The following is a 57671-nucleotide window of genomic DNA, read 5'->3' as shown; positions in this document are numbered from 1 at the left end:
TCTGTTAGCAATAACTTTTTTTGAGAAATTAATGTTTTAGAAACCTTAACAAACTAAAAACACTATACAAAATCCAATTAAAATAAATTAAAAACCTATACAAAGTGTTCTCTCGGTATTACTTTGTGTAGAATCTTTAATTTATCTTATTTTTAAAATCATACAATGCGGTTTCAGTTTGCAGATAATTCTCAATTTTGGCTGTTGCCAATGCTGATAAAAAAACCTATCTGCATTACGTTTTTTAGAGTGCCACAAAATTAATTTAAAAATATCTTAAACTAGCAGACAATTAAGAATAATTAACAAAACTGGCTGAAATGTTAAAATATAATTTTGAAATTCGACAACTAGCTCCAAAAATTATAAAATTCCTAAAATCAAAAAAAATCTGTTAAATTTTATTTTGATACCATTTCTTCAAAAAAACTTTATAATTTTTATATCATTATTTTTAAATCAAATCAATCTTTAATAATTCGGAAATGACAATAATGGGATATCAAGTCCCGCTGCCAGAATCCTAGTTTTGCTTCTGTGAACCAAAGAATCCCAAAAACCGTATTTTTGAGGCACCATAATCAGAAGATCGGCTTCATAATTTTTAATTTCTTTCTTAATTTCGTTAATAACAGCGTTCGATCTAACTGTTTTATACAGATATTTTACATCTTCAAATTCTTTTTCGAGATTCGAATTCATCAAAATTCTGTGCTGTTCTTCTTTCAAATCATCCAATTTATCATCTACAGTAAAAAACTCAATTTCGGCTTCAAAATCACCTAAAGCATTTTTGATCCAGCTGAATTTTTTAATGGCCGAAAAACTTAAGCTGTCACAAGCATATAAAACCTTTCTTATATTAACGAAACGTGCATTTTGAGGAATAGCCAAAACTGGAATCTGCAAATTTTTAATCGCTGTTGTAGTTGAATTTCCTAATAATTCCTGCTCAAAAGAACGTTCTGCCATTCCCATTACCACAACATCTGCATTGGTCTCCTTAATAATTCTTGGGAGTTCATCTTCTAAAAAAGAATACGTACAGATTGCTGCAGTTTCAATTCTATACAAATCGGCTGTTTCCTTTGCTAATTTTTCTAGCCTATCAATTGCCCTATCAATCTGCTTTTGCATGGCATCTGCAGTTATATGTGAGTTTGCGCTGTGCACGCTCAGAGAAAATGAATTAAATAAAACCAATTTTGCTCCAGTAGCTCTTGCAAGTCCTGCTGCATAAGCAACTGCGTTATTGGCAATATCAGAAAAGTTTGTCGCGGCGATTATAGTAAGAGGTGAAATCATAAAATAATAATTAAGCTTTCCGCAAAATTCTTCAATTTAATGCTTTTGTCTTTTTTTATATCACCGAATAATCATTTTTTACGACTCAACCGTAAAATTTCATGCCTGAAAAAATAGCCTTTCGTTTTTTGTTTCTTACTTTAAAACCGTCAAAAATTACTGAAGCGAGCCGTTTCAATATTTATTACTTTTACCTTTATTAAAACTTCAGTAATGGATGCTAAAAACCTCTTAAAAAAACATGTCTCAAAAATTGTTGCCTTAACAGACAAACAGTTTGATTATTTCTTTTCGCATTTTAAAATAGAAACTTTTAAGAAAGGGCAAACTGTTATTAGCGAAGGTCAGAATGTTGACAAAGAGTATTTTGTTGTTTCTGGCTGTCTAAAATCTTTTTATGTTAATGATGAAGTAAAAATGTATATCCTGCAGTTTGCGATGTCTACTTGGTGGGCATCTGATTACGCGGCACTTTACAACAAAACCAAAGCAACAATTAATGTTGATTGCATTTCGGATGTTGAAATTCTTTCTCTTTCTAATGATGATCGAGAAAAACTCTGCAGAGAAATACACGAAGTTGAGCATTTCTTTAGATGGCGTACCAATCGCGGTTATGTGGCTTCTCAGAAAAGATTGCTTTCTTTTATGAATAATGATACGAAAACGAGATACGAAGAACTGCTGGCTCTCTACCCTGCTCTATACAACACTGTTCCCAAACATTTAATTGCAGCTTATCTAGGTGTTTCAAGAGAAACCTTAAGCCGATTATACAACGCTTCCAAATCGCATTGACGAATGTGATCTACATCACGTAATGAACTTCTGAAACCGCCATTACTTTGTACTATAAATTAATAACAATTTAAAAGTATAAAATAATGGAAACTCAAAATTTTAAAATTTCGAATACTGAAAGTCAAGTAAACTGGATTGGAAAAAAAGTTACTGGACAACACAATGGAACAATTAATATTGAAAAAGGTAATTTTACTTTTTCTAATAATGAACTTACTGGCGGAAATGTCATTATCGATACTACTTCTATAGTAATTCTTGACGTTACCGATCCTGCAACAAATCAGCAATTTGCTGGACATTTGGCTTCAGATGATTTCTTTTCTACAGATAAATTCCAAACTGCTACTTTAGATATTACAGCTGTTTCAAAAAAATCTTCTTCAAATTATTTTATCGAAGGCAATCTTACGATTAAAGCTATTACACATCCAATTGGTTTTAATTTGGAAGTAAAAGCCAATAACGATGAATTGAAAGCATCTGGTAAAATCATCATTGACCGTACCAAATATGATATGAAATTCCGTTCTGGAAATTTCTTTACCAACCTTGGAGACACTTTAATCTACAATGATTTTGAATTGGACGTTAACCTAACAGCAAAACTTGCTTAATACCTAGAAATCATGCCATACGTAAAAATTGAATTAACAAGAGAAGGCGTTACCAGAGAACAAAAACAACAACTGATTTCTGGTATTACAGAACTCATCACTGAAGTTTTAGACAAAGATCCAAACCTTACTCATATTGTCATTCAGGAAATAGAATTGGACGATTGGGGATTTGCAGGCGAACAAGTTTCGGTATTGCGTGAAAAAGGCATTACCGCTCAAAGAAAAAGATAACTTTTAAGAATCAGAAAAAATGAAAACAATCATAATCACCGGTGCCTCTACAGGCATCGGTAAAACAACCTCACAATTATTTTTAGAAAAAGGTTATAATGTAGTGATCAACTCCGCAAATTTAAAAAACCTTGAAAATACGTATCACGAATTAGGACACGCTAGCCAATTAGCAATGGTACATGGCGATGTAAGTCTTATTGAAACAGGAAAACAATTAGTGCAAACGGCTTTAGAACGTTTTGGAAGCGTCGATATTTTAATTAATAATGCAGGAATTTTTCAACCGCAATCTTTTTTAGATGTAGAAGAAAAAGACTTGGATCGTTTTTTAAACATTAATTTAAAGGGAACTTATTTTACAAGTCAAGCCGCAGTTAGACAAATGTTGCAGCAAGGAGAAGGATCCATTATTAATATAGGTACCGTTTTGGTTGACCATGCTATTGATGGGTTTCCTGCAACCGCACCAATTTCAAGCAAAGGCGGCATTCACGCTTTTACGAGACAACTTGCTGCTGAATTTGGGAAAAACAATATTCGTGTAAATGCCATTGCTCCAGGAATAATTAGAAGTCCGCTTCAGGCTAAAACTGGTGTAGACAATGCTGATAGTTTGGCCGGATTACATTTATTAAACCGTATTGGAGAAACTAGCGACGTAGCACAATTGGCTCTTTATTTGGCCGAAAGTAATTTTGTAACAGGCGAAATCATTAATTTAGATGGCGGTCATGTTGCCGGCCACAGTATTTGATAACTTCAAAAACTTAAAATCATGGAAAATTTTGGCACAAATGCGGCTTTAATTACGGCTGTACTCATAAATTATTTTAACGGAATTTACAACGGCGACATAACTACCTTAAAAAGTGCTTTTCATCCTAAAGCAATTGTCGCTGGAGATATCAACGGACAGCCTTATTTTAAAACTTTAGAGGAATATCTTGAAGGCGTAAAAAACCGTAAAAGTCCGAAAGAATTGGGCGAAGATTTCAAAATGAAAATCCTATCTTTAGAAATTATCAATAACACAGCTGTTGCTAAAGTTCAGGTTCCAATCTTTGGTTACAATTACTACGATCAGTTAAGCTTTGTTATTGTTGATGGTAAATGGATTATCATCAATAAATTACTAACAAACGTAAATTAAAATACAATGTGGAATTCAACCAAAATAACACAGTTACTAGGAATTGAGTATCCAATTTTACAAGGTCCTATGGGCGGTGGTTTTTCAACTGCCGCCTTATTGGCTTCTGTAAGCAATGCAGGCGGATTAGGCAGTTATGGCGCTTATACGCTCACTCCCGAAGAAATTCGTGAAGCTGGAAAAGAAATAAAACTCGCTACTTCTAAACCTTATAATATTAATTTATGGGTTAATGATGTTGACAAAAGCCTCCTAAATTATCCTCCAGAAAAACTGGAAAAAATAAAACTGCTTTTTAAGCCTTATTTTGACGAATTAGGGATTCCGCTTCCTGATTTATCTTCTGATATTCCTTCTAAATTTGAAAAACAAGTTGAAGTTTTATTCGAACTCAAACCAGCCGTTTTTAGTTTCATTTTCGGAATTCCATCTAAAGAAATCCTTCAAGAAAGTAGAAAACTAGGCATAAAAACCATTGGAGCCGCAACGACTCTAGAAGAAGCACTCGCTCTAGAAGATGCCGAAGTAGATGCTATTATCGCTGCAGGATTTGAAGCGGGAGGTCATAGACCATCATTCTTAAAACCAGCGCAAGATTCTTTCACGGGATTATTCACTCTTGTACAGCAACTAAAAGCTAAAACCAAAACGCCAATTATTGCTGCGGGCGGAATTATAGATGCAAAAGGAATAAAAGCCGCAATGGCGTTAGGTGCCGATGCCGTACAATTGGGTACTGCTTTTATGGTTACAGATGAATCTGGCGCTGCACCGATTCATAAAGAAATGCTTTTTACAAAACCAAACACGCCAACAACAGTTTCGAAATCACTAACAGGAAGAATGGGCAGAATGATCAGCAATACAATTTCTGATGCTGTTCCTTTTGAAACTGAGGTATTACCATTTCCGCTTCAGACCAAATTAATCGCTCCTTTAAAAGTGGCTGCTCTGGCTCAAGGAAGAACTGATATGGTTAGTTTTTGGTCGGGACAAAATACAAGCAATTTAAAACATCATAAAGCTGGAGAATTGATGCAGGTTTTAATTGCTGAAATGTCTGCTTAGTTTTTTTACCGCAAAGAGCGCTAAGTTTTTTTGCTTTAGATTGTGTTTTTAAGTTCGCAAAGCTTTGTCTTTTATAATCTCGCAAAATCGCAGAGTCGCAAAGGATTTTATTTTTAAAGCCACAGATATTATTAGGATTAAAAGGATTTTGCTTCACGCAGATTTTGCAGATTTTAGCAGATTTCATTTTTATTATTTAAAAAATCTGCGCCGATCTGCTTAAATCATTTTAAATCTGCGTGAAATAGAACTTTGCGACTCTGCGACTTTGCGAGATTAAAAACCATAATATTTCCACACAAAGCTTTGCGAACTTAAAATCTCCAGCATTTATATAAAAAAATCCTTGCGCTCTTTGCGGTTAAAAAACACCACCCAACATCCCGTCCATTTCACCCCGAAGTTTGTCCGTTTCAACAAGATTCTGATTTCGTTTTTAAGGCTTTCAACGCACATTTGTACCGTTAAATAACTTTAAATATCAAAATCATGAACTCAAAAACAACAAAAATTATCTATTGGACAGGCGCAGTATTAACTTCTTTATGGTTTGGCGCAAGCGGTTTCTTCGAATTAACAAACAATCCATTGGTTTGGGGAATCACACAACAATTGGGTTATCCAGCGCATTTTATTTATATCCTTGGTGTTTTTAAAGTAGCCGGAGTTATTACGCTTTTAATTCCAAATAAATTATTACGATTGAAAGAATGGGTTTTCGCAGGCGTATTTTTCGACATCATTTTTGCTTTCTTTTCAAAAATTGCGGTCTTAGGTTTCGGGGCTGCAACTGATGCGATTATTGCCTTTATCATGGTGAGCGTAACCTATGCAATGTATAGAAAACTATATACTGCAACTTACGTTCCTTCAGAAATCAATTAAAACAAAATTACATCAAAATAAAAATGCCTAATAATTAAATATTAGGCATTTTATTATTTTCTATTTAATCTTTCTTTAATTAATTATCATGAAAAAGATCATCTTAATTCTCTGTTTTATACTTTCAGCTTTGTTTTTTATAAGCTGTTTTATGTTTCCTGGATTATAAAATCAAGCCAATTAATTTATCTGAATCATCAATAAATTAATTGGTTATCTATTTTCCAGCCAACTCAAAAATGCTGTTGCTTTTTCTTTTCCTACCAATATTTTTTCTTCTGTTGGAACACTTAATTTTACCAATATCTTTCTCGAGAAATAATGTTCTGCTTCTCTTATAGCTGTAAAATTAACCAAATACTGTCTGTTAACCCTAAAAAACTGAATTGGCGATAAAAGTTTATGAATATCATCCAAAGACTGCGTTAACGGATATTCATTTTTATCTAAAGTCATAATCGTTGGCGTTTCATTTTTGATATAAAAAAACGCAATATTCTCCGTTAAAACCGTTTGGTATTTATTGTTTTTAAAAACCAAAAAACTGCTTTTCCCTTTGTTTTCTCCATTTCGCGTCAGCAAATAATCAAAATCGGGCATTGCTTTTTTATTTCTTTGAAAGAAATTTTTCAGTTCTCCCGCTTTCTTCAAAGCTTGCGAAATACTTTCTCTTGAAAAAGGCTTTAAAACATAATCAATTCCGTTTGATTTAAAGGCATCGATGGCATAATCATCAAAAGCGGTACAGAAAATTACAGGCGATAAAACCTCAACATTCTTAAAAATCTCAAAACACTGACCGTCTGCCAGCTGAATATCCATAAAAATCAAATCGGGCTGATCGTTTTCTGAAAGATAATCCACCGCCACGTCAATGCTTTGTATATAAGACAAAATCTGAACATCAGGTCTGATGCTCAGAATAAGTTGGCCAAGAGCTTTGGCAGTTTTTACTTCATCTTCAATTATTATGATAGTCATAATCAAGTGGTATTTTTACTTTAAAGGTAGTTTCGTCTTTGTCAATTTCAATTTCTTTATTAATCAGGTGCATAAAACGCTGGTTGATATTATCTAAACCAACACCTGTAGACACAGCGCCTCTTTTGAGCTGAATCTTATTTTCGACCACTAAAAACTCATTTTCTGTATAGAGTTTTATTTTCAACGGCTTATCTAAAGAAACGACATTGTGTTTGATGCAGTTTTCAATTAACAATTGCAATGTGAAAGGCGGAATTGCCGAATCGTACTGTTTGGGATTTACTTCATTTTCTAAAACAAATCCGTCTTCAAAACGCGCTTTCAGCAGATAAACATACGAATCTAAAATCTGAAGTTCTTCGCTTAGCGGAATCAAATCCATTTTTCGGCTTTCGAGCGTAAAACGATAAAAATCGGATAATTTCAAAATAAAGTCTGAACTCTGCGGGTCTTGAATATCAACCATAGATTTCAACGTATTTAAACTATTGAACAAAAAATGCGGATTGACCTGCTGTTTCAATAATTCGTATTGAGCGCCTAGATTTACAGCTTTGGTGCGTTCTAGTTCGACTCCCATTTGCTGTGTTTGATAGTTCTGAAAAAGGAGATGCAGGAACATATACACAATCAAGTTGATTAAAACTCCTCGAAGTTCAAACATGATTGGAGCATCCATTCTTGAAACCTGAAACAATTCCTGATGTGCAATTACCAGAATCACCATCAAGACAATCCCCAAAATAACACTCAGCAAAAGCTTCCAATTAAAGAGGCTTTTATTGGCATGATTAGCAGAAAATTTGGGCAAACTGTAGATGTTGTAATACCATATAAAAAGAGAAAACAACAGCGTAATCGAAGAATTTATAATAAGATCTCCAGGTGTAGAATCGGCATCAAATAATTTAGGTATCGAAGCCATAACCGCCAATGCAATCGAACTTCCCCAAATGACTTTGAGCGAAACCTGAAAACGTTTTGTTTTTTCCATAATTGTAGTTTATAGTCAAAGATAGTTTTATTTGAAAAAGATTTCACGCAGATTTTATAGGATTTTAGCAGATGTATGTGGATTTTTTTCCCAGTTTCCCACACAGTTGTCATTTCGACGAAGGAGAAATCTCCGTAAGTAACTCCACACAGCACGTCGCCAATCTTTGTAGAGCTTCTTACGGAGATTTCTCCTTCGTCGAAATGACAAAAAATGAGAATAAAAAACTTTGCGCCTCCGTGACTTTGCGAGATTAAAAACAATCTGCGTGAAATAAAAAACTAAGCTCTCTTAACTCCTAAAATAGCACCTGAATTCATATCTTGAATAAAACCGATGATTTCAAAATCTTGTGTATTGTAGTTTTTTGGAAGATGAATTGCCGCTGTTCCTTTTTTGGTTTTGTTTAAATCTACAGATTGCAGATTACGAACAATCTGATAATGCGATAAAACACGATTCGCATTCTCGCCTCTTTTTACGTTGCTTTTAGCTTCTTTCTGAACAACCGCAATCAATAAACGGCTATTTTTTGAAGTGCCTTCTACATTATAATTTACAGAAAGCGAATTAGCATTTTGATTTGCTTCTAAATTTAAACTCGCCGAAACTGGTTTAGAAAGTGCCGATTTAATTCCATTTCTAAGGCTCGTTTCCTGAGAACCGATAAAATCTGTTTTTCCGTTAATGATTACCTGAGGCGTATAAATTGGCTCTTTTCCCATAAATTGAGCGTAATCGTATTGTCTTTTAGTAAAATCAGCATTGCTAAAAATATCTTTCCAGCCTTGTTTGTCCCAATAATCTACATGATACGCCAATACATAAACGTTCTTATCCTTGTATTCATTCTGAATTTTCCCAAGCAGTTCATCTGCTGGCGGACAGCTTGAACAGCCTTCTGAAGTATATAATTCTAAAAGTGCAAAACCTTTTGAATTGTTTTGGCTGAATATGCTATTTCCAATCAGAAGAAACAGCGAAAAAATCAATATTATTTTTATCCTTTTCATAATTTCTATTTAATTAAACCTGACAGGTTTTTAAAACCCGTCAGGTTTGTTAAGAGTAGAGTTTTCAGGTCAACTCATAACTCATAATTCATAATTTAAAACTCTTTTTAAAGAATATTAATCTCAACGTTTATATTTCCTCTAGTTGCTTTAGAATACGGACAAGTCTGATGCGCTTGAGCTGCCAAAGCTTCTGCAGTTTGAACATCAATTCCCGGAAGGCTGATATTTAATCTTGCCTGAAGAGAATATTCACCTTCGGTTACACATAAATCAACCTCAGCGTCTACCGCAGTTTCAGCTGGAAGTCTAACTCTCAGTTTAGAAGCAGCAATTCCAAGTGCTCCAATAAAACAAGCCGACCATCCTGCCGCAAATAACTGTTCTGGATTTGTTCCCGGACGTGAAGATCCCGGTGTGCTTAATTTGATATTCAATTGTTCATCTGAACTTTGAGAAGCTCCTTCTCTACCACCTGTTGTGTGTGTTTTTCCTGTGTATAAAACTTTTGTTTCCATGATAATTTTTTAGATTTTAGATTGTTGATTTTAGATTATTTAAAAATTAATATTTATTGATTCTTGATATTGATATTGGTATTTGGAAATTTAAAAATTGGAATTTATTTCAGGTTCGCTACATCAATTATCGCCTGAGCAAACGCTTTTGGGTCTTCTTGCGGAACGTTATGTCCGATGCCTTTTAAAATTCTGTGTTCGTATTTTCCCGTGAATTTGTTTGCGTACGCTTTTCCATCCGCGAAAGCGCCATCAAAATCACTTCCTATTGTAATAGTCGGAACTTTAATTTCTGGTTTTGCTGCTAAACGTTTTTCTAGATTATCATATTTAGTCTCACCTGCTTCAAGTGACTGTCTCCATCTGTAATTGTGAATCACAATCGCTACGTGATCTGGATTATCAAAAGATTGCGCTGTTTGATCGTAAGTAGCTTTGTCGAAGTTCCATAACGGAGAAGCGATTTTCCAGATCAGTTTATCAAAATCATAAGTGTTTTGCGTGTAACCCTGTTTTCCTCTTTCCGTTGCGAAATAGTATTGGTACCACCATCCTAATTCAGCAGTTGGAGGAAGCGGTTTTAAATTTGCTTCTAAATTCACCACCAAGTAACCACTTACCGAAACTAAACCTTTTACGCGCTCTGGCCAAAGTACTGACATTACAACCGCTGTTCTTGCTCCCCAATCGAAACCGCCAATTACAGCTTTATCTATTTTTAGCGCATCCATGAAAGCGATAATATCACTAGCCAAAGCTGCCTGCTGACCGTTTCTGAAAGTGTCTTTAGAAAGAAAAGTTGTAGTTCCAAATCCTCTTAAATACGGGGTAAAAACGTGATATCCTTTTGCCACTAAAATCGGAACGACTTCATTGTAACTGTGAATATCGTATGGCCAACCATGAAGCAAGATTACTGGCGTTCCGTTTGACGGACCTGCTTCGGTATAACCCACGTTTAACAATCCGGCATTGATTTGTTTTAATGTTCCTAAAGAACTGTTTACTTCAATTGTTTTTTTCTGTGAAGTTTGTGCTTGAGTGAAAGCTACATTCATAAAAAGAATAGCGATTAGAATATTTGATAGTGTTTTCATGATTATTTTCATTTTATTAGTTGATTATCAGTTAATTTCTTCGTCAAAGGTATTTTGACAATGCTTGTTTTAAAAGGTAAAAAAAGGTGAAGTGGACAAAGTTTAAGGTGAAATGGACAGTCTTTGTTTTTGTATCGCAGAGTGTGCAGAGGTTTTTCGCAAAGAGCACAAAGATTTTTGAGTTGAAACTAAGTTTTTTTTAAGTTCACAAAGATTTATCTTCTAAACTTTACTTTTTTAGCCACAGATTAAAGGATTAAAATGATTAAAATCTGTGAAAATCAATTTAATCTGTGGCTAAAATTTCAACACAAAACTTTGCGAGCTTAATGTCTACTGACATTCTCCTTAAACAAAACTTCGCGTCCTTTGCGAAAATCCCTTGCGCACTTTGCGTTAAAAAACTACCAGCATTTCAACTTGAAACTATTTCTTCATCGTCAAAATAGGTTTCCCTTTTTCTATGATATAGGTTGCTAGTTCTGATGCTTTAGTATTTGTATTATTTTTAGCAGAATGCACTACGCCTGCTGGAATAAAAAGCACTTCTCCTGCTTTTAGTGTTACAGGTTTTTCGTCTTCTATCTGATATTCCAACGAACCTTCAACCACATAAATAACTTCTTCGCCTGGATGAGAGTGTTTTCCGAAAGCTGAATGTCCGTCAAAATCGATTCGTGCTTGTACCATTTCTTTTCCTGGAGTGCTTAGATCATGTTTTTGCAAATCGATGCGTTTTACTCCTTGTGCAGTAATCTGATTCGGAACTAAAAAGGCAATGATTCCTAAAACAATAATTGCGATTATAACCCATGTTTTTTGTTTTTTCGTTTCCATGATTTTTTATGTTTTTTAGTCTAGTGTATATTTCATTTATTTCACGCAGATTTCAAAAAGATTTGCGCTGATCTGGCAGATTTTTTTTAATTTATATCTGCGTTAATCTGTAAAATCTGCGTGAAACAACTTTTATTTTTTTCCCTATGTTCTTAATTAATGTTTTCCTCTTAAACTTCTGAAAGCATCACGAAGTTCAACTGTAAAAATTTGTGGTTCTTCCCATGAAGCAAAATGACCGCCTTTATTTACTTCATTGTAATAAGATAAGTTTTTGTATGCTTTTTCAGCCCAGCTTTTTGGAGCTTGATATATCTCTCCAGGAAAAACCGTTATTGCTACCGGGATTTTAATATCAGCTGTTTTCTGTTCGAAAGCATTAAAATTGTTATTGTTATTTTCCCAATACAATTGAGCCGAAGAATTAGCGGTATTAGTTAGCCAATACAATGAAATATCGTCCAGCATTTCGTCTTTGGTAAGTGATTTTTCGGCATTTCCTCCGCTGTATGTCCATTCGTTGAATTTATCCAAGAAGAATGAAGCCAATCCTACAGGAGAATCTGTCAATCCGTAACCTAAAGTCTGAGGGCGTGTAACCATCATTCCGGCATAACCACCGCCATTTGTATATAATTTGTTTAGAGAGTTAAAGGCTACTTTTTCCTTAACCGATAATCCTGCAGGAGCTGGATCGCCATCTTTTAAAGCCTTAGCAACATCGGCAGGAACAGTCGCTGGCATATTCACATGAATTCCTAATAAACCTTCTGGAGCTTGGCGTGCCATAGCATCTGCAATGACAGAACCCCAATCACCACCTTGCGAAACATAGTGTTTATAGCCTAAACGTTTCATTAAAACATCCCAAGCATTTCCAATTTTCTCTGGCCCCCATCCTGCTGCTTTTGGTTTTTCTGAAAAACCGTAACCTGGCATAGAAGGAATTACCAAATCAAAAGCATCTTCCGCCTTTCCTCCGTAAGAAGTTGGATCTGTAAGCGGTCCAACCACTTTTAAAAGTTCAAAAACCGAACCTGGCCAACCATGTGTAATAATCAGTGGCATTGCATTTTTGTGTTTCGATTTTACATGAACAAACTGAATATCCAATCCGTCTATGTTTGTTACGAACTGAGGCAAAGCATTTAGTTTGTCTTCGGCTTTATGCCAATCATAGTCCGTTCCCCAATATTTTACAAGACTTTGAATCTGATTCAGTTTTACTCCTTGCGACTGATCATTTACCGTTTCCTTATCTGGCCATCTTGTAGCATTGATGCGATTGCGAAGATCTGTAATCGCTTCCTCTGAGACACTGATATGATAAGGGCGAATTAAACTTGTGTCATTTTTAGTTTGCTTGTCTTTATTCTGTGCAAAAGAGGCCGATGCCAACAGCATAAAAGTTCCAGTTGCAATTGTTTGTATAAAAGAATGTTTGTTTCTCTGAAGTGTTTTCATTTTTTTTTGATTTTTAAATTAGTGTTATTCGTTAATTTCTTCATCAAAAGTATTTCGATAACCCTTCTTACGAAATCAGAAAATAGGTGAAACGGACAAACTTCAGGGTGAAATGGACAGGCTGTAAGTTGTGAATTGTGAGATGTAAATGAGAGGGATTTTTACCGCAATCCCGATAGCTATCGGGAGCAAGGATTTTTAATTATAGGACTTTGTAAAAGCGCAAAGAACGCAAAGCTTTGCCTTTATTTCTTTTTGCCACTGATTAAAAGGATTAAAAAGGATTTGATAACCTTTATTAACCGAAGCTTTATGAACATTGGTTAAATCTGAGCGCTCTTTAAGGTTAAAATAAAAATAAAAAATCAGGCATAGTATGTTATTACTATCCTGATTTATATAATTGTTCTGTGGTTCGTTTTAATTCTCTAACTTCAAATAATTGCCATCAAAACTAATCACGACTTTTTCAAATTGGCTGAGAACATCCTGACCGATATTCCCATAGTTTACTTCGCCATAAACGCCATAATCCTTTGGGGCAATTTCCATTTTTGGAAGCTGAATTGTTTTATTTCCGAGTGATATTGGCTGATCTTTTAAAACTAAAACTTCGGTCGAAACAACTTCTGCACCAGCGCTGGAAGATTTTGTCGTTTCTAAAGTACCTATAGAATCAAGATCGGTTTTGAATGTTTCATAAAACGCTTTATTAAACAAACTTACTTTTGCACCGCTGTCAAAGTTAAAAGGAAGGGTTTTGCTTTTATACTTCAACATTACAATCGCTCTTAGTTCGTCTACAAACAAGTTTTTTTCGTTTGCACCTGATTCTGATTCTTTAGAAAATGTCAATTTATCTTTTTCAAAAGTGATTGTTCCTAATTCTTTTATTATCGGAAAACCAATAATTCCGTTAATCACATACGCTCCATCTGCAAAAGTAAAAGCCTTATCAGGATATACTAAAAACACTGCATTATGAATTTTCAATTCTCCTAAATTAATCTCCGATGCAACACCAATATGGACTTTATTCTTCTGCCCTGTAAAACTCTCCATGGAAATATTATTGTCTGGAAGAATTTTAACTCCCATTTTTTTCGCTATGCTTTCTGTAATACAGCTAATTCCTGCTCCAGTATCAAAAACAAAATGAGAGACAGTGTCCTTTGCTTTAACCTCTGTTGTAATCAAACCCGCTTTGTCTTTTACAGCGACAACAGTAATTTTAGTAAACTTATCTATAGATTGTGGTCTAGTACCTCTAAGCGTCTTCCAAATTTGCTGCGTGTTTATTTCATCCTGAAGTTCTTCTTTGGTAAAACGCTGCTGAAATTTCATTGTTAAAATTTTAGAAGCCATATAAGCCGAATTGTAACTAAAAAGTTTGATGTAGTTATCATCTTTCAATTTGGCAAATTCATACGTATTTATAAGTTCATTATTCTTTAGACTGTCCAAATATTGGTTTGAAAGCTTTGGCTTATTGCACACATTGGCATATAATCCTTTATAGAAATAATAATCTTTACCTTTTTCTTTGCTGTTAAGACTGTCCATTTTAGCAAACTGATGCTGTTTACTAAGCTGTTTTAAAATAGAATCCGATTTTGTCTGCCCAAATACTATTTGCACCGCAAACAAAAGACCAAGTAAAAGTTTATTAGAATTCATTTATCTGATTTTTTGAATGTTAAATATAAGGAAAATCCGAAAAAAAATTAAAGTTTAAAATTCCAATTCTTTGCCTTTGAATTTGAGTTTTCAAAAATTGAAATTTTCAAAAAAAAAATCAGGATTAGCATTTCTGCTATTCCTGATTTTTTTGAATTAATTAACCTTCACTTATTTATCTTCTTCCTCTAAAACCACCGCCGCCTCTAAAGCCGCCGCCGCCGAAGCCACCTCCATTAAATCCGCCACCGCTTCTTTGGATATTCTGAAAGTTTCGAGTTTGCATTTCTCCACGATCTCTTGAAAAAGCTGAGCGGTCTAGATCTCGTGTAACATCAGGATGACCTGCTTCACCAAGCGGTTTATTTGGTTGTCCAAGCGTTTGATCTGCTTTAGGGAAATTATCACGTTGCATTCCATCTCCCATTCGAGTTTCACCTCCTAAATTTTGACCAGTTTTTGGCAGATTATCACGCTGTATTCTTTCTCCCGCTCCATTGGCTCCAAGTCCTTGATTATCTCGCTGAATCCTTTCTCCCGCTCCATTGGCTCCAAGTCCTTGATTATCTCGCTGAATCCTTTCTCCCGCTCCGTTTGCACCAAGTCCTTGGTTAGCTCTATTCTGAATCCCTTCACCCGCTTTTTTAGACGAACCCAAAGTTCCCGCTTGTGTCCAGCCACCGTTTCCGTTATTATAATGGCTCCAATTTCCGTTGGCATCTCTTTTATAAACATGTCCATCGTGACCAGCGTAAACATTATTATTAGTGTGAATTGTTGTTCCTCCACCTCTTCTATGCGTAATTACACCTTTATTTCCACTCGAAGTTTCATAACCAATTGCAGTTCCGCGTCGGGTTGTAATATGACCTGTCTGCGCCCACTGATTTCCGTTTGTCGCAGCCGAATGACCCCATTGAGCATATGCATTGTGACCTTGATTGGTTCTCGCATAATTTCCAGTCCACGGATTATACGTACTTGCAGCCGTACGTCCGCCATACCAGCCTTGCACACTTGCAGAACGCCCGTATCTTCCCGTTGCAGGATTATACCAAGCCGAAGTTCCTGCGGCGCCATAAGGTCCATAAACGCGTCTTCCTGCTGCATAACCTCCCGTCCACGGATTATAAACCGCTCCTCCTCCGTACGCATAAGGCCACGGACGATAAATTGGATACAGTCCGCCGTAATACATATAAGGCGGATAATACCATCCTGTGCCATAAGTCAATATAGCGCCGAAAGTTGCGCCAATAATAAAAGCACCCAAATAACCCGCTGTTGCACTGCTTTCAACCGTTGTATCGGTTGTGGTTTGCGTTACATACGTAACATTGTACACTGGCGAACTTGGCGGAATCGTATATATTTCTTTCGGAACAGAATCACATGTTTTCCAAGGTCCGTTTGGACTTGTCGACATAAACCAAACCGCTTGAAAACACAAATAATACAAATCACCCACTTTTATAATCTTCTCTTGCGTATTGCTTGCATATTGCATTTTCGTGCCATCAATAGGTTTAAACTGAGGCGTTCCGCCATCATACGATACTTTTACTTTTGCCTCAGCATCCGATTTCTTTAAAATAGCCGTTGTCGGAACCTGCGATAACATTACCGCATCATTCGCTTCCTGCGTTCCTGGCACAGACGACAATACATTGGCACGCGGAGAATCTTTCGGAATTTTAGCAAAATCGGCAGGAAGGCTATTACTAGTATAACTCCAAGGTCCAGTTAATTCTTTAGACTTAAACCATCTTCCAGACAATAACACATAGTACTGACCTTTGTTTTCATCAGCAAAAATATCATTCTCGGTATTGTCAATGTATAACAATTTAGTTCCTGGAATTTTAACAAACTTCGGACTTCCGTTTATGGCAATCAATTCCGCAGGTTTATTGCTGTAAAAAACCTCTGGAGCTCCGCCAGAAGACGGAGGCGGAATCATTTTCTTAACATCATCAAAATTCTGTCCCGAAGGCAGATTGCTCAAACCCGAAGGCAATTTGGTTGTTTTAGTCCATTTACCCGCAATATTTTTCGAAGTCAGCCAGATATTCTCCACCAATAAATAATAATCTTTTGTGGTTTTATCAAAAAACAAATCCCAATTGGTATTTACCACATATTGAATATCTGTTTTTTCGACAGGCACCAAAACCGGTTCGCCTTGCACAATAAGCAAAATCGACGGATTGGTACTGTAAAAAATAGTTGGAGGATCGTTTTTAGCTGCAATTCCCTTTGGCGGACTTTTGGTATGACTTAAATCTGCTAGAATGCGATCTACCGAAATAGGATCTCCGCTCTGAGGCAACGTTTCTTTAAACAGCTTTTCCATTTCAGGAACTTTCTTTTTGTCCAGAGCAGGAAAACGTATATCGGTTACCTGAAGATTTTTAATAAAAGCGCTTCGGTTGTCTTTGTCAACCAATGTTTCTGCTTTTAGAGAAGCCACACCCAAAACCTGTTTTCCGTCTTTTGGAGTCAGCGAAAAAGCCACTCGAGCTGTCAATTCTTTAAAATCTTTCCAGTCGTCCACCTGAGGCTGATAATAAACCAATTTCGTCCCGTTGTTTTCCGCTTCGCGAGGCCAGCCACGATCGGCAATTAATGTAGAGTCGGCAGTTTCAGACTTTCCAGTTTCAGAACTTGACTGCTCAGCATCTTTATCTTTTTTGCAGGAGAACAAAATTGCACTCAAACAAACTCCAAATATTAGAAAAGCATTTCTCATAAATTTAAAAGTTAGATTATTCATTGAAAACTTATTTTCTCGATCGTCTTATAAAATTCTTTCGTATAAAATTAGATTCACCGCATAAATAAAACTACAAATCAGCCACTTACTTTGTTTCACATTATAATTTGAAACCAAATAAGCAACTAAATGCTCATTCTTTTCTCTAACTAAGATTTTAATCTTTCTCTATAAAGTGCGCTAGAAATGAAGTATCAATATTAATTAGGAGCTGTTTCCTGCTATCCGCTATATCTTTTGTGACGAACCCCGCCCCAAAAGGATGCCGCTCCTATCAGGGCTAGGGCACTCATTTTCATAAGGAAGTTTTCGAAAAATTATTGTTTAAAGTCTTTTGCGTTCTAACCTCAATCAAACCAATACTTATAAATTATTTTTATAAATACTAAAAATTATTAATTTGATTAATAAACACCTTCCCTATACCTTTGTCTCATCAAAATCAAAGAAACGATTTGATCATCTTTAAAAAATAACTTAAAAAATAGAAATCATGAAATTTACAAGAAGAGCAAACGCAAACTGGAAAGGTACAGGAATGGAAGGAAAAGGAACCATCAGTACACAAAGCACAACTTTAGATAATGCCCAATTATCATTCAAAACTCGTTTTGAGCAAGGTGTTGGAACAAATCCTGAAGAATTAATCGCAGCGGCACATTCTGGATGTTTTACTATGCAATTAAGCTTTTTATTATCTGAAGCGGGTTTTGTTCCAGAAGATTTAGATACAACGGCTAAAGTAACTTTTGAAGACGGAACTATTACTTTAATTCAGTTAGAATTGACTGGAAAAGTACCTGGAATTTCTGCAGAAGAGTTTCAGCAAACTGCTCAAAAAGCAAAAGAAATTTGTCCAATTTCTAAATTGCTAAATACAGAGATTACTTTGGCAATCACTTTACTTTAAATGATTGTCCGTCATTTTTTTTGCCTCATCAATTTTCTCTTTTGATGAATTTGAGGTAGTGAAAACAAAGGTGTATTTCTTGCCAGAAATAGTTGCACTGTAAGTCTTCAGAAAATTTGTATCTTCTGAATCGATTTTTACAAAACCATTACCATCTACTTGTTTTAACTGTATGGTTCCACTACTATTTGCCAATGGCAATAGCCCTTGAAAATAACCATCTGTTTCTCTGGATCCACTTCCTGTTTTTATGTTAAGTTTACTAGCAATTTCTTGCAATTTGTCATGAACATCTTTTTTTAATTCATTATTAGCTTCTAATTGATCTTTTTGCTCTTGCGAAATTTCCTTGTCAGCTTCTTTCTCATTGGCTATCTGTTCCTGAAGGAGCTTGTCATTATCAATTACTTTATTTAAAATCTCCTCTTGTTCAGTATACTGCTCCGTAAAGTTATCTGCTTCATCTTTTGTTAAAATTCCAGCTTCTAATTGCTCTTCAATAGCAGTTTTAATCTGATTTATTAAAGTTTGTGCGCTTTCGAGAAGATTACTTACATCAACAACATTATCCCACTTTGAATTATATGCTGTTTCTACAACACCGCTTATTAGCTGATAATCTGTATTAATTAAAATATCTTTAAACTCAACAGCAATTTTAGTGTCTGCCAGATATGGCACAATAATGTAGCCTTTTCCTGTATAAGGGCTATGCTCTTTTCCTAACTCCAAAACAGTAACTGGAAAATCGCCTGCTGTAAAGGTTTCGCTTTGTATTAGGTTGTTGAGTGGCGTTTTATTAGTAATGCTCAGATTGGGTTTTATTCCGCAATTGTAACTTGCAATGGCATTTTCCTTTTTAGGCATTGCAAACGTGTTGGTATTCGAGTAGGTAAAACTCTGGATTCCTTCTGCTTCTGTCGTACAGCTGGAACCTACTCTAAACTCATATTCCGTTTCAGGCTCCAGATTGGTCAATAAAACCTGATTATTAAGGCTGTAAGAAGAAAACCATTCAAAAGTTTTTTCAGTTGTTTTTCCCCTTTTGTTGGTTTCTGTAATGGCTTTTTTTCTGTATTGAACCTGATATTTGGTATGATCTGGAGTTCCTTGCCATGTTATTTTTACGGTACTTGGACTGACAATTTCAGATAAAGCGAATGTCGGAGCATTACATCTCTGTGTGTACTTAAAAGAGTAAATCTCACTATATCCGTCATTTTTGAATATCGCATTTTCAGATAATCCTGTTGTTGAAACTGCACGGACACGCCAAGCATAACGCATTCCTGGAGTCAGAACAGGCATACTCAAATTGTACAGAAGAGCTGTTCCGAAAAGGGTTTCTTCGTATAAGACAGGAGCCATCTGAAAGGCAATCTGCGGATCAAGAGAAGGGTCTAAAAGCTGTTTCAGCTCAAACTTATACGAAACATTCATTGCATTTATCTGGCGCGGCGTCCAGGTAAACATAATATTTGGAAAATCGCTTTCTGCTATCTGCTCGTTTTTCTGAGGCGTATTCAGCAGAGGAGGATCGTTTAATATCAGATATAAACTGGCGCAACTTTTCTGAGATATTTTCTGATTGGTTACAAAATCGTACATCTCAAAGCAGAAGCTGTATGCACCTTCCGGCAGTCCCAATGCATATTGCAAAGCGGTAATTCCCTGCAAGTTTTCCAGTCTGAAAAGAGAAGCTATATCGGTATTGGTCAGAGTCTGAAGTTCTCCTCCGTTTATATAAATCGGTTTCTGTCCCTGCACATAATCGCTGCTCTGTATATTGAGGCCGTTTCCTTGAATGTATAGCTTTAAGCGAACCTGTCTGTTATTTATGGAAAGATCTGTGGGATTAATCAGCAGCTGCATTTTAGTATCCATGCTGGCGGCATAATCTGAAATTTTTATGCTGTACGGACTTTTAAAAATAGGCGTTAACTGAACTGGATATAATTGTGCATTACAATTAAAATTTGAAACAATAAACAGAAGAAACGCGATTGATATTTTGATTATTTTTTTCATTCTCTACAGGTGGTTTTATGTTAGCTTGTTTTGCCTGATTAAAAAATCAGTAAAACAATCGGCTAACATAATCCTGTAAAAAATTAAAAAAAACCTTAATAAGACATTAAAATAGCATAATAAGCCAATGTTGTATTATTTCTATAGAGAATTGCAAATGGAAGATTTTTGGAGCTTTCAGTTTTAATTTTTAAAGAGTTGTTTTACACATGTAATAAATCATAATAAAAAAAGAGCTTAATATGAATTAAACCCTATTAAGCTCTTTTTTTATTTCATTAAACAAATCACCCCAAACTCATCCCACCATCCATAATAACATCAGCTCCAGTCATAAACACCGAAGCTTCACTACTCAAATACGAAACCATTTTAGCCACATCTTCTGCCCTTCCCATTTGTTTTAGCGGGACTTTTTCTACTACGACATCCATAATACCTTTTACGGTGGTTTCGTCTAAGCCTACTTTGTTCATGACTTCGGTTTGGGTTGGTCCTGGGCTAACCGAATTGACACGAATCTTTCTTGGCGCTAATTCTAAAGCCGCCGATCTCATAAACGAATTCAAAGCCGTTTTACTCGCCGAATAAACCGAAGATCCCGGCCCAGGCATACTTGCAGTATTCGAAGAAAGAAATACCACCGAAGCGCCATCTTTCAAAATCGGAATAAATTTACTTAAAGTGAAAAAAGCTCCTTTTAGATTCACATTCATAATGCTGTCGTACAACTCTTCTGTAGTTTGTTCGATCATTCCTAAACCTGCAATTCCCGCATTGATAAACAAAATATCAACCAATCCGAAATCGGCTTTTACTTGATCTGCCAGTTTTTCGATATCCGAAATATTCGATTGGTCTGCTGTGATGGCTGTAACGCCTAGTTCTAAAGCTGCTTTTTCTATGGCTTCTTTTCTTCTTCCTGTAATAATGACGTTTGCGCCTTGTTCTTTTAATTGTTTGGCTGTTGCATAACCTATTCCGCTGTTTCCGCCTGTTATAACGGCTGTTTTATTTTTTAGATTTTCCATCTTTTTGATTATTTAAAAATTATTTGGCAAATTTAAATTCAAAATGGTATAACTTTGTAACCAGTATCATCGAGTATACCAAACTAATTTTAAACGTAATGGAAAGAAACCAGAAGGAAGAAGTGCAAGCGCTTCAGGACACATTGCATGTTTTGGGTGGAAAATGGCGTTTGCCGATCATCAATTCAATCTGCAACGGAAATCATCGTTTCAGGGAAATCGAACGCAGTATTCCGGGAATCACGACACGCATGCTTTCGCGAGAACTCAAAGAAATGGAATTGAATATGCTGATTAAAAGAACTGAAGATCGCGATGCCGAAATTCAGGTCAAATACGAATCGACGCCGTATTGCAAATCTTTTGGTCCTGTAATCGAAGAAATGATCAAATGGGGAAAATCGCATCGAGAGGAAATTATTCGAAATTCCTAGAAAAAAGTCAATCCAAAGCTCCATCCTATCCATCCCAGAATATCTTTGCTGTTATTTTTAATTACAGTATAATTCTTGGTTCGATCTTGAACAAATGTCGAAGTATTTAAATTGCCGTCTTTATCTTGTTTCTCAGACCAATAAAAATTCAGAGAAGGACCTGCAGATATCGCTACGCCTTTGCACAATTGAAAAGAAAAAGAGGAATCAAATTTAGATAAGGAATTGTAGATATCCCAATTTCCTAAATAAAGATACTGCGTGCTAAATTCGGGATTAAAAGTGAAGCGTTTCCCTAACGGAATGTTCTTTCCTAATCCAATTCCAAAAGAAAATAGCTTTTCTTCGTCTTTTCGATCGCTTCTTCCCGCCATCAAAATAGTATACATTTTATGATCTCCTGTTTTTACAGCAAAATTTATATCTGAAATTTCGTTGCTCGTAACACTGATTTTCTTGTAACCGCCTTTTTTAAAGTTTAAGAGACCAAAACTATAACCAGAAGGCGAATCTGTAATGTTGACTAATCCAAATTGGACTCCTTGTAATTCTTTAGCATAATTAAAAAGTCCTGTAATTTGAGCGCCCCGTACAGTGTCTTTTCCAATATTGCAAATCCCTGAAAACTGTAATCCGTTTTGAGAACCTTTTGCTGTGTTGCTAATTCCTGCAATTTGAAGTCCTTTTGAATCTTTATAGACGTTGTTATAAATTCCGCTCATTTGCAAACCAATTTGCGAGCCTTTCACACTATTATGAATACCACTCATCTGCAATCCTCTTAAATTGCCAAAAACATTATTATAGATTCCGGCTAACTGCACTCCGTTTACAGATCCTCCAACGGTATTAAATATTCCGGCCATTTGAAGTGCATCAACATTCATACGGTTAATATTATAAAGTCCCGCCATTTCTAATCCGCGAACTCCTGCATTATAGCCCCCTAATATATTTAGCGAAAAATTATTGACAATTTGCGTATTCAGCATTCCTCGCGTACTAATACTCGGAATTAAAGAAGCCTGCACGGGAACTTTAGAAATAAATCCGCCCAGATTGAGCGCTTGTATTTTTTGTTTGGAAGAAATAAAGAAACGGCCAATTCCTGATCTTTCAATTTCAGAAAAATCGCCATCGATATAATCCGTTTTATTCTTTTTGTCTCCCATCTGAATTTTAATTTCAGAAAGAAATACCATCGTTACCGTTTTATAATTCTCCTTAACGGCTGTAAGTTCTATGGCTTGAGGCGCATTTTTTAATCGTAGTTCAAAATAACCGTCTTTATTCGTCAATGTAGACAGCAGTGCATTTTTCTCCAATACACTCACATTTTCAAGGCGATTGTTCGTTTTTGTATCTATAATATAACCGACTACAATTTGCTGTCCGTCACTCATAACGGTATTTTTCTCCAATACAAGAGCCAATTCTAAAGGAGCATAACGAACAATAATATATCCTGGAGATTCTTTATATTCATATTTGGCACCCAGCAACTGATCTAAAACTCCTTTTATAGTAGTATTATCAGCGTAAATGCTAACGATGCTATCTTTTACAGCCAGTTTGCCATAGTAGGCAAATCTAAAACTTCCTTTTTCTTCCATTAAGTCCAAAACATTTCTTAATGGTTTCTTGTCAGCATGAACAGATATTTCGTTTTCTAATATGGACTGCGCATCTATTTTAAAAAAGACGCTCGAAATGATCAAGAAAATGACTGTGAAAACAAGCTTTGTGTTACTTGGCATATAAAAAGGGATATGATAATTTAATGAATTAAATCTTGGATCCAATGATTGAGTTTTCAAAAATACCTCAATTCCTATATTTTCAATAAACATTTTATAATTTTTTACTTCTTTTTTCTTACGAACATGAAGCAGCTTCTAATAAAAGTATTCACAAATGGCATTAGCAGTATTACAACGATTTAGTTGAAAAACAGCAATAATAAGCGTAATTTTTACACATAAAAAGTATCACAATAAAGACCAAAAGTGAACGATTTTACCCCTTATTTTTCAGCATTTTTCTCTAACTTAGCGGTCTACATTTTGAAATGTAAGATTAAAATAACCATTGTTTTGCTGCAAAACATTGAATGAAAAAGAATTACCATACTTTCTCTTACTTTTTGCTGCTAAAACATTTCTTCTAATAATTTAGTTAATTGAAAACTATGAGCAAATTTGATTTTGGAATTGTAGGACTCGGTGTAATGGGCCGTAACTTACTTTTAAATATCGCCAGCCATAACTTTGCGGCTGCAGGTTTAGACTTAGACACCGAAAAAGTCAATTCTCTTCAACAAGAAGCCGATGCCAATCACACTATTGAAGCTACGACAGATGTAAAACATTTTGTAGAGCTTATTCAGCAGCCAAGAGCGATTATGTTATTGGTTCCTGCTGGAAAACCAGTTGACAGCGCTATCGCTAGTTTATTGCCTCACTTGGATAAAGGAGACATCATTATTGACGGTGGAAACACTTATTTTACAGATACTGACAGAAGATTTTTGGAATTGTCTGAAAAGGGAATCCACTTCTTCGGGATGGGAATTTCTGGCGGTGAAAAAGGGGCTCGTTTCGGTCCTGCAATGATGCCAGGAGGAGATCAGAAAGCTTATGAAAGACTTCGTCCTATTTTTGAAGCCATTGCAGCAAAAGTAGACGGCGAACCTTGCGTTGAATATTTAGGAAACGGTTCTGCTGGAAACTATGTAAAAATGGTTCACAACGGAATTGAATACGGAATCATGCAGTTGATTTCTGAGATTTATGACTTAATGAAAAGAGGTTATAAATTGGATGACGAAACGATTCAGAAAACTTTTGCTGAATGGAATCAAACTGATGATTTAAGATCGTATCTGATTGAAATTACCGGAAACATCTTAAAACAAAAAGATGAAGACGGCACGCAATTAATCAACAAAATCTCAGATTGGGCAAGATCTAAAGGAACAGGAAAATGGACTTCTCAAAACGCAATGGACTTGCAAGTTCCAGTTCCAACTATCGACGCAGCGGTTAACATGCGTGATATGTCTAAAACAAAACCAGAAAGAATTGAAGCCGCTAAAAAATTAGTTTGGAACGCTGATGAAGCGAATGTTTCTCAAAGCGAAGCTATTGCTGCCTTAAAATCGGCTTTGTTCTTCTCTATTGTTGTAACTTACGCTCAAGGTTTAGCACAGCTTCACACAGCTTCTAAAGAATACAACTACGGATTAAATCTGGAAACGGTTGCTAAAATCTGGCGTGGCGGATGTATTATTCGTGCGACTATTTTAGAAGATTTCAGAAAAGCATACGTGGCAAAAGCAGATTTGCCAAACTTACTTTTGGATGGCGGAATCGCTTCAAAATTAGTAGACAACCAATCAGGAATGAGAGCAGTTATTCAGTTTGCAGTTCAAAAAGGATTGCCAGTTTCTGGATTAATGAACTCGCTGGCTTATTTTGATGCTTACCGTTCTGCTAATCTTCCAACTAACTTAATTCAGGCACAGCGTGATTATTTTGGAGCGCATACTTACGAGCGTATCGACAAAGAAGGCGTTTTCCATACACAATGGACTGAATAACAACATAAAGCAACACAACTAAACCATACAATGACTAAAAATAAACTAAAGAATCCAACCATCATTGTTATTTTTGGAGGAACCGGAGACTTGGCAAAGAGAAAACTCTTTCCCGCTTTTCAAAATCTGTATCTTGACGGACGTATGTCTGAACAGTTTCAGATTATTGCTCTTGGAAGAGCTGAAAAAACCAATGAAGATTTTCGCGCTTATGTTGCAGAAAATCTAAATTTATTTTCAAGAAGAAAAGGAGTTAATGATCCTGAGACAGAAAAGTTTCTTTCGCACATTACCTACCACAGTCTTGACATTGACAAAGAAGAGTCGTACATTGGATTAAACGAGAAAATCAACAATTTTGATTTGGCTTTTGGCGAACGTTCTAATCGTCTTTTCTATCTTTCGATTACACCTTCTTTCATTTCGACAATTTCGAGCAATATCAAGAAAATTGGTCTGGCGGCAAATCCGAAACAAGATCGCATTATTATTGAAAAACCTTTTGGTTACGATAAAGCCTCTGCAATTGAATTGAATGAAATGCTTTCGCAGACTTTCAAAGAAGAGCAGATTTACAGAATTGACCATTATTTAGGAAAAGAAACGGTTCAGAATATTTTGGCTTTCCGTTTTGGGAACTCGATGTTTGAGCCTTTATGGAGCCGTAATTTTATTGATTTCGTGCAAATTACCGTTGCAGAAGAAGTCGGCGTTGAAGAACGTGGCGGATTCTACGAAGGTGTTGGAGCACTGAAAGATATGATTCAGAATCACTTGCTGCAGATTTTATGTATGACGGCTATGGAAGCGCCTGCATCATTAAACGCAGATGATATTCGTAATCGTAAAGCAGATGTTTTAAAATCTATTCGTCGTATTAAACCTGAAGAAGTTGATCATTATATTGTAAGAGGTCAATACGATGCTGGTGAAATAAAAGGAGTTCCAGTTCCAGGTTATCGTCAGGATAAAGGTATTGCACCAGATTCTAATACGGAAACTTATGTTGCCATGAAAATCTATCTGGACAACTGGAGATGGCAGGGAATTCCGTTCTATTTGCGTTCTGGAAAAAGAATGGAAGAAAAACAATCTTCAATCATTATTCAGTTCAAACCCGTTCCGCATTCTTCATTTTCTTACGGAAAAGAAGGCATGACGCCAAATAGACTGATTATCAATATCCAGCCTTCAATGGACATTAAACTGCAATTTATGACCAAAAAACCAGGTTTATCAATGGCTTTAAGACCTGCTGAAATGGTTTTTGACTATTTTGCTTGTTCAACCATGTCGCCTGAAGCATACGAAACCTTAATTGCAGATGCATTATTAGGAGATCCTACTCTATTTATGCGTTGGGATCAGGTGGAAGAAGCTTGGGACGCAATTGATACGATTCAGCAAGTTTGGAAAACAACTGCTCCGAAGAATTTCCCAAATTACAAAGCAGGAAGCTGGGGACCAGAAGAAGCTGACGAATTGTTGGCGCGCCAGGGACACAAATGGATTCCGAATACACAAACAAAAGAAGAAGTTTTAAATGATACAGATTTATAATAACACAGAAGAAATTAATACTACAGCTGCAGACCTTTTTGTAGAATCGGCTCAGAAAGCAATTGCTGCAAAAGGCAAATTTACAGCTGTTCTTACAGGAGGTTCTTCTCCTGCTGGGATTTACAAATTATTAGCTTCTGATGCTTACAAAAACAAAATAGACTGGAGTAAAGTTTATATTTTTTGGGGTGACGAAAGATGGGTTCCGCTAAATGATGATTTGAGTAATGCTAAAATGTCTTATTCAACATTATTAAGTCTCGTTCCTATTCCGCAAGAAAACATTTTTGAAATGTATAAGGACGGCGTTACACCAGAAGATTATGCTGCTGAATACGAAAAGTCTATCAGAACTATTTTAGGCGAAGAAGGTAAATTTGACTTGATTTTACTAGGAATGGGAGACGACGGACACACGGCTTCTCTTTTCCCAGGCGAAGCAGTTCTAGAGGAGCAAACTAAATGGGTTGATGCTTATTATTTAGCTCCACAAAAAATGTATCGTATTACACTTACTGCTCCACTAATCAATAAAGCGGCAAAAATTGTTGTAGTGGCTTTTGGAGAAAAGAAAGTTCACGCTTTGAAAGAAGTGACAACTGGCGAATATAATCCGACTTTATACCCAATGCAATTGATTAAACCCGTTTCTGGCGAATTATTGTTTTTGGTAGATAAAGTTGCTGCTGGAACAAACTAAGAAATTGTTTTATAACTATAGAAACTAAGGTTTATGCTGAAAAGTATAAACCTTTTTTTGTTTCACGCAGATTTTAAAAAGATTTAAGCAAATCAACACAGATTTTTTTATTTTTTCTCTCGCAGATTTAGCAGATATGGCAGATAAAATTTTAAAAAGAAAAAAATCCGCTGAATCTGCTAGATCTGCGGGAGTAAACTTCGTAGCCAATGCATAACTTTTTTATTTTTCTCTCTCGCAGATATGGCAGATGAAATTTAAAAAAAATCCGCGGAATCGACTTAAATCTTTTTAAAATCTGCGTGAAACTTTAAAATATAGACAAAGCATATAAAAATCATAGAACACTGAAAAACAATAATTTAAACAAATCACATTCATTTTTTACTTAATTTTGTTTAATACTCTCCGAATCATCTAAACCATTCTACTTACAAAGCTTTTACACTGATTATCCAATTTTAATTACATTTTGCGATGAAATATAATTACTTCCTAATTGGTGTTTTTCTTCTTTTGGTTGGTTGTAAAGATAAAAACACAGAGCCCAAATCTGTTAAAATTAATGCCACACAAGGCTGTTACATTCCGAAAACGAACGATAAAGATTGGTACACCCAAAACAAAAAAGCGCCAAAGTTTAAAGGCCTTGAGGGTATAAATTTTAAAATTACAACCAATAATCCCGAAGCACAGGAATATTTCAACCAAGGAATGATGTTGACGTACGGATTTAATCATGCCGAAGCAGCAAGATCATTTTTTGAAGCTTCACGTTTAGATCCGAATTGCGCTATGGCCTATTGGAGTTTTGCTTATGTTTTAGGTCCAAATTACAACGCCGGAATGGAAGAAGATAATTTTCAGCGTGCTTATGACGCAGCTCAAAAAGCTAAAAAACTTTCTGCCAAGTGTTCTCCTAAAGAAATCGCTATGATTGATGCATTATTAGTGCGTTATGCTAAAAATCCTCCTGCAGATAGAAAACCGCTTGACATAGCGTATGCCGAAGCAATGAAAAAAGTATATACTCAGTTTCCTTCAGATCCAGATATTGGTGCGCTTTACGCGGAATCTCAAATGAATCTCCATCCGTGGGATTTGTATGAAAAAGGCACTGGAATACCTAAAAAATGGACTCCAGAAATACTTGCTGTTTTAAATGAATTGATCAAAAAAAATCCTAAACATCCTGGCGCGCATCACTTTTTAGTTCATGCCGTAGAAGCATCTTCACATCCAGAAAACGGACTCAAAAGTGCTAAATTACTAGAAACTCTAGTTCCGGGATCGGGACATTTGGTACATATGCCTTCTCATATTTACATTCGCACAGGAGATTACCATCAAGGCACGCTTTCCAACATCGAAGCGGTTAAAATTGATAGTTTGTATTCCACTGCCTGCAATGCACAAGGCGCTTATCCTCTCGCCTATTATCCGCATAATTATCATTTTTTAGTGGCTACAGCGGCTTTAGAAGGAAATTCAAAATTAGCTTGGGAATCGGCACAGATATTACAGCAGCATATGTCTCCCACAATCATGCGTGTAGCTGGTTGGGGAACTTTACAGCATTATTATAGTATTCCGTATTATATCGCAGTAAAATTTTCGATGTGGGATCAAATAATGGCGATTCGGCAACCTGAAAAAGATCTCGTATATCCGAATGCGATTTGGCATTATGCCAGAGGAATGGCATATCTCGGAAAAAATGATATTGCCAATGCCGAAAAACAGCTTGCTTCTCTGAACCAATTAGCCAAAGACAAAACCTTAAAAGAAGTTACCATTTGGAATATCAATACCACGTATGATCTTGTTCAGATTTCTGCCAATGTTCTTTCAGCAGGAGTTGAAGCAAAAAAGAATAATCTGGATAAAGCGATTGTTCTTTTAAACAAAGCAATAGCAATTGAAGATCAATTAAACTACAACGAACCGCCAGATTGGTTTTTCTCCGTTAGACATTATTTAGGAACTGTTTTACTAAAAGCTGGAAAATATGCCGAAGCTGAAAAAATCTACAGACAAGATTTACAAACGCTTCCAAAAAATGGCTTCGCCTTAATCGGACTTTATAATGCTCTAACGCTACAGAAAAAAGAAAAAGAGGCTTTACAAATTAAAACCTCTTTTGATACTGCTTGGCAATATGCTGATTTTGAGATTAAGGATTCTTCTAGTATTGTGGAGTGATTTTACTTTTTAAGATGTCATCGTAAAAAGCCGAAGACTTTTATTACGTTTAGAAATTCTAAGACAAAAAGTGCGCAAAGTCTAGAGACATTTGCGCAGCTTTTCAGTTTTAGAACTCTTTGCAGATCGAGAGCCCGATATGTTTATATTACTAAACTTTATACATTTTCAACGTTACTAAAATTTATAAACCAACTTAATTTTTTTTTAATTTTAATAAAGCAGTATTATACTCTTCCACATTAATTTTTAATTTAACCCTATTTGATTTTAATTGACCATTAAAAAACTTTATTCCTTTATTAGAAATAGAATCTCGTTTTTCTTTAGACAATCTTTCATTAATAAATTTTTCTCCTTGTAAATAATTTATTTGTAAATAATACTCATTTCGTTTTAACACATAATATTTAAAAGTATTATCGTCTAAATAGTTAACAAAACTTAACGGAATTTTAAAATGTAATATTTCATTAGGTTTAATTGTAAATAATTTTAAATTCCCACATATACTTCTACTAATCCCTAAAATCTTATTGAAACCATTTGATTTTTCATCTTTACTAAAATCAGTTGAACCGTTATTTGTAAATATTAATTCATTCACTTGCATATTGTCTTTATTGTACAATTCAATCCTAGGTGAAAAAAAAGAATTCTTATAATAATATTCTGGATATTCTACACAAGAGAATGAAATATCAATTAAGAAACAATAGCTTTCCTTCGTATTATTTTTAATATCGAACATTATAGAATCACCTGCTTTTAGAGATTTATTTAATATTTTAAAATCAAAATCATTTCTGTTTTGTGTAAATGCTAAACAAATTACAACTATAACTGCTATATAAAGTTTATTCATAATTAATTAAATCCATTTAATAATTTATTCCAAAGTCCAACTTCGATTCTATAAGAATCATATGCTGGAATATTTACTGGAGCACCAATAGTATTAAGTTGCCAAGTATAAGCCCCCAGCTCTCCGAAGTCTTCCCTGCTAACGTTGCGCAAATGTCTCTGACTTTGCGCCACCTTAAACGCTTTTAAAAAACAAAAGCATCTAGAAAGTCTCTAACTTTAAAATGAATACAAGTATAGAGATTTATTAATTTTAAATCTAAAATCTACTACTTAAATATCAGCTTTTTCAAAATACATTAAGCATAAATCATTTACATAATAACTTATAGCGAAACAAAAATAATCAACCCTCTAAAAACCAACCCCAATTATTATCAAATTTTTAAATCTCATAGTTTTTAGAATAATTTTAAGAAACCTTATTTTTCAAATTACTATATTTGGCGCACTTTAAAGAATAATTAACCCCACTTTTTAAGGACCAAAATTGTAATTCCTGCTGTAGTTGTATGAAACCCACTAAGTTCATATATATCGTTCTACTTTCGTTGCTTTGTTTTTTCAGAGGCACCGAAACGTATTCGCCGATTTATACTTTCAGCAGCTGTATTACTTTAGATAGCGTTGCCGCAGACGACACGCAGATTTTTTCTTCCGACTTTTCTTCTTCTAAAAATTTAGAAGTTCATTATAAGCTCAAAAAGAAAATGAAATGCAGAGCGACTACTTTAGAACAAAGTACGATCAAAGCTCCGTATTTCAGCAATTTGGTTAATTTCAAGCTTTATAAAGAAAGCTTAATCTATGGTATAGCTTCAATATACCATATCGAAAGGCATCCCCATCTTCATTTGTACCAACTTTTCTAGGCTGCAAAATTTCGTCGTTTTTATATTCTAGTATTCTGGAACAATACCTCATTTACGTATGTGATTGAGCTGATATTGCTATAAAAACATTTCTCTAAAACGGTACTTTTTCAAAAAGAGAAGCATCTGTACGCCTTATTATTTTCAAAATCCAAATTCAGACTCCCGATATATTAGTATCAAGGGAGTACATCTATTTATTCAAAAATTTAAACCTAATGATGAGCATTTATAAAAATCCATTCCTTTTATGCACCTTGGCTTTATTCGTTTTAGTCTCGTGCGGAGATAAAGCAAAAAAAGATTTAAACAACATAAAAACAGTTCCTGTTTATAAGGTAACTCTAAAAGACACCATAGTTTCGAGCAAATTTGTTGCCGATGTACATGCTAAAAACAATGTAGAAATTCACGTTCGTATTCCGGGTTTACTAGACAAAGTTTACGCTAGCGAAGGACAAAAAGTAAAAAAAGGGCAAATCCTTTTCAAAATAAGCGATGTTGAACTTCAGATTCAGCTTCTAAAAGCCGAAGCCGTTTACAAAAGTGCAAAAGCAGATTTAAGAATTGCAACTGTAGAATTGGAACAGGCTCAAACCCTTTTCAATAAAAAAGTAATTGCAGATAAAGAATTAGAATTATCTAAAGCAAAGTATGAAGCCGCTTCCGCGAAAGTAGCACACGCGATTGCTGAAAGAAAAGCAATCAACCAACAGATTAGTTTTACCACAATTCGCGCTCCATTTGACGGAACGATTGACCGTATTCCGTTCAAAGAAGGAAGTTTAGTTGAAAACGGTTCGTTACTGACAACGGTTTCTCAATTGGATGATGTTTACGCTTATTTCTCAATTCCTGAGAATACCTATTTCCAAATGATGGAAGACAAAACTTTAAACACGCAAGGTGATATCAAATTGGTATTACCAAATGGGCAAGTTTACGATCAAAAAGGAGAATTAAGAACGGCCGATGGAGAAATCGACAGACAGACTGGTTCTATTCAATACAAAGCAAAATTTCATAATCCGCAAGGATTTATCAAACACGGAACTTCTGGAAAACTAATTATTTCAGAACCAAAAACCAATGCAATTTTAATTCCGCAGAAAGCTGTTTTTTCTATTCAGGACAAACAATACGTTTTCCGCGTGAACAAAGATGGAGTAGTTAAAATGACGAATGTTACAATTGAAACGACTCTAGATGATGTTTATATCTTAAACGAAGGTCTAAAAAGCGACGACCTAATCGTGCAAGAAGGTACACAATCATTGAGAGACGGCGATAAAATCAACATGAAACAAATGTAGGTTATCGACTTGTAAAACAGTTATTTAATTATTTATCTAAAACATTCAAAATGATAGAGCTATTTATCAGGAGGAAAATATTGTCATTAATCATCTCGGTTATGATAGTCCTTCTAGGATTGCTGGCGTTGTTTCAGCTTCCTATTACCCAATTCCCAGACATTGTACCACCGTCTGTAACCGTTACAGCAAAATATACAGGAGCAAACGCAGAAGTTTCGGCCAATGCCGTCGCCCTTCCGTTAGAAAGAGCCATAAATGGAGTTCCCGGAATGACGTATATGTCAACCGTAACTTCCAACGATGGTTTAACTTTAATTCAGGTTTTCTTTGAAGTAGGAACCGATCCCGATCTGGCTGCCGTAAACGTGCAGAACCGTGTAACTACTATTTTGGATGAACTTCCAGAAGAGGTTATCCGTGCCGGAGTTACGACCGAAAAAGAGGTAAACAGTATGTTGATGTACTTGAACATTACGAGTACCGACAAAACTCAGGATGAGCAGTTTATCTTCAACTTTACCGATATTAATATTCTTCAGGAATTAAAACGTATTGATGGTGTCGGGCGTGCCGAAATCATGGGGCAGAAAGAATATTCGATGCGTGTTTGGCTAGATCCACAAAAGATGCTTTCGTATAACATTTCGGCAAATGAAGTGATTGCTTCGCTTCAAAAACAAAATATTTCTGCCGCGCCAGGTAAAGTGGGTGAAGGTTCAGGACAGATGAACAATCAGCTGCAATATGTAATTAAGTACGGCGGAAAGTTCTTTGAACCTAAACAATACGAAGAAATTCCGTTGAGAGCCAATTCAGACGGAACTATCTTAAGATTGAAAGACATTTCGAAAATCGAATTTGGCGCGATGAGTTACGGAATGGTTTCTAAAACCGACGGAAAACCTTCTGCCTCAATCATGCTAAAACAACGTCCAGGTTCAAACGCTTCTGAAGTTATTGCCAGCGTAAAAGAAAAAATGGCTGAATTGAAAGCCTCTTCTTTTCCTCCTGGAATGGAATTTAATATTGCCTACGACGTTTCACGTTTCCTTGACGCTTCGATTCATGAAGTATTAAGAACTTTGGTTGAAGCTTTTATTTTAGTAGCGTTCGTCGTTTTCCTTTTCCTTCAGGATTGGAGATCGACTTTGATTCCTGTACTGGCAGTACCTGTGGCGCTTATTGGTTCGTTTACCTTTATGTCGATGATGGGATTCTCGATCAACTTATTGACGCTTTTCGCTTTGGTACTTTCCATTGGAATTGTGGTCGATAACGCCATTGTCGTTGTCGAAGCCGTTCACGTAAAAATCTCCGAAGAACATATGTCGCCAATGGATGCGACCATTAGCGCGATGAAAGAAATTACAGGTGCCGTTATTGCAATTACCATTGTAATGGCCGCGGTATTTATTCCTGTTGCTTTCTTGAGTGGTCCTGTTGGAGTTTTCTACAGGCAGTTCTCATTGACAATGGCAATTAGTATTGTAATTTCGGGTATTAACGCCCTTACGCTTACTCCTGCCCTTTGTGCGATTATGCTAAAAGCGCATGATCCTAACAAAGAGAAAAAATCATTATTAGACCGTTTCTTCCATAGATTCAATCATTGGTTTGACAACATTACCTCAAAATACATCAAAGTATTAGTGAAATTCGCTGATCGCAACACTGTAACCGTTGGTTTATTAGTGCTTTTTTGCGTATTAACTTGGGGAACAACCAAATTCTTAGCGTCAGGATTCATCCCAACTGAAGATCAAGGAATGGTTTACGTAAGTGTTACAACGCCACAAGGAGCAACGGTAGAACGTACAGAAAAAGCTTTGGACGAAGTAACTAAAATTGCCCAAGGAATTAAAGGTGTAGACAACGTAACAACTCTTGCGGGATACAGTATTGTAACCGAAATCGCGGGAGCTTCTTACGGAATGGGAATGATCAACTTAAAAGACTGGAGCGAACGTGATATTTCGGTTACGGAATTCATGGCAGAACTTACCGAAAAAACCAAAAACATTACCGACGCCCAAATTGAAATCTTTGCACCGCCAACCGTTCCTGGTTTTGGTAATACGAGTGGTTTTGAGCTTCGTTTGCTGGATAAATCTGGAGGAAGTATTACCAATACCGATAAAGTAACGAAAGAATTCATTAAAGAATTAAATGCTTCGCCAGAAATTCAGAACTCTTTCTCGAGTTTTGATGCTACTTTCCCGCAATATTTAATTCATATTGATTATGATCTTGCGGCTAAAAAAGGAATTTCAGTAGACAATGCCATGAGTACTTTGCAAACCATGTTAGGTTCTTTTTATGCAACCAATTTTATCCGTTTCTCTCAAATGTATAAAGTGATGGTTCAGGCAAGTCCGCAATTCCGTCAAAATCCAGAAAGTATTTTGGATATGTATTTGAAAAATGATGCAGGCGAAATGGTTCCGTTTTCTACTTTCATTAAATTAGAAAGAGTTTACGGACCAGAAGTTTTAACGCGTTACAACATGTACATGTCGGCTATGATTAACGGTGAACCAGCCGAAGGTTACAGTTCTGGAGATGCCATTGCTGCTGTTGAAAGAATTGCCGCAGAAAAACTGCCAAGCCGTTTTGAAGTGGAATGGTCAGGTATGACGCGTGAAGAGATTTTGTCTGGTAACCAAACCATATACATTTTTGCGCTTTGTATACTTTTTGTATACTTATTGCTTGCTGCTCAATACGAAAGTTTATTGCTTCCGTTCCCAGTACTTTTAAGCCTTCCAGTTGGAGTTTTCGGTTCTTATATTGCACTTGTAATGGTCGGACTGGATAATAACATTTACGCGCAAGTAGCACTCGTCATGCTGATTGGTCTGCTCGCCAAAAATGCCATTTTGATTGTCGAATTCGCCATGGCGCAAAACAAACTCGGACGTGATATTGTCGAAGCAGCAATTGAAGGAGCAAGACTTCGTTTCAGACCTATTTTAATGACCTCGTTTGCTTTCATTTCAGGATTAATTCCGTTGTGTATCGCTTCTGGTGCAGGTGCAATTGGTAACCGTTCGATTGGTACAGCAGCTGCAGGCGGAATGTTAATCGGAACTATATTTGGACTTTTAATCATTCCTGGACTTTACATACTGTTTGCAAAATTGGAAAAACGAATGAGTAAGTCAAACAATTAATTCGTTGAGCAAAATCGAGTAAATAAATCTAATTTGATCTGCAACAATCTTTTAAAATCTGCGTGAAACATTTTTTGTGCATAGATTTTTTCACGCAGATTAATACAGATTAAAGCAGATTTACACAGATTAATCTAAACTAATTAATACGATTGAAAAATGCTTAGCAGATAGAACAAATAAAATTAAACAATGAAAAACATATTAAATCAATATAAAAATACTGATGTGATAAGGACAACCAAAAGTGCCGTTATAATAACCGGGATTTTACTTTTAACGGCTTGTTCTGCACCAAAAGTCAGTAACAAACTAGAGGCTGCAAAACTTCCAGAGAATTTTGATGCACAAAGAAAAGAAGCATCAAGCGAAACTTTTATTCCATTAAAAACAGAAACCTTTTTTAAAGATCCAAAATTAGAAGCTTTATTAAAGAAAGCCATTGCCAAGAATCCTGATTATTTAATCATGCAAGAAAGAATCCTGATTGCCAATTCGCATTTAAAAGTGGCAAAACTGGCGCTTCTTCCCTCTTTAGATTTTGTGGCAGATGCTTCTGGAACACACTACGGAAAATATACGATGGAAGGCGTTGGGAACTTTGATACTAACTTTTCTCAGAATATTTCAGATAAGCAAAGAATCAATGAAGATGTTACTCCTAACTTTTTTCTGGGAGCAAAAGTTTCTTGGGAAGCTGACATTTGGGGAAAATTAAGCAATCGAAAAAAAGCGGCGCAACAGCGATTTTTTGCTTCACAGCAAGGAATGCGTCTGTTGCAAACGCGTCTGTTGGGCGATATTGCAGATCTTTATTTCAAATTGATTGCTTTAGACAAACAAGCTGCGATTTACGATAACAACTTAAAAACGCAAGAAAAAGCACTAGATATTGTTTCGGCACAAAGATCAGTTGGAAAAGCAACAGAATTGGCTGTACAACAGTTTAATGCACAAAACAATAACATTCATGCCGAAGCTTCAGAATTAAAATTAAGCATCGATCAGACTGAAAAAGCTTTATTGACACTTTTAGGTGAATATGGTGGAAAAGTTGACAGAAGTAGCGACTTTCTAGCGGGACATTTAGAAGTTTTAAACCAAAAAATAAGCGTAGATTCTATCATTCATAAAAGACCAGACGTATCTGAAGCTTACTTTGAATTGCTTGCCAGCAATGCTGATGCAAAATCGGCTCGTGCTGCGTTTTTTCCGACTGTAAATCTAGGCGGTTATGCAGGTTTCAATTCGTTTTCATTCAACACCCTTTTTGATGCAGGTTCTTTCGCTTGGCAATTATTGGGCGGATTAACGGCTCCTGTTTTTAACAAAGGACAAATCAAACAAGAATTTTATGTTTCCAATAAAAGACAGGAAATCTCATTTCTTCAATATCAAAATGCCGTAACAACCGCTTTTAACGAGTTAAGTGCTTTACTGCATAGAAATGAAGCTTACGAAGATGTTTTAAAATACAAACTAAACGAAATTGATCATCTCGAAATTGCAGTAAATGTCTCAAACGATTTGTATTTGAGCGGTTATGCCAATTATCTGGAAATCATCAATGCGCAAAAAAATAAATTGCAAGCCGAATTGGATTTTGTTGATATCCAGCTTCGAAATGCAAACTCACAAGTATTGCTTTACAAAGCTTTAGGCGGAGGAATAAATTAGTTTATATGTTGGTCAAAAATGGCTTCTGTTTATAATAGCTCATCGCAGAGGCTATTTTATATCCCATTTCTTTTGAAATGGGATTTTTTTTTAAAACAAACACTCATTTTACTGTTTACTTTTTACCTTTATTCCAAAATACTAAAATTCCGTTGATGGATATTTCCAAAATTCTTGATCACATACACCAACTTCCTGAGCAATCTAAGTTCGCTTTGCAAAACAATGTTACAGAAATAGAGTTTTCTAAAGGACATATTTTGCTAAAAGCCAATAAAATAGAACCGAATATTTATTTTATAAAAAAAGGACTGGTTAGAGCTTTTATAGAACGAGATAATGAAGTTACTTTTTGGTTTGGAAAAGAAGGCGAAACCGTCATTTCGATGAAAAGTTATGTTGAAGACCAACCCGGATATGAAACTATCGAACTTTTGGAAGACTGCGAGTTGTACGAACTCAAAACGGAAAACTTAAGAAAGCTCTTCAGCGAAGACGTTCACATAGCTAATTGGGGAAGAAAATTTGCTGAAAAAGAACTCATAAAAACCGAAGAACGTTTGATTTCTAAACAATTCAAAAATGCTTCTGAACGCTATTTAGAATTAATGAAAGATCATCCCGAACTGCTACAAAGAGTTCAATTAGGACATATTGCCTCTTATTTGGGAATTACACAAGTCAGTTTAAGCAGAATTCGAGCAGAATTAAAATAACTTCATTTTTTATCATTTGTTAATTTTTTTCTGAATTCCATAAGAGAACTTTGCATCACAAAATTTTAACTATATGAACTGGATTATTTTGATCATCGCAGGCTTATTTGAAGTAGCTTTCGCCTCATGTCTAGGAAAAGCAAAAGCAACCACAGGAACCGAAATGTACTATTGGTATATTGGTTTCTTTATATCATTAACAGTAAGTATGCTTTTATTAATGAAAGCTACAGAAACGCTTCCTTTAGGAACTGCTTATGCTGTTTGGACTGGAATTGGCGCTGTTGGAACGGTTTTAGTCGGTATTTTTGTTTTTAAAGAACCTGCAGCTTTCTGGAGATTGTTTTTCTTAGCTACTTTAGTTGGTTCTATTGTTGGTTTAAAAGCAGTTTCGCACTAAAAATATATTTTACGAATTGAAATATAACTTTGTCAAAGTTTTGAACTTTGTCAAAGTTTTTTGTTTTTAAAAACATCGCATTTTCCACAATCTTGTCATTCTGAGGAACTAAGAATCACACGCGGGATTCGACAAAGATTGGAGAAATTCGATACGGAGTTACTAGTGTGATTCTTCGTTCCTCAGAATGACAAACTGTTTCTTGAACTTTGTCAAAGTTTTAAACTTTGACAAAGTTTTCGACTTCACATACTAATGCAATTCCAGCATCACATGATAAAAAAATAGCATTTTTAATCATTATTCTCTCAATTATCTTTGTCAAAAATTAAAGCCTAAAATTAAAAATGACATTCAGCCATTCCATTAAATCTTTTGACGAATTAACCAATCACGAAATGTACAATATGCTTCGTTTGAGAAGCGACGTATTTGTGGTCGAACAAAATTGCCCATATCTCGATTTAGACAATAAAGATCAAAAAGGTTTCCATTTATTGTATTATGTCGATAACGAATTGGCGGGTGTAACGCGCTTACTTCCAAAAGGAGTTTCTTATGAAGAAATTTCTATAGGAAGAGTTGTAATTGCAAGATCTCACCGTGGATTAGGTTTAGGAGTAAAACTAATGGAAGCTTCGATTGCAGGCTGCGAAGAAAAATTTGGAAAAAATCATATCCGAATCAGTGCGCAATACCATTTATCCAAATTCTATCAATCGTTAGGTTTTGTAGAACAAGGAGAAGTTTACGATGAAGACGGAATTCCGCATATTGGAATGCTAAGAGCTTAACGATTTATGGAATAATCAATTTTAAAACATTGGAAAGCACGGGATTATGATCTTCGGTTCTCCAATTGACATACAAATCGGTTTCTAGAGGTAATTTAATAAATCGGATTCCTGGTATTTCATGAAAAACATACGAATCGGGTAAAATGGCAATTCCGAGTCCTTTTCGAACCAAAGCGATTATTGAAGAGCCAAATTCAGACTGAAGATAAGCTTCTGGCGCGTTCTCCAAAGAGTTGAATAATCTCTGAATAAGGTCGCTGTAACTGCTACCTTCGTCATTGGTTGGCAAAATAAATTTCTGAGAAGCGAGGGTTTCTTTAGTCAGATCTTCAAGTTTTTGATACGGATGATTCTCTGGAACAACAACGGCTAAGTGATCGGTATAGATTTTTTGAGATTGAATATCTTTTGAATTATTGATATCTCTGGTAATCGCCAGATCAATTTTATAATTTCGCAGAAAATCCTGCTGATTCTCGTACAGCACCTGAACCAGTTTGATTTTTAGTTTTGGAAAAGCTTCTGAAATACGCGACAAAATTTCGGGCATAAGAGAGGCCGAAATAGAATCGGGATGAGAAATGGTAATGGTACCGCTCTCCCCTAACTGAATCTGGCGGGCAGATTGATGAATAAATTCCAATTTACTCATTTCTACCTCCCATTTTTCTTTTAAGAATTGGCCAGCAGCAGTTAGTTTGACATTGCGTTTGTTACGCTCAAACAACTGAACGCCAAGCTGATTCTCAAGAGACTGAATCTGACGGCTAAGTGCTGATTGTGTAATATTCATTTTTCCGGCGGTGTTCCAGAAATGAAGTTCGCGGGCCAAAGCCAAAAAATATTTAATCTGCTGTAAATCCATTGATGCAATTTACGCATTTATAAAGAATAAAAAACAGCCTTTAACGCATTAAAGAAATAAAAAATGAACACGCTAAAAATAACCAAAGCCACGATTGATGACGTTTCAACACTTCAATCAATTGGCAGACAAACTTTTTCTGAAACTTTTGCTGATGTAAACAGCGAAGAAAACATGAAAAAGTATCTGGACGAAAGCTTCGCTACAGCAAAACTGACTGCCGAATTGAAGAATCCTTCATCGTATTTCTATTTAGCTGTTTTAGACGAAAAAGTCGTTGGTTATTTGAAATTGAATACTGCAGAAGCTCAAACCGAAAAAGAAGATTTAAATGCCTTAGAAATAGAACGTATTTATGTCGCAAAAGAATTTCACGGCAAAAAAGTCGCACAAACATTATATGCTCAGGCAGAAAAAATCGCCGAAGAAATTAAGGCAACCTATATGTGGCTTGGCGTTTGGGAAAAGAATTTTAGAGCCGTTAGCTTCTACACTAAAAATGGTTTCGTACAATTTGACACACATATTTTTAGATTAGGAGATGACGAACAAACCGATTTAATGATGAAAAAGCATTGATTTAAAATGGAAAGAAGACAACTTTTATTGTTTTTATTAATTCTTGGCACTGCATTTTGGGGAGTATCTTACTCTGTTACCAAAATGGCAATTGGCAACTATTCGCTAAACGTTTTTCTATTTTATCGCTTCCTTCTCGCTGTAATGGTATTGAGTATCATTTTTTGGAAATATGTGAAAGACATCAATCGAGAAGCTATTAAAACAGGTTTTATTTTAGCTGTTCCAATGTTTTTAGGCATTCAATTACAAACTGTTGGACTTAAATATACAGATGCTTCCCAATGCTCTTTTATTGCAGGATTAACCGTAATTATTATTCCGTTATTAAAACTTGCAATTTATAAAACCAACGCTTCACTAAAAATCTGGATTGCTGCTTTAACGGCTTTAACCGGTTTATTTATTATTGCCATTCAGGATAAATTTACCATAAACTTCGGAGATTTATTTACCATTGCTGGAGCCTTTGCTTTTGCGGTTTATTTAATTGCCGTTGAAAAACATTCGGCTACCAAAAACCTCTTATATTCCATTGTTCCAATGTTTGCATTTTGTGCGCTTTTTACTTTTTTAATAGCGTTAACAGACATTTCATCAGAATGGTTTCCGCAAAATAATACCTTTTGGATGGGCGTAATTTATTGTGCTTTATTTTCTACAGCTTTTATGTACACGGTTTCAAACGTTTCACAACGTTACTTGTCGGCAGAACGTGTGGCGGTAATTTATTTATTTGAACCTGTTTTTGGAGCAATTGGCGCTTTCTTTATTTTAGGCGAAAACCTAACTTGGCGTTTGCTTTTGGGCGGAACTTTGATTTTTGCTGGAACTATTATTTCTGAAGTCAATTTTAAAAGTGAAAGATTAAAAATGCTTATTAGAAAAAACTAAGGTGCTTTTTGGTTTTAACACATAGAACCATAGCTCATTGGAGTTTATAAAGGCGCTTCACTTTTCTAAAAATCACATAGCTGTCTTGTTATCCCAAAGTTAAACTTTGGAATAAGTTTAATATTTTACTTTTAGCTCTACTTTTCGTAAACTTTGTCAAAGTTTGAAACTTTGACAAAGTTCTCGAGCAGAAATGACATCGTTTATATCTATGTGTTAGAAACTAGTTTCTTTCAACTACCTTTTAGATAAAGAAAAAAATCTATGTTTCTATGTGTTTAAAACAAAAACTTCAACAAAAGCATTAATCCTCAATCAAAGAAATCTCAAAAAACGTTTTTCCATTTTCGCTTTTTTGCGAAATATAACCGCCGTGCGCTTCAATAATATTTTTAGACAATGTAAGTCCAATTCCTGCTCCTTCAGTTCTCGTAGTAAAAAACGGAAGAAATATCTTTTCTTCAATTTCCTTTTCAATTCCTTTTCCAGAGTCTGAAACTTTTATAAAAATGCGATTGTTCTTGGCTTCGGCCGAAATCGAAATTTGTTTCAGATTGCTGTTTTCTAAAGCATTAATCGAATTCGTCAATAAATTAATTAATACCTGCTCTATCTGCTGCGAATCAATATTTATCAAATAATTTTGAGTAACGGCATTCATGACTTCAATATTACTTTTCCGAAACAACGGATTCATAATTTGAATGCAATTTTCAACTACCTGTTGCAATGCTATTTTTTCTTTTTTAGGCGAAGGCAACATAGCTAGTTTTCGATATCCTTCAACAAATTTCTGCAAATGATCGCTTCGTCTCAGCATGGTGTATACGCTGTGTTTGATATCTTCTAAATCTTCTGTTGAAAGCGAATCTTGCTCTACTAAATCTTCCAAATTCTGGCAAATGGAACGAATTGGCGTAATCGAATTCAGCAATTCATGCGAAATCACTTTCATCAGATTAATCCACGCATCTTTTTCTTTTTTCTCCACCACATTCTGAATCGAATCTAACAAAACAATAAAATAATCCTGCCCGAAAATTTCAGTTCGTGAGGCCTGCAAAACAAACGTCTGTTTGCTTTGTTCATTTATGCTAAGTTCTATCGAAGTTTTGATTTCATGAAAATCATCTTCTTCGATAATTTCACACAAAGATGGCAGCTGATTTTTAAGGTATTTCCACTTTGAAACTTTCGGAACATTAAAATGGCTCGAAAAATAATCGTTCATTAAAAAAATATTCCAATCGCTTTCTTGTTTCTGTAAAATAATAACGCCCGATTCTATATTGTTTAAAATCGAACGGTAAATAATATCTCTCGTAACTTGCTCATTTTGCTTGTTTTTTAATGTTTCATACAAAGTAAAAAGCTCGTTATACGTACTATTGAATTTATGTTTAGAAAAATCGGAACTAAAATCATCCTGCAATATCGAAGAGATGGTTTTATTATAAATCAAAACCATATTTTTAACATAAAAATACATTTCTCTACTCAGCAGAAAAACCACGCAGAGGCTAAAAATTCCCGTAAAAAGCAAATCAATCTTAAAGAAATAAAGCGACAATTCGATGCCGATAACGATAAAAATTAATCGTAGAAAAAGGAGTTTGTAAGTTTGTAAAGTCCTTAGCATAATTAATCGATATTGATATTAAATTTCTCCAAACGTCTGTACAGCGCGCCCCTTGAAAGCCCTAATTCTTCGGCTGTTTTACTGATATTATTGTTGTTTTTAAGAAGTGCTTTTTCAACCGTTGCTTTTTCAACCGAAGAAAGCTGAACATCATCTGAGTTTTCCTCATAAGGCGTTATCGTTTCTAAATCCAGATCAGAAACTGTGATGGTGTTGTTTTCGCAAAGAATAACCGCACGTTCGATCTTATTTTCCATTTCTCGAATGTTTCCATTCCATGCATGTTTTTCAATCTGTTCTAAGACTTTTTTATCAAAAATGATTTCGTCACGGCTATATTTTTCAATCATTTTATCCAAAAGATATTCAGCAAGCGGAATTTTATCTTCGTGTCTTTCTCTTAGCGGAGGCAAAACAATTTCCAACGTATTTATGCGATAATACAAGTCTTCGCGGAAGTTTTTATCGGCAACTTCTAGTTTTAAGTTCAAATTGGTTGCTGTAATAATTCTCACATTCAAAGGTCTTGCTTTTGTTTCTCCCAATCTTGTTACGGTTTTGGTCTGAATAACCTGCAATAGTTTCGATTGCAAATGAAGCGGTACATTTCCTATTTCATCTAAGAAAATAGTTCCATTTTGTGCCATTTCAAATCGTCCGGCTGTATCAGCTTTAGCATCAGTAAAAGCGCCTTTAGCATAACCAAACAATTCACTTTCGAAAATATTAGAATTTAAGGCCCCCAAATCAACTGCAATAAAAGGCTGATTTTTTCTTTCTGATTGCGAATGGATATGATGTGCGAGAACAAATTTTCCTGTTCCGTTTTCGCCTAAAATCAAAACATTTGCATCTGTTTTTGCCACTTTATCTGCGAGCGAATAAGCCTTTTTTATAATCTCAGAACTTCCAACAAAAAATTCTTCTTTTATCTCAACTTCCTTGCTTTTCTTCTGTTCTTTTCGAGCTTTATCTACAGCTTGTTTTACCGATTCTAAAAGTTTTTTATTTTCCCAAGGTTTTAGGATATAATCAAAAGCACCCGATTTTAAACCTTCAACAGCCGTTTCTACTTTTCCGAAAGCGGTCATTAGAATTACCACCGTTTTAGGCGAAAGCGTTTTTATTTCTTTCAATAAATACAAACCTTCTCTCCCATCTTCAAATCCTAATCTGTAATTCATGTCTAAAAGGACAACATCAATGGCATTTTTGGCCAATAATTCGACAATGTTTTTCGGATTATTGAGCGTATAAATGTTTTCAAAATACTTTTTCAAGTAGACTTTTGATGCAAAAAGAATGTCTTCCTGATCGTCGATGATTAAAATAGATGCGTTGGTCTTTTTCATTATTGTTCAGTTTTGGACGAAAGGTGTCCATTCATGGACAGTTTAGATTTTTATCGAAAAATAATTCCTTAAAAATAAGGAGTTTACAAGGTTTAATTTACTGGCACGAAAATCACATTAGAACTTGTAAATCATTAATAATTAACCTCTTTCGGAAGTACAAATAACAAAATAAATAGCGATAAATTAAAAAAATTTTATCTTAATTTTCAGACTTGTTTCTGTCATTTCCGAAGGGCATAAAAATTTTAAAAGAAAATCAATCAAAAATTAAAACAGTCAAATTATGATTACCATTACAAAACTTTCAAAAGTATTTAGAACTGAGGAATTAGAAACCAAAGCATTAAGCGAAATTTCGTTAACCATCAATCAAGGCGATTTTGTCTCTATTATGGGACCGTCTGGAAGCGGAAAATCGACTTTATTGAACATCATCGGACTTTTGGACAGCGCTTCAAGCGGAAGTTACCAGCTTCTTGATCAGGAAATGGTGGGTTTGAAGGAAAAACAAAAATCACAAGCCAGAAAAGAAAACATCGGATTCATCTTCCAGAATTTCAACTTAATTGACGAATTATCAGTTTTTGATAATATCGAACTGCCTTTAATTTACAGCAATGTTCCTTCTGCTGAAAGAAAATCGCGAGTAAACGAAATGGCAAAAATTTTGGGAATCGCACACAGATTGAAGCATTTTCCGCAACAGCTTTCAGGCGGACAGCAGCAGCGTGTGGCCGTAGCAAGAGCTTTAATCAATAATCCTAAAATTATTTTGGCCGACGAGCCAACAGGAAATCTAGATAGTAGAAACGGAAACGAAGTAATGGAATTGTTAACCGATCTTCATGCCAGCGGATCGACAATTTTGATGGTAACGCACTCAGATTACGACGCTTCTTTTTCGCAGAAAACCATTTTTATGAAAGACGGTGTAATCCTTTCTGAAAAAGTGAATCATAGAAATGTTGATGTTTTGGTAAATTCTAACTACTAAAGTCATGTTGAAGAATTGGACAAACATATTTATTTACCATATTAGGAACAACAAATTCTTTACAGTTCTAAATATATTAGGCTTAAGTATTGGAATTGCAGGTTTAATCTTTGCGATTCTATACTGGAACGACGAACATTCTTACGATCAATGGAATCCTGAAAAGGATAAGATTTATAATGTAATGAACGATTTTGGCGGAGGAAATATTTGGACAACAAACTCTCCTGTTCCAGGTCGAATGCTAAAAGAAACTACTTCATATTTAGATCAATACTGCTATTATAGACCTTACTATACAAAAGAAACGATTCAGTATAACGGAAAAATAGAATTAGTTGACAAAATTTTTTCGGCTCAAAGAAGTTTCTTTTCTTTTTTTCCTTTTGAATTTATTCAAGGCAGCGCCAAAACGGCTCTTCATGATCGCAACAGTATGGCAATTTCTGAAGAAGCAGCTGCTAAGATTTTCAAGAATGAAAATCCAATGGGAAAACAAGTGAAATATGCCGACCAGATTTTTATGATTCGAGGTGTTTATAAAATGCCTGAAAAATCATCTGTAATGCCCGCTGTCGTTACTCCTATAATTGAAGAGGAATTAGAAAAAAATAAAGACAACTGGGGTTTTAATTATGGCTTAATGCTTAAGTTGAAAAAACAAAGCGATACAACTGCCGTAATTCAAAATTTAGATAAAATATTTCTTGAAGATAATTACAAAAAACAGGCAAAAGCTGAAGGTTTATCAATTGAGCAGTTTATTAAACAATACGGAGATCCTATAAAATCAAGGCTTCTTCCGTTTACAAAAGCAAGACTTTATCAAGGAAATTCTGCTTTTCCAGAACTAAACGCCAATTTGCAGTTCTTAAAAATTATAGTGGGTTTATCTATCTTAATTTTAATACTTTCAATTGTAAACTACATCAATATGGCTACTGCAAATGCCGTAAGACGTGCTAAAGAAGTTGGAGTGCGTAAAATTATTGGAGCATCGAAAAATCAAATTATAGCGCAATTTGTTTTTGAAACCACATTGATAACTTTGTTTTCTGTCCTGCTAGCTATGGTTATTGTTGAACTTTCGCTACCTTTTTACAATTCGTTTTTAGGGAAAAATCTAATGCTTATTGGCACTCAATTTTACTTGCAGCTTGTCTTGATTTTCATCTTTGTCATTATTGTTTCGGGAGTTTTTCCTGCCGTGTATATTTCAAATTTTGAAACACTTAAAGTATTGAAAGGAAACTTCTCAAGAAGCAAAAGGGGCATTTGGCTCAGAAACGGAATGCTTGTTTTGCAGTTTTCTATTGCTACGCTTTTTATTATAGGATCATTTATTGTTTACAAACAGGTAAACTTTATGGCAGATAAAGATTTAGGTTTTAATGGATCTCAGATTATGGATATTTCATTTAAACCTCAAAAAGGGAAAAATCAGTATGGAAGGTATAAAATCATTAAACAGGAACTGTTGAAAATTAAAGGTGTTGAAGCAGTTTCTGCAGGCATGTTTTCTATAGGAAGCAATGACAATTCTTGGCAAGGTCTTCATTATAAATCAAACAAAGAAGTAATTACACAACAATTGCCAATGGATTTTGGACAACTGAACCTTTTAGGCATCAAAATACTTAAAGGAAGAGATCTAGACCCTAAATTGGCGACAGACAGCATTTCGAGCGCATTATTGAATGAGGTTGCCGCAAAAACACTTCAGGTAAAAGATCCTATAAATCAAGACATCACTTTTGGTGGGCAGAAATTTAAAGTTGTAGGTATTGTTAAAAACTTTCATTACGTCGGAATGGAGTACAATATCGCTCCAATGATTTTCTTTCATATCAATGCTTTTGACTGGATGTCAAATGACATGAGAAATGTTTCTGTCAAAATATCTCCTGAAGGAATGCCTGAAACGATCGCAGCAATTGACAAATTCTGGAAAACTAAAGTCGATCAGGAATATCCGTTTGAATATGGTTTTGTAGATAAAAACTTTGCTCGAACTTATAAAAAGTACCAAGATCAGAGAAACTTGTTTGCTCTGCTGAATGTTGTGGTAATATTAATTGCTGTTTTCGGATTATTTGCTTTGGCTTCTTTTTCTATGGAAAGAAGATTGCGCGAAATCGCCATTAGAAAAACGCTTGGTGCTGAAACCAATATTTTGCTAAAAGAATTATCCAAACAGTATGTGGTTTTCTGCATAATTGGTTTCCTTATCGGAATTGTTCCTGCTTATTTATTAATGCAGAAATGGCTAGAAAACTTTGCTTCTAGAATTGAAATTCCGATACTGCCTTTTCTAGCAGCTTTTGTTTCGTTGTTATTTCTAACGCTGACGATTGTTTTAGCAAAAGCCTACCAAGTAACAAAAGTAGATGTGCTGCGATATTTAAAATATGAGTAATTAGTTTGAGTTTTTGTAAAAAGCTGTGCAAGTCTGAGCCCCTTGCGCAGCTTTTTTATGAAATTATATTCCGTTAGGAATATCTCGTTGGTAGAAAAAAATAGTTACGTATTTGCAAAGTGTCCTGTAGGGACACTTGTTTTGCGGAATACATGTTGTGAAGATAATCAAACGTTCCTACGGAACGTATTCTGTGAATCCATTAAAAATTCTACCAATCAGACATTCCTACGGAATGAATAGGAACGGAATTAATTCTGTTCCTATTTAATTTTATATTGCCAATTGAGTCTTCCTTTTACAGGACAATACATCTATTAAGAATAAAATCGTTTTAAAATTTCTTTTGCATTATCTGAAGCTACGATTAAACCACCACTCATCATGATGATGTCTTTGAGAACCAAACGGCCTCCAACTGAAAGATACGGAAAACCAAACTCTGGTGTTGGAAAATCGCCTCCTAAATTCGGAACGTAAACTTCGGGTGTTGTGATTAAAAATGATAAAGTTACAAATGCCATTCCGAATGTCAGAAGTCCGCCAACAAAACCCATTTTAGGAAACCAAATTCCTAAAAGAACCAATAGACCTATAGTGACAATAACAGTTCCTAATCCGTAAGCAAAAATGTAAGTACCGTTGGCTTCATGCCATTTGATGTTTTTCTCAACCGTTTTGCCTTCGAGGTTTTTGTAAAGTGTGTAGGCTTTTACCGTCTTTCCGTCATCATTCACAACTTGTTTATTGGCATCTTTATAAAAGAAACTCATAAACGGACTATTCGCGACAAGCGGAACTATTCCGTCTGCTTCATATTTAAAGGCTTTTAATCCGCCAATCCAAGCCATTACAACAAATATGGCAATTCTTAAAAAGTGAATAAAATTGTTTTGTCCACCAGCAATAAATCTTATAAATTTTTCCATTTTGATTATGTTTTAAATACATACCAAAATTACTTTACAGCTATCTGGATAAAAATGGACGCAAAGGAGTTTTCATGGACTATTTTGCCACGATAGAAATGCCGACTTCTTTTCTGAATTCTTTAGGCGAAATACCCACACTTTTCTTGAAATAGCGGCTGAAATAAAATTCATCTTCAAAATTAAGATCGTCTGCGATTTCTTTTATCGTTTTGGTTGTCAAATGCAACAATTTCTTAGCTTCCAAAACAATTCGGTCTTGGATAAGCTGAGAAGGCGATTTTCCGAAATGTTTTTTGATTCTTTTACTGAAAGTATTCACGCTCAAATTGTATTTAGAAGCATAAAAAGCGACTTCTTTTGCTTCTAGAAAATGCGTGTCCAACAAATGCTGAAACTTCAAAATATCAGCATTTCCAATAGATTCCTGAATCTGTGGTGACATTTTCAACTGTTTTTCTTTACTGCTTAAAGCCAAAATGACTTGCAAATAGGATTTTATAATCGAATTATCATAATCCCGCTCAGAGTCTTCTACCTTTTTCATTCTTTCCATAATGCTTGTGATTTCCTCGTAAATAAAATCGGAAACAGTCACAAAAGGTTCGCTATAAATATCATTGAATAAAATTCCGTTGCAGGCCACTTCTTTTTTATGGTATTCGATGCAATAAAAATCTCCATGAAAGCTTAAAGCGTTAATAAAAGTCGCTGTAGAGCTTTTCCATTGCAATAACTGGTACGGCGTTAAAAACAAAAGACATTTTCCTTTGCATTCATAATTAGTTAAATCGACAGAAAAAACAGCTTCTCCGTCAAACATCAAAATGTAGTAATAAGGTTCGTTGATTTCCTTTTGAAGAAAAGAAGATTGCTGCAATTCGATTTTCATATTACTAAATTACGGTTTTGTTTCTCTTGTTTCCTTCAAAAAAACTAAACCGTCTAAGTTTAGTTTTTTATTCTTTCTTAGTAAATCCTTTTCTGGTCATTTCGCCCCAGCCTTTGGTTCCCATAATTTTTTCCTTATAGCCAATTAACGCCGCATAAACCGTAAGTGGATGAAAATAAAAAGGTTCAATAAAAGCAGCCATTAAAAGTTTAAAAAAATCGGCTTGTTTTGGGTATTTATGATAGGTTTTTTCCTCGCTGTATAAAGCAATTACAGAGAACAAAACTGCAAACGAATACACAAAAAACAATAACAAGAAGAAAAAATGCCAGTTTAGAAGACCAAATATTATAAAAATAGCGGTAATGACTAAACCAATAAATTCTATTGCAGGAGCGAGAAATTCAAACAAAGTCCAATACGGCACACTTAACATTCCCAGTAATTTATATTTTGGGTTAAGAAACATTCTGCGATGAATGCTCAAAGTCTCAATAGTTCCTCTCATCCAGCGGGAACGCTGTTTTTTGAATATTTTGAAATCTTCAGGCGCTTCGGTCCAACAAAGCGGATCGGGAATGTAACTGACAGAATAAGGCAGTTTATTATCCAGCATATAACGGCGCATTCTTACTATAAGTTCCATATCTTCTCCAACCGTTTTGGTGCTGTAACCGCCAGAAAGTATGGCAATTTCTTTATCAAAAGCACCAAAGGCGCCGCTAATCAACAACAATCCGTCTAGTTTTCCCCAAGCCATTCTTCCCAAAAGAAAAGCTCTCAGATACTCTAAAACTTGAATTCTTGACAGCATTACATCTGGAACATTTACTTCGACCAAGCGTCCGTTTTTAATGATGCATTGGTTTGCAATTCGTACTACTCCACCAGTTGCTATAATACGTTTTCCGTAGGATTCTAAAAAGGGTTTTGCGAGTTTTAAAAGCGAATCTTTATCTAAAATACAATCGACATCAATACAAACCACATACGGATTTTGAGCAATATTAAGTCCGACGTTTAGCGCATCGGCTTTGCCTCCATTCTCTTTATCAACAACAATTAGTTTTTTGAAAGCTGCATTTCTAGAAGTATAAATTCCTCTAATCTTTTTGGTTTCAATTTGTGGATGAAAGTCTAAATCGGTTAAAACCAAATCGTAGGTTTTGGTTAAGATTTCCATCGAATTGTCTTTGCTTCCGTCGTTTACCACGATAACTTGATAATTGTTGTAATTCAGCGAAAGCAACGATTTTACATTTTCTTCAATTGTAAGACCTTCATTATAGGCAGGTGCAATAAGCGAAAGTTTTGGAGCAAACTCACTAGTTAGCAAGACTTCATAATCTACAAAGCTGTTTCGTTTTAGATATTTTCTAAGCTCTTTTGTAGAAATATAAGCCAACATTAAATAAGAAGACATAATTAATATGGCGTAACCCAATATCAGGAGTATATATACATCCAAAAACCACGATATTTCCGTATTAAAAAAAGTCATTTTTTCTTAAAATTATGCTGTTAAGGTCTGTAAAATACTCTGCGCTTCGTATTTGATGATTACATTTGTTGTTTGAGATGCCAATTGCGCCACATGAGGAACTTTCTGAGACAATTTAAGCTCTTTAATCAGTTTTAATCCAAGCGTAACCACTGTCATGTTTTGCGATTCCAGCAAATGTTCAATTCCAACTGTATCGCCAATATCGTGTTTTTTGAAAGCGCCAATGATATTTAGCTGCATCCAATCGTCTATGGGATCTGAATGGTCTACCAAATATTTTATGCTCTCGGTTCCTTCAAGTTTGATAGCGGCATTTAGGGCAACAATCTTCAATGTTTTTTTTCTGGCTTTGGAATAACCAATAATCTGATCAAATACTTCTTTAATATTAAACTCTGCCAGTTCGGTAATTCCTTTGCATTTTACTTCCCATTTCAGACTTTTAAGCTTTCGGAACGAAGATTTTATTAATCCAGAATCTTTATAAAACTGTTCTAATTTCTGAGCATAAATTCCTTCGTAGTTTTTATGCAAATTGATAAGCGATTCGGTCAAAACTTCTCTAAAAAAAGAAGTATCAAAAAGTACTAGAAAATTTTTGTCTTCTTTAATTTCAGAAAACGGAACATTCTCAAAAATAACAGCCGACATTATTTTGTCTATCGTTGTACTGTACTCTTTACTAAGTCTTTCTTTTTTAATTTTGCTGTTTCTGCTTCCTACAATAATGAGATATAGAATAAATGATGCCGCTACGAACAGATATATGGAAAACGTGAGAAAAGGGACTTCCCACTGGCCATTTTTATATAGTTCCCAGAATTCTGTCATCTTAAAAGCGTTTTGTTACAATTAGCTGCACATTAAACTTATTTCTGTATTCGCTAGGAATATATTCTTCATATTCATAAAGAAAAATAGGACGCACAAAAAACGAATCTCCAAAACGATGCTGATATTGAAGTCCGACACGATAGGCTTTTAATGGCTGCGTAAAATTATTGTAGAGATACAGATACGGAACATTTCCGTATTGCAATTCCAATCTTATTAGGCGTTCTTTTTCTTCATTTACGCGCTGAACGCTTAAAACATGAGAAAAAAGTTCGTTCGAAATATCATAATAAGGTCTGTAGGCAAAAGTATAAATTCCAGCATTATAGGCAACTTGTCCTGTAAGCAGCGTAATGTCGTCTGTATCAAAATGCATAAATCTTCCTCCAAGAGAAAAATCAAAATGTTTCTGTGGCTTAAAATAATATTCTAAACCAGCTTTGGCTACAGGAAATATAGTTTCTCCTGTTGATACTCCTGCATTTGCATACAAATAGCTTTTGTTTGAAAAGGTTTGATAAAAATCGGTTTCAAAAAGCATTTGGGTTTCGCTCCCGATATTTCCAATATTTGCTCTTCCTACGATTGCCGATTTGCTGAATTTATGCGAATACTCAACATATCCATAATGAAATGGCTGCTGACCAGGATCTGATGTCGAGATATTTAAATAGGAAGCCGAAACTGTATTTTTTGCTTTACGTCCAATAAGTGTGCGTATTCCACTAAAGGCTTGAGTACTATTATCAATGTAAGAAGCTTTTTCTATTAAATCTAACGCTTCTTGATCTCGATTTAATTTTTCCAGACAAGTGGCTTTAATTTTTAAAACCTCAACAGATTTTGGATCAATAGCAAGATATTTATCGCAATACGAAATACATTTTTCGTAATCTTCTGTCCAGAAATACACATTTATAAGTGCTTGCAATGCCTCAGGATTGAGATTGTTTCTGTCTGCCATGGGAGACAAAATCTTTATAGCCGTTTTATAATCCTTTTTCCAGCTGTAAATTCGTCCTGCAAAAGTCTGCACATCCTCGTTTTCAGGATATTTTGCGCGAAGGGGTTCTATCAGCGACAATGCTTTATCATAATTTTCTTTTTCGGCTTCACGCCTTGCATTTGCCAGAGTTTCATCAACATTGATTTCTTGGCCAATTGCAATTGTAGAAATAAAAAGCAGGAAAATAGAATAATATACAAACTTCATCAGATTCGGGTTTTTAGTAATTTGTTAATCCTCACTAAAAGTACAGCCGGACTTACGGGTTTGGCAATAAATTCGTTTGCTCCAATATCAAAAGAATCGAGCTCGGTCTGTTCAACACCCGAAGAAGTCAATATAATAACAGGAATGTCAGATTTAAGGTTCTCTCTGACATGTTGGGTAATTTCCATCCCACTTACTCCCGGCATATTTATATCGGTTAATATTAAATCATAGTTCTCTTTTTCGATCGCTTCAAGCGCCTCTTTACCATCAGAAAACTGGTCAATACTAAATCCTTTAGACTCTAAGAAAAAAGACAACGATTTGCGTAGGATATCATTATCTTCGGCTACAATAATTCTCATTTTTTAATTTTTTCTCTTTGGGACAAACTAAATCATATCATCATTACTATAAAGCTACTGTATATTTCCCTTATATCATAACTCTTTTAAAATTTTAACGACTTCCTCGATTCCGCAACTAAAAATATTTACTTTATCTAATGTTTCGCCGGTAAATTTGCCAGATGATGCTTCTTCTTCGATAATCGACAGACAATTGCTTAAATCTTGCAGCATAAAAATATCCATGCTCGATTTCATATTATGCGCCAGTTTCTTTACATTGTCGTAATCGGTATTCTTAAATGCTTCTTCTAACTGCGCAGACTGAGCTGGAATTTTTTCAATAAAAAGACCTATCATATCCTTCATAAATTCGGGATCACCTCCAGACATTTCATCCAAAAAAGACATATCAATAATTCTCTTATGATGCGAGTCAGCATCTGGCGACATTACCGTTTTTATAGCTTTTAAAAGAACAGACTGTTTAAAGGGTTTTGGCACATAACCATTCATTCCCACTTTGTAACATCTCTCCTGCTCTCCTACCAGAGAATGTGCTGTCATGGCAATAATTGGAATATTGGAGTTCATCTCATTTCGTATGTATTCTGTGGTTTGGTAGCCGTCTTTAACAGGCATCTGCAAATCCATTAAAACCAAATCATATTTATTTTGAGACAAAAGCTCGATGCCTTCCTCACCATTCTGCGCAATATCCAAATCAAATCCAAAATTATTAATTACGCTTTTTGCAAGCTTTTGGTTTAAAACATTGTCTTCGCAAAGCAAAATTTTAAGATTTCCTAAATCATTTTTAGATACTGTCTTGACTTCTTTTTCCTCTAAATTCGTTTTTTTATACGAAAGCGTAAAGAAAAACTCAGAACCGCGATTTAGAGTGCTTTTTACATGAACTTCTCCTTTCTGAAGCTCTACAAGTTGCTTTACAATATTAAGTCCAAGTCCAGTGCCTCCAAATGTGCGTGTGGTACTTTCTTCGCCTTGCGTAAAACGTTCAAAAATAGTTTCAAGCTTATCTTTTGGGATTCCGATTCCAGTGTCTTTTATAGAAAATTTAAATGAATAACTATCTTCTGTTTCCTCTATTTTCTTTACCGAAACGGTCACTTCTCCTTCATTTGTAAACTTAAGTGCATTGCCAATAAGATTTACCAATATCTGATTGAGTCTTCCCTGATCTCCAATCACCATATCTGGCAATTCAGCGTCAAGAAAAAGATCAAACTCAACCTCTTTCTGCACTTTTACTTTCAGCAAACTATATACATGTCTGAGGGTTTTCTTCAAATTAAATGGTTCGGATTCGATTGGCAAATTTCCAGATTCCATTTTAGACAAATCCAAAATATCATTTACGATCAAAAGTAAATTTTCGCCTGCAATTTGAACATTTCCAATATAATCGCGCTGCGTATCATCGAGTTCTGTCTGTGCCAGCAGATCTGTAAAACCAATAATTGCATTAAGAGGCGTCCTGATTTCATGACTCATATTGGCTAAAAAACTATCTCTTGCCAAAACCGCTCGTTCTGCGATTTTTCGTTGCGTGTACAATTGATTGTTTTTTGTGCTTAATTCCAATGAAGTAATAACATGTTTAGCCACAATAGAAAGTGCATTACGCTGATTTTCATTCAATACCTTGGCCTCATGATCAATAGCACATATAGTTCCAATATTATAGCCATCTGGCGTTGTAAGCGGCACACCTGCATAAAATCGTATATTAAAACCTCCAGTAACGTTAGGATCATCTTTAAAACGATCATTAAGTAAAGTATCGTTTATTTCTGTCATTTTAGAGTCCAAGATGGTATACTGGCAAAAAGAGATTTCGCGCGGCACTTCAGAAACCCCTATTCCAATTTCGGATTTGAACCATTGCCTGTTTTCATCAATAAAAGAAATATGAGCAATTGGAACACCGCAGATATAAGCTACAAGCTTTGTGGCATCATCAAAAGCATCATCTGGAAGTGTGTCAAGTATATTATAACGTTTTAGGGCTGCTAAACGCTGTAGTTCGTTTTCTGGAATGGGGTAATTCGTATTCATTTCTTCGGCGTAGTAAAAGTATAAAGGTAAAGCAAATTAGTCTAAAAGCCCTTTTTCAGCAGGGAGTTTATTATAAAATTATACCTTACAAGACTTAAGTATTACTTTTTCGACTACTTAATCTTATTCTAATTCAATTTTTCTTTACATCATTAACAACAAACTTTCTTTACAATTTAAGAATACTGTTTAATTCAAGTATTGTCATACCTTCTGGAAGTGTTTCGGTTGCTTTTACTAATTTCTCAGCTAAAAAAGCAGTTGTTATAGGTTTCAGATTTTTGAAAAGCCCAATCGCATTGAAGAACTTTATGACTTTAATTGAAATCTTTTCGCCTAAACGATCTGTGTTTTCACGAATTAAAGGGCCTGGTCTGAAAATAATATATTGAGCAAAATTAAGTCCTTGAAGATAATCTTCCAGTTTTCCTTTTATCATAGAATAATATACGCTGCTTTTTGCCGAGGCTCCGTAAGAAGAAACTAAAACCATAGATTTTACATTATTTTGTTTTGCCACAGCAGCAAAATTGGCAGGAATATCATAATCGATTTTCCATTGTTTTTCTTTTGAACCTGCATCTTTCAGCGTTGTTCCTAAACAAGAGAAAAGAGCATCTCCCATAATTAAATCCTGAAATGAATTGACATTCGAAAAATCAACAACATGTTCTCTGAGTTTTGGATGTGATTTTCCTGTTGAACGTCTCACAAAAATTGAAACTGCTGTATAATTATTATCTTTTAAAAGAAGATCAACCAGCTCTTTTCCTGTTGCGCCTGTAGCTCCAATTACCAATGCTTTCATAATGTTCGGAATTTTGTCTTGTAAATATAATGATTGTTACCGATATGACGGAGCATTAAAAAAAAGGCTGGCACCAAAGTGACAGCCTCTAATATTCAATTTTAAAACTTTATCTTTTAATAAATTTCTGTGTATACTTTGCTTTGTCGGTTACAATATTGATAATATAAAAACCTTTGGCAAAATTACTTACGTCAATCTGATTGTTATTTATTCTGGTATTGATGGTTCTTCCATTAACATCATAAATCACAACATCGGTAATTTCATCTTCAGTACTGATATTCAGATAATCTGACACTGGATTTGGATAAATTGATAATTGCACTTTCGTGAATTCGTCTCTGCCTAAAACCGCTGTATCAACCAAAATCGATTTTTCTACAATTTTTCCATTAGAATTAAAACTGATTACAACTGTTGCTTTCCCTCCTATTTTCGGTGTAATAACCAATTCTTCATTCGCATTAATTTCTGCCGAAACGATGTTTTCATCGCTATTAGATTTTATTGTTTTTACAATTGCCGCAGATAAATTGTCTTCATCTGAAACTACTGTTTTTAAATCGATAATCGTTGGGCTTCCTGTTGAAATTTCCGAAGGCAAAATTGTATTTACAACTGGTGC

Annotated in this window: 51 protein-coding genes (1 of these 51 only partly in view); 24 read left to right on the top strand and 27 right to left on the bottom strand. The window is 35.1% G+C overall.

Translation table 11 applies throughout. The features are described from left to right. Positions 1-471 precede the first annotated feature (471 nt). A complete protein-coding gene (locus tag ACNRYB_RS14450) occupies positions 472-1305 on the bottom strand; it encodes a universal stress protein (protein WP_473727687.1) in 834 nt (277 codons plus the stop codon). A 213-nt stretch (positions 1306-1518) separates the two neighbouring features. Between ACNRYB_RS14450 and ACNRYB_RS14445 the strand changes: the two genes are divergently transcribed. The 7 genes from ACNRYB_RS14445 to ACNRYB_RS14415 all read left to right on the top strand — a co-directional run bounded on the left by ACNRYB_RS14445 (position 1519) and on the right by ACNRYB_RS14415 (position 6063). Continuing rightward, the gene (locus tag ACNRYB_RS14445; protein WP_473727686.1) at positions 1519-2103 is read left to right on the top strand and encodes a Crp/Fnr family transcriptional regulator; all 585 of its coding nucleotides are present in this window, start codon (positions 1519-1521) and stop codon (positions 2101-2103) included. Between the two features lie 86 nt (positions 2104-2189). Next, complete coding sequence (locus ACNRYB_RS14440; RefSeq protein ID WP_473727685.1) at positions 2190-2723, top strand: YceI family protein; 534 nt, start codon at positions 2190-2192, stop codon at positions 2721-2723. Positions 2724-2735: 12 nt separating this feature from the next. Continuing rightward, positions 2736-2957, top strand: a complete 222-nt coding sequence (locus ACNRYB_RS14435; RefSeq protein ID WP_473727684.1) for a tautomerase family protein — start codon at positions 2736-2738, stop codon at positions 2955-2957. Positions 2958-2976: 19 nt separating this feature from the next. After that, on the top strand, positions 2977-3714 hold the full coding sequence (locus ACNRYB_RS14430) for an SDR family NAD(P)-dependent oxidoreductase (RefSeq protein WP_473727683.1): 738 nt from the start codon (positions 2977-2979) through the stop codon (positions 3712-3714). Between the two features lie 21 nt (positions 3715-3735). After that, positions 3736-4110, top strand: coding sequence for a nuclear transport factor 2 family protein (locus ACNRYB_RS14425; RefSeq protein WP_473727682.1), 375 nt, complete (start codon positions 3736-3738; stop codon positions 4108-4110). Positions 4111-4116: 6 nt separating this feature from the next. Then, on the top strand, positions 4117-5178 hold the full coding sequence (locus ACNRYB_RS14420) for an NAD(P)H-dependent flavin oxidoreductase (protein ID WP_473727681.1): 1062 nt from the start codon (positions 4117-4119) through the stop codon (positions 5176-5178). A 489-nt stretch (positions 5179-5667) separates the two neighbouring features. Then, positions 5668-6063, top strand: a complete 396-nt coding sequence (locus tag ACNRYB_RS14415; RefSeq protein ID WP_473727680.1) for a DoxX family protein — start codon at positions 5668-5670, stop codon at positions 6061-6063. A gap of 213 nt (positions 6064-6276) precedes the next feature. Here ACNRYB_RS14415 and ACNRYB_RS14410 read toward each other — a convergent pair whose 3' ends face one another. From ACNRYB_RS14410 to ACNRYB_RS14370, 9 genes are all read right to left on the bottom strand, one after another. After that, positions 6277-7044 carry a LytR/AlgR family response regulator transcription factor gene (locus ACNRYB_RS14410; protein ID WP_473727679.1) on the bottom strand — a complete coding sequence of 256 codons (768 nt, stop codon included), beginning with the start codon at positions 7042-7044 and terminating at the stop codon, positions 6277-6279. Beyond that, entirely contained in the window at positions 7025-8041 is a 1017-nt protein-coding gene (locus ACNRYB_RS14405) for a sensor histidine kinase (protein ID WP_473727678.1), read from the bottom strand. The genes ACNRYB_RS14410 and ACNRYB_RS14405 overlap by 20 nt, the downstream gene beginning before the upstream one ends. Before the next feature lie 281 nt (positions 8042-8322). Next, positions 8323-9054, bottom strand: a complete 732-nt coding sequence (locus ACNRYB_RS14400) for a DUF1223 domain-containing protein (RefSeq protein WP_473727677.1) — start codon at positions 9052-9054, stop codon at positions 8323-8325. A gap of 107 nt (positions 9055-9161) precedes the next feature. After that, positions 9162-9572 carry an organic hydroperoxide resistance protein gene (locus ACNRYB_RS14395; protein WP_473727676.1) on the bottom strand — a complete coding sequence of 137 codons (411 nt, stop codon included), beginning with the start codon at positions 9570-9572 and terminating at the stop codon, positions 9162-9164. Between the two features lie 104 nt (positions 9573-9676). Beyond that, a complete protein-coding gene (locus tag ACNRYB_RS14390; protein WP_473727675.1) occupies positions 9677-10669 on the bottom strand; it encodes an alpha/beta fold hydrolase in 993 nt (330 codons plus the stop codon). A gap of 426 nt (positions 10670-11095) precedes the next feature. Next, positions 11096-11506 (bottom strand): cupin domain-containing protein, encoded by a 411-nt coding sequence (locus ACNRYB_RS14385; RefSeq protein WP_473727674.1) that lies wholly within the window; start codon positions 11504-11506, stop codon positions 11096-11098. A gap of 156 nt (positions 11507-11662) precedes the next feature. Then, the gene (locus ACNRYB_RS14380; protein ID WP_473727673.1) at positions 11663-12970 is read right to left on the bottom strand and encodes an epoxide hydrolase family protein; all 1308 of its coding nucleotides are present in this window, start codon (positions 12968-12970) and stop codon (positions 11663-11665) included. Between the two features lie 420 nt (positions 12971-13390). Further along, positions 13391-14647 (bottom strand): aspartyl protease family protein, encoded by a 1257-nt coding sequence (locus ACNRYB_RS14375; RefSeq protein WP_473727672.1) that lies wholly within the window; start codon positions 14645-14647, stop codon positions 13391-13393. Between the two features lie 175 nt (positions 14648-14822). After that, positions 14823-17396, bottom strand: coding sequence for a hypothetical protein (locus ACNRYB_RS14370; protein WP_473727671.1), 2574 nt, complete (start codon positions 17394-17396; stop codon positions 14823-14825). A 517-nt stretch (positions 17397-17913) separates the two neighbouring features. On the opposite strand from ACNRYB_RS14370, the gene ACNRYB_RS14365 reads away from it, so the two are divergent. After that, positions 17914-18330, top strand: coding sequence for an OsmC family protein (locus tag ACNRYB_RS14365; RefSeq protein ID WP_473727670.1), 417 nt, complete (start codon positions 17914-17916; stop codon positions 18328-18330). Here ACNRYB_RS14365 and ACNRYB_RS14360 read toward each other — a convergent pair. Both ACNRYB_RS14360 and ACNRYB_RS14355 read right to left on the bottom strand, forming a co-directional pair. Beyond that, positions 18322-20358, bottom strand: coding sequence for a fibronectin type III domain-containing protein (locus ACNRYB_RS14360; RefSeq protein ID WP_473727669.1), 2037 nt, complete (start codon positions 20356-20358; stop codon positions 18322-18324). The two genes, ACNRYB_RS14365 and ACNRYB_RS14360, sit on opposite strands and share 9 nt — an antisense overlap. A gap of 287 nt (positions 20359-20645) precedes the next feature. Beyond that, positions 20646-21389: an SDR family oxidoreductase gene (locus tag ACNRYB_RS14355; RefSeq protein ID WP_473727668.1), complete on the bottom strand. Its 744-nt coding sequence runs from the start codon at positions 21387-21389 to the stop codon at positions 20646-20648. A gap of 23 nt (positions 21390-21412) precedes the next feature. On the opposite strand from ACNRYB_RS14355, the gene ACNRYB_RS14350 reads away from it, so the two are divergent. Continuing rightward, complete coding sequence (locus ACNRYB_RS14350) at positions 21413-21823, top strand: winged helix-turn-helix transcriptional regulator (RefSeq protein ID WP_473727667.1); 411 nt, start codon at positions 21413-21415, stop codon at positions 21821-21823. Here ACNRYB_RS14350 and ACNRYB_RS14345 read toward each other — a convergent pair. Next, positions 21820-23673, bottom strand: coding sequence for a peptidase associated/transthyretin-like domain-containing protein (locus ACNRYB_RS14345; RefSeq protein WP_473727666.1), 1854 nt, complete (start codon positions 23671-23673; stop codon positions 21820-21822). The two genes, ACNRYB_RS14350 and ACNRYB_RS14345, sit on opposite strands and share 4 nt — an antisense overlap. Before the next feature lie 338 nt (positions 23674-24011). Between ACNRYB_RS14345 and gndA the strand changes: the two genes are divergently transcribed. The 4 genes from gndA to ACNRYB_RS14325 all read left to right on the top strand — a co-directional run bounded on the left by gndA (position 24012) and on the right by ACNRYB_RS14325 (position 29883). Next, positions 24012-25421: an NADP-dependent phosphogluconate dehydrogenase gene (gene gndA, locus ACNRYB_RS14340; RefSeq protein WP_473727665.1), complete on the top strand. Its 1410-nt coding sequence runs from the start codon at positions 24012-24014 to the stop codon at positions 25419-25421. 30 nt (positions 25422-25451) lie between these two features. Continuing rightward, a complete protein-coding gene (gene zwf / locus ACNRYB_RS14335; RefSeq protein WP_473727664.1) occupies positions 25452-26981 on the top strand; it encodes a glucose-6-phosphate dehydrogenase in 1530 nt (509 codons plus the stop codon). Next, positions 26965-27681 carry a 6-phosphogluconolactonase gene (pgl, locus tag ACNRYB_RS14330; RefSeq protein ID WP_473727663.1) on the top strand — a complete coding sequence of 239 codons (717 nt, stop codon included), beginning with the start codon at positions 26965-26967 and terminating at the stop codon, positions 27679-27681. The genes zwf and pgl overlap by 17 nt, the downstream gene beginning before the upstream one ends. 477 nt (positions 27682-28158) lie before the next feature. Continuing rightward, complete coding sequence (locus ACNRYB_RS14325) at positions 28159-29883, top strand: tetratricopeptide repeat protein (RefSeq protein ID WP_473727662.1); 1725 nt, start codon at positions 28159-28161, stop codon at positions 29881-29883. Between the two features lie 196 nt (positions 29884-30079). Here ACNRYB_RS14325 and ACNRYB_RS14320 read toward each other — a convergent pair whose 3' ends face one another. Further along, the gene (locus ACNRYB_RS14320; RefSeq protein WP_473727661.1) at positions 30080-30748 is read right to left on the bottom strand and encodes a hypothetical protein; all 669 of its coding nucleotides are present in this window, start codon (positions 30746-30748) and stop codon (positions 30080-30082) included. Positions 30749-30750: 2 nt separating this feature from the next. Then, positions 30751-30921, bottom strand: a complete 171-nt coding sequence (locus ACNRYB_RS14315) for a hypothetical protein (protein ID WP_473727660.1) — start codon at positions 30919-30921, stop codon at positions 30751-30753. A gap of 338 nt (positions 30922-31259) precedes the next feature. Here ACNRYB_RS14315 and ACNRYB_RS14310 point away from each other — a divergent pair, with 338 nt between their 5' ends. From ACNRYB_RS14310 to ACNRYB_RS14280, 7 genes are all read left to right on the top strand, one after another. Continuing rightward, positions 31260-31619, top strand: a complete 360-nt coding sequence (locus ACNRYB_RS14310; RefSeq protein ID WP_129746771.1) for a hypothetical protein — start codon at positions 31260-31262, stop codon at positions 31617-31619. Positions 31620-31837: 218 nt separating this feature from the next. Next, complete coding sequence (locus ACNRYB_RS14305) at positions 31838-32932, top strand: efflux RND transporter periplasmic adaptor subunit (protein WP_473727659.1); 1095 nt, start codon at positions 31838-31840, stop codon at positions 32930-32932. A 50-nt stretch (positions 32933-32982) separates the two neighbouring features. Continuing rightward, complete coding sequence (locus ACNRYB_RS14300; RefSeq protein WP_473727658.1) at positions 32983-36105, top strand: efflux RND transporter permease subunit; 3123 nt, start codon at positions 32983-32985, stop codon at positions 36103-36105. 192 nt (positions 36106-36297) lie between these two features. After that, complete coding sequence (locus tag ACNRYB_RS14295; protein ID WP_473727657.1) at positions 36298-37782, top strand: TolC family protein; 1485 nt, start codon at positions 36298-36300, stop codon at positions 37780-37782. 155 nt (positions 37783-37937) lie between these two features. Then, positions 37938-38498 carry a Crp/Fnr family transcriptional regulator gene (locus ACNRYB_RS14290; RefSeq protein ID WP_473727656.1) on the top strand — a complete coding sequence of 187 codons (561 nt, stop codon included), beginning with the start codon at positions 37938-37940 and terminating at the stop codon, positions 38496-38498. Between the two features lie 73 nt (positions 38499-38571). Continuing rightward, positions 38572-38898, top strand: a complete 327-nt coding sequence (locus tag ACNRYB_RS14285; protein WP_026728926.1) for a DMT family transporter — start codon at positions 38572-38574, stop codon at positions 38896-38898. A 347-nt stretch (positions 38899-39245) separates the two neighbouring features. Further along, a complete protein-coding gene (locus ACNRYB_RS14280; RefSeq protein ID WP_473727655.1) occupies positions 39246-39692 on the top strand; it encodes a GNAT family N-acetyltransferase in 447 nt (148 codons plus the stop codon). A gap of 4 nt (positions 39693-39696) precedes the next feature. Here ACNRYB_RS14280 and ACNRYB_RS14275 read toward each other — a convergent pair whose 3' ends face one another. Beyond that, positions 39697-40560 carry a LysR family transcriptional regulator gene (locus ACNRYB_RS14275; protein WP_473727654.1) on the bottom strand — a complete coding sequence of 288 codons (864 nt, stop codon included), beginning with the start codon at positions 40558-40560 and terminating at the stop codon, positions 39697-39699. 63 nt (positions 40561-40623) lie between these two features. Here ACNRYB_RS14275 and ACNRYB_RS14270 point away from each other — a divergent pair, with 63 nt between their 5' ends. Both ACNRYB_RS14270 and ACNRYB_RS14265 read left to right on the top strand, forming a co-directional pair. Beyond that, positions 40624-41139: a GNAT family N-acetyltransferase gene (locus tag ACNRYB_RS14270; protein WP_473727653.1), complete on the top strand. Its 516-nt coding sequence runs from the start codon at positions 40624-40626 to the stop codon at positions 41137-41139. Positions 41140-41145: 6 nt separating this feature from the next. Further along, positions 41146-42033: a DMT family transporter gene (locus tag ACNRYB_RS14265; protein ID WP_473727652.1), complete on the top strand. Its 888-nt coding sequence runs from the start codon at positions 41146-41148 to the stop codon at positions 42031-42033. A 304-nt stretch (positions 42034-42337) separates the two neighbouring features. Here the strand turns inward: ACNRYB_RS14265 and ACNRYB_RS14260 are convergent, their stop codons facing one another. Next, positions 42338-43672: a sensor histidine kinase gene (locus tag ACNRYB_RS14260; RefSeq protein ID WP_473727651.1), complete on the bottom strand. Its 1335-nt coding sequence runs from the start codon at positions 43670-43672 to the stop codon at positions 42338-42340. A 2-nt stretch (positions 43673-43674) separates the two neighbouring features. Then, positions 43675-45024 (bottom strand): sigma-54-dependent transcriptional regulator, encoded by a 1350-nt coding sequence (locus tag ACNRYB_RS14255; RefSeq protein WP_473727650.1) that lies wholly within the window; start codon positions 45022-45024, stop codon positions 43675-43677. Positions 45025-45310: 286 nt separating this feature from the next. Between ACNRYB_RS14255 and ACNRYB_RS14250 the strand changes: the two genes are divergently transcribed. Together ACNRYB_RS14250 and ACNRYB_RS14245 are read left to right on the top strand one after the other, a co-directional pair. Continuing rightward, entirely contained in the window at positions 45311-46021 is a 711-nt protein-coding gene (locus ACNRYB_RS14250) for an ABC transporter ATP-binding protein (RefSeq protein ID WP_129746783.1), read from the top strand. A gap of 4 nt (positions 46022-46025) precedes the next feature. Then, on the top strand, positions 46026-48437 hold the full coding sequence (locus ACNRYB_RS14245) for an ABC transporter permease (protein WP_473727649.1): 2412 nt from the start codon (positions 46026-46028) through the stop codon (positions 48435-48437). A gap of 317 nt (positions 48438-48754) precedes the next feature. Here the strand turns inward: ACNRYB_RS14245 and ACNRYB_RS14240 are convergent, their stop codons facing one another. The 9 genes from ACNRYB_RS14240 to ACNRYB_RS14200 form a co-directional block, all read right to left on the bottom strand. Beyond that, on the bottom strand, positions 48755-49366 hold the full coding sequence (locus ACNRYB_RS14240; protein WP_473727648.1) for a DUF417 family protein: 612 nt from the start codon (positions 49364-49366) through the stop codon (positions 48755-48757). A 79-nt stretch (positions 49367-49445) separates the two neighbouring features. Next, a complete protein-coding gene (locus tag ACNRYB_RS14235; protein WP_473727647.1) occupies positions 49446-50258 on the bottom strand; it encodes an AraC family transcriptional regulator in 813 nt (270 codons plus the stop codon). A gap of 67 nt (positions 50259-50325) precedes the next feature. Next, complete coding sequence (locus ACNRYB_RS14230) at positions 50326-51759, bottom strand: glycosyltransferase family 2 protein (protein WP_129746787.1); 1434 nt, start codon at positions 51757-51759, stop codon at positions 50326-50328. A 12-nt stretch (positions 51760-51771) separates the two neighbouring features. After that, entirely contained in the window at positions 51772-52593 is an 822-nt protein-coding gene (locus ACNRYB_RS14225; RefSeq protein ID WP_473727646.1) for a hypothetical protein, read from the bottom strand. A 1-nt stretch (position 52594) separates the two neighbouring features. Continuing rightward, positions 52595-53809, bottom strand: a complete 1215-nt coding sequence (locus ACNRYB_RS14220; protein WP_473727645.1) for a tetratricopeptide repeat protein — start codon at positions 53807-53809, stop codon at positions 52595-52597. Further along, positions 53809-54174 carry a response regulator transcription factor gene (locus ACNRYB_RS14215; RefSeq protein ID WP_111423610.1) on the bottom strand — a complete coding sequence of 122 codons (366 nt, stop codon included), beginning with the start codon at positions 54172-54174 and terminating at the stop codon, positions 53809-53811. Before ACNRYB_RS14215 ends, ACNRYB_RS14220 begins: the two co-directional genes overlap by 1 nt. Before the next feature lie 75 nt (positions 54175-54249). Then, the gene (locus tag ACNRYB_RS14210) at positions 54250-56235 is read right to left on the bottom strand and encodes a GAF domain-containing hybrid sensor histidine kinase/response regulator (protein WP_473727644.1); all 1986 of its coding nucleotides are present in this window, start codon (positions 56233-56235) and stop codon (positions 54250-54252) included. A 169-nt stretch (positions 56236-56404) separates the two neighbouring features. Then, complete coding sequence (locus ACNRYB_RS14205; RefSeq protein ID WP_473727643.1) at positions 56405-57043, bottom strand: NAD(P)H-binding protein; 639 nt, start codon at positions 57041-57043, stop codon at positions 56405-56407. Between the two features lie 109 nt (positions 57044-57152). Beyond that, a protein-coding gene (locus ACNRYB_RS14200) for a T9SS type A sorting domain-containing protein (RefSeq protein WP_473727642.1) crosses the window boundary here: on the bottom strand, positions 57153-57671 show its 3' end. Its footprint extends 1761 nt past the window's final position; the window shows 519 of its 2280 coding nt (coding positions 1762-2280); the start codon falls outside the window, past its right edge — the gene reads right to left on this strand; its stop codon occupies positions 57153-57155.

It is taken from the genome of Flavobacterium sp. CR10, assembly GCF_055814415.1.
The sequence above is the reverse complement of the archived record's forward strand: the minus strand, read 5'-3'. Positions and strand labels throughout refer to the sequence as shown.

Coding starts and splice junctions, on each gene's coding strand:
- ACNRYB_RS14450 (WP_473727687.1), bottom strand. CDS start 1,305: ATGATTTCACCTCTTACTATAATCGCCGCGACAAACTTTTCTGATATT.
- ACNRYB_RS14445 (WP_473727686.1), top strand. CDS start 1,519: ATGGATGCTAAAAACCTCTTAAAAAAACATGTCTCAAAAATTGTTGCC.
- ACNRYB_RS14440 (WP_473727685.1), top strand. CDS start 2,190: ATGGAAACTCAAAATTTTAAAATTTCGAATACTGAAAGTCAAGTAAAC.
- ACNRYB_RS14435 (WP_473727684.1), top strand. CDS start 2,736: ATGCCATACGTAAAAATTGAATTAACAAGAGAAGGCGTTACCAGAGAA.
- ACNRYB_RS14430 (WP_473727683.1), top strand. CDS start 2,977: ATGAAAACAATCATAATCACCGGTGCCTCTACAGGCATCGGTAAAACA.
- ACNRYB_RS14425 (WP_473727682.1), top strand. CDS start 3,736: ATGGAAAATTTTGGCACAAATGCGGCTTTAATTACGGCTGTACTCATA.
- ACNRYB_RS14420 (WP_473727681.1), top strand. CDS start 4,117: ATGTGGAATTCAACCAAAATAACACAGTTACTAGGAATTGAGTATCCA.
- ACNRYB_RS14415 (WP_473727680.1), top strand. CDS start 5,668: ATGAACTCAAAAACAACAAAAATTATCTATTGGACAGGCGCAGTATTA.
- ACNRYB_RS14410 (WP_473727679.1), bottom strand. CDS start 7,044: ATGACTATCATAATAATTGAAGATGAAGTAAAAACTGCCAAAGCTCTT.
- ACNRYB_RS14405 (WP_473727678.1), bottom strand. CDS start 8,041: ATGGAAAAAACAAAACGTTTTCAGGTTTCGCTCAAAGTCATTTGGGGA.
- ACNRYB_RS14400 (WP_473727677.1), bottom strand. CDS start 9,054: ATGAAAAGGATAAAAATAATATTGATTTTTTCGCTGTTTCTTCTGATT.
- ACNRYB_RS14395 (WP_473727676.1), bottom strand. CDS start 9,572: ATGGAAACAAAAGTTTTATACACAGGAAAAACACACACAACAGGTGGT.
- ACNRYB_RS14390 (WP_473727675.1), bottom strand. CDS start 10,669: ATGAAAACACTATCAAATATTCTAATCGCTATTCTTTTTATGAATGTA.
- ACNRYB_RS14385 (WP_473727674.1), bottom strand. CDS start 11,506: ATGGAAACGAAAAAACAAAAAACATGGGTTATAATCGCAATTATTGTT.
- ACNRYB_RS14380 (WP_473727673.1), bottom strand. CDS start 12,970: ATGAAAACACTTCAGAGAAACAAACATTCTTTTATACAAACAATTGCA.
- ACNRYB_RS14375 (WP_473727672.1), bottom strand. CDS start 14,647: ATGAATTCTAATAAACTTTTACTTGGTCTTTTGTTTGCGGTGCAAATA.
- ACNRYB_RS14370 (WP_473727671.1), bottom strand. CDS start 17,396: ATGAGAAATGCTTTTCTAATATTTGGAGTTTGTTTGAGTGCAATTTTG.
- ACNRYB_RS14365 (WP_473727670.1), top strand. CDS start 17,914: ATGAAATTTACAAGAAGAGCAAACGCAAACTGGAAAGGTACAGGAATG.
- ACNRYB_RS14360 (WP_473727669.1), bottom strand. CDS start 20,358: ATGAAAAAAATAATCAAAATATCAATCGCGTTTCTTCTGTTTATTGTT.
- ACNRYB_RS14355 (WP_473727668.1), bottom strand. CDS start 21,389: ATGGAAAATCTAAAAAATAAAACAGCCGTTATAACAGGCGGAAACAGC.
- ACNRYB_RS14345 (WP_473727666.1), bottom strand. CDS start 23,673: ATGTTTATTGAAAATATAGGAATTGAGGTATTTTTGAAAACTCAATCA.
- gndA (WP_473727665.1), top strand. CDS start 24,012: ATGAGCAAATTTGATTTTGGAATTGTAGGACTCGGTGTAATGGGCCGT.
- zwf (WP_473727664.1), top strand. CDS start 25,452: ATGACTAAAAATAAACTAAAGAATCCAACCATCATTGTTATTTTTGGA.
- pgl (WP_473727663.1), top strand. CDS start 26,965: ATGATACAGATTTATAATAACACAGAAGAAATTAATACTACAGCTGCA.
- ACNRYB_RS14325 (WP_473727662.1), top strand. CDS start 28,159: ATGAAATATAATTACTTCCTAATTGGTGTTTTTCTTCTTTTGGTTGGT.
- ACNRYB_RS14320 (WP_473727661.1), bottom strand. CDS start 30,748: ATGAATAAACTTTATATAGCAGTTATAGTTGTAATTTGTTTAGCATTT.
- ACNRYB_RS14310 (WP_129746771.1), top strand. CDS start 31,260: ATGAAACCCACTAAGTTCATATATATCGTTCTACTTTCGTTGCTTTGT.
- ACNRYB_RS14305 (WP_473727659.1), top strand. CDS start 31,838: ATGATGAGCATTTATAAAAATCCATTCCTTTTATGCACCTTGGCTTTA.
- ACNRYB_RS14300 (WP_473727658.1), top strand. CDS start 32,983: ATGATAGAGCTATTTATCAGGAGGAAAATATTGTCATTAATCATCTCG.
- ACNRYB_RS14295 (WP_473727657.1), top strand. CDS start 36,298: ATGAAAAACATATTAAATCAATATAAAAATACTGATGTGATAAGGACA.
- ACNRYB_RS14290 (WP_473727656.1), top strand. CDS start 37,938: ATGGATATTTCCAAAATTCTTGATCACATACACCAACTTCCTGAGCAA.
- ACNRYB_RS14285 (WP_026728926.1), top strand. CDS start 38,572: ATGAACTGGATTATTTTGATCATCGCAGGCTTATTTGAAGTAGCTTTC.
- ACNRYB_RS14280 (WP_473727655.1), top strand. CDS start 39,246: ATGACATTCAGCCATTCCATTAAATCTTTTGACGAATTAACCAATCAC.
- ACNRYB_RS14275 (WP_473727654.1), bottom strand. CDS start 40,560: ATGGATTTACAGCAGATTAAATATTTTTTGGCTTTGGCCCGCGAACTT.
- ACNRYB_RS14270 (WP_473727653.1), top strand. CDS start 40,624: ATGAACACGCTAAAAATAACCAAAGCCACGATTGATGACGTTTCAACA.
- ACNRYB_RS14265 (WP_473727652.1), top strand. CDS start 41,146: ATGGAAAGAAGACAACTTTTATTGTTTTTATTAATTCTTGGCACTGCA.
- ACNRYB_RS14260 (WP_473727651.1), bottom strand. CDS start 43,672: ATGCTAAGGACTTTACAAACTTACAAACTCCTTTTTCTACGATTAATT.
- ACNRYB_RS14255 (WP_473727650.1), bottom strand. CDS start 45,024: ATGAAAAAGACCAACGCATCTATTTTAATCATCGACGATCAGGAAGAC.
- ACNRYB_RS14250 (WP_129746783.1), top strand. CDS start 45,311: ATGATTACCATTACAAAACTTTCAAAAGTATTTAGAACTGAGGAATTA.
- ACNRYB_RS14245 (WP_473727649.1), top strand. CDS start 46,026: ATGTTGAAGAATTGGACAAACATATTTATTTACCATATTAGGAACAAC.
- ACNRYB_RS14240 (WP_473727648.1), bottom strand. CDS start 49,366: ATGGAAAAATTTATAAGATTTATTGCTGGTGGACAAAACAATTTTATT.
- ACNRYB_RS14235 (WP_473727647.1), bottom strand. CDS start 50,258: ATGAAAATCGAATTGCAGCAATCTTCTTTTCTTCAAAAGGAAATCAAC.
- ACNRYB_RS14230 (WP_129746787.1), bottom strand. CDS start 51,759: ATGACTTTTTTTAATACGGAAATATCGTGGTTTTTGGATGTATATATA.
- ACNRYB_RS14225 (WP_473727646.1), bottom strand. CDS start 52,593: ATGACAGAATTCTGGGAACTATATAAAAATGGCCAGTGGGAAGTCCCT.
- ACNRYB_RS14220 (WP_473727645.1), bottom strand. CDS start 53,809: ATGAAGTTTGTATATTATTCTATTTTCCTGCTTTTTATTTCTACAATT.
- ACNRYB_RS14215 (WP_111423610.1), bottom strand. CDS start 54,174: ATGAGAATTATTGTAGCCGAAGATAATGATATCCTACGCAAATCGTTG.
- ACNRYB_RS14210 (WP_473727644.1), bottom strand. CDS start 56,235: ATGAATACGAATTACCCCATTCCAGAAAACGAACTACAGCGTTTAGCA.
- ACNRYB_RS14205 (WP_473727643.1), bottom strand. CDS start 57,043: ATGAAAGCATTGGTAATTGGAGCTACAGGCGCAACAGGAAAAGAGCTG.